Source organism: Actinomadura napierensis, assembly GCF_039529375.1.
Classification (GTDB): Bacteria; Actinomycetota; Actinomycetes; order Streptosporangiales; family Streptosporangiaceae; genus Spirillospora; species Spirillospora napierensis.
Window position 1 is genome coordinate 191,271 of sequence record NZ_BAAAMR010000001.1, and the last position, 57,671, is coordinate 248,941.

A 57,671-nucleotide genomic window follows, 5' to 3' on the forward strand; every position below is an offset into this window, starting at 1 on the left:
GCCGGGGTTCCTGCATCCCGTCCAGGCGGCGCGGATGTCGGCATCGCTGCAGGCGGCGACGGGCGGGCGCGTCGTCTACAACATCATCTCGGGCGGCGGCGGGCCGCAGCAGCTGTGGTGGGGCGACAAGGTCGACCACGACGACCGGTACGCCCGCACGTCGGAGTTCCTCGACGTGCTGAAGGGCGTGTGGGACGGCCCGTTCGACCACGAGGGCCGCTTCTACCGGGTCGAGGGCGCGGCGCTCCCGCCGGAACTGCGTGGGCAGCCGTTCCCGGAAATCTACTTCTCCGGCTCCTCGCCCGCCGCGATCGCCGCCGCGGGCCGCCACGCCGACTACTACCTGTCCTGGCTGGAGCCGTTCGACGCGCTCGCCGCGAAGTTCGCCCTCGTCCGTGAGCACAGCGACACTCCCCCGAAGTTCGCCGTCCGCGTGGACGTCCTCGCCCGCGAGACGGAGGAGGAGGCCTGGGAGGAGGTTCGCCAGGGCTGGGCGCGGATCGGCGAAACGCCGCGCACCCCCGACGCGAGCGAGTCCGTCGGCTGGCAGCGGGGCCGGGCCTTCACCGCAGGCGCCGGCTCCGGCTCCGGCCATCGCGGCCTCGAAGTGCAGCCCAACGTGTGGGGCGGCTTCAACCGGCTCCGGCCCGGGCCGCTGTTCGGGCTCGTCGGCGACTACCACCAGGTCGCCGCGCAGCTCGACGAACTGATCGACCTCGGCGTGGACGCCTTCATCCTCGCGGGCGTCCCGCACCTCGAAGAGGCCCAGCGCGTGGGCCGCCACGTCCTGCCCCTGCTGAAAGGAAAGCCATCATGACCCTGCGCGTCGGCTACTTCCCGCAGAACAACTCGCTGTGGGTGCTGCGGCACCGCGGCATCCTCGAACGGTCCGTCCCGGACGTGGAGTGGGTCGACCTGCGGTCGCTGCCCGCCGGGGACCGTCCCGCGCCCACCGAGGGCCTGCCGTCCGGGCACGGCGACCACCTGTTCGACGGCGGCTACGACTTCATCGGCACCGGCTCCACGCCGCCCGTCACCGCGCAGGCGAAGGGGCACGACGTCGTCTACGTGGCGATCTCCGGGCCGCGCGTGGAGAACGGCCGCATCGTCGTCCCGGAGGACTCCCCGATCGCCGGACCCGCCGACCTCAAGGGCCGGCGCGTCGCGCTCGGCCACGGCTCCTGGCAGACCACGCTGCTGCTGCTCGCCCTTGAGAAGGCGGGCCTGACCTGGAGCGACATCGAACCCGTGGACGCCTACGGCAACGCCGCCGAGCTGTTCCTGGACGGCGAGGTCGACGCCTGGGTCGGTTCCTACCCCCACCTCACCGACGTCGAGAACCGCCGCCCCGTCCGGACGGTCATCGAGACACCGGGCCTGTTCAGCCACCGCTCGCTCTGGTTCACCAACCGGACGTTCGCGACCGAGCGGCGCGACGAGCTGGCCGCGATCGTCGCCGCGCTCCAGGAGTCGGACGCCTGGATCGAGGCGAACCCGCGCGAGGCCGCTGCGCTGTTCGCCGCCGACGACGGCGGCGCCGTCGACGCCTGGGAGCACGCGCTGCGCACCCGCCCCTGGGGCCTGCACCCGGTGGACGAGGGCTTCATCGCCGAGCAGCAGCACGCCGCCGACCTCTTCCACGCCAACCGCCTCATCCCGCGCCCGGTCACCGTCGCCGACGCGGTCCTACCCGAGATCAACGAGCTGGTCTCCGCGCCCACGCCCTGACCACCCCCGGACGCGGGGCACCGGCGTCGCCGGTGCGTCAGGTGCGGGTCCAGAGGGTCAGGTGGGCGCCTCCGGCCGCGACGGTTCTTCCGTCCGGGCTGAGGGCGACGCAGGTGATCTCGTCATCGGTGTCGACTGCGGCGAACTTCTTGCGGGTGGAGAGGTCCCACACCGTGACGGTGCCGTCCTTGGAACCGGCCGCCAGCAGGCCCTTCCCGCCGGATCCGATGCAGGTCACACCGGAGCCCGATCCGGTGAGGGTGGTCATGGGGGCGCGGGACGCCACGTCCCAGAGCGTGAGCGTCCCGTCCGTGCAGAGGTTCGCCAGCGTCCTACCGCCGGGATCGAACGCCAGGGAATGCTCGTCGGAGTTCGTGTGGGCGAGGGTGGCGATTCTGGTGTGCGCGGACGCGTCCCACAGTTGCAGCAGTCCGTCGGTGGTGGTGTTGCCGGGAAGAACGTTGCCGCTGGCGGTCGCCAGGACATCACCGGACGGGCTGAACGCCAGGGCCCCGACCCAGTACTTCTCGCCCGTGGCCAGGTTCGCGCGGTGCTTTCCACTCGCCGCGTCCCACAGCCTGACGGTAGGAAGGTCGAACGTGCTCGCCACCGTCCGCCCCGTCCGGTCGATCGCCACGGCGCTGAGGGACCTGTCCCATCTGACGGGGTCGATGTAGGGCAGTTCGGTGAGGGCTCCGGTCGTGATGTTCCGGAGACTGACCGTCCCGTCGCCGTTCCCGATCACCAGGGTGCGCCCGTCCGGGCCGAAGGCCGCGGACAGAGTGGTCCTGAAGTCCGCGGGAAAGGCGGCCGACGGCGGCTTGTCGAACGGGTTGACGACCCGGTGCGTGAAGACCCGCGCCTGCGTCCTGGAGGCCACGTTCCACAGGCTCACCGTGCCGTCGTTGCCAACACCGGTGAGCAGGGCGCCGTCCGGGCTGAACGCGATGGACCGCACCTTTCTGTGCTTGTGCGGGAGCGTCACCGGCGTCTCGGAGGCGTCCGACGGGCGCAGCAGCAAGGCGGCCGGGACGGCTCCGGCGGCGACGACGCCCAGCCCGGCAAGGACGAACTTCCGGCGGGTCGGACGCGCGGCGCGGGTCGCGTCCCCGGTGGGTTCCGGGAGCCGGGGATCGAACGCGGTGATCATCTCCGTGACGGGGGCCGGGAGCCAGGTCCGCGCGGTTTCCGGCGGGGCGGCCAGCCGGTCCAGGATCTCGGCGAGGCCGGGCCGCGGCTCCGGATCCTTCGCCAGGCAGGCGGTGACCAGGTCGGCGAGGTCGGCGGGCAGGCCGGTGAGGTCCGGCTCGTCATGGACGATCCGGTACACGATCGCGCCCGCCGGGCCCGTGTTGAAGGGGCTCGTCCCGGTCGCGGCGTACGTGAGCACCGAGCCGAGCGCGAACACGTCGCTGGGCGGCCCCACGTGGAGGCCGCGCGCCTGCTCGGGCGACATGAAACCGGGAGTCCCGAGCACGGCCGTCGACGTGTGGGCGGCGTCCAGGGCGCGGGCGATGCCGAAGTCGATGACCCGGGGGCCGTCGGCCGCGAGGATGATGTTGCCCGGCTTGAGGTCGCGGTGCACCAGGCCCGCGCCGTGGATCGCGGCCAGCCCCTCCGCCAGCCCGGCCCCGAGCACCCTCACCGCGTCCACGGGCAGCGGGCCGTGCGCGCCGACGGCCTGGTGCAGCGACGGGCCGGGGACGAAGGCCGTGACCAGCCACGGCGGGTCGCCGTCCGGGTCGGCGTCGACCACCTGGGCGGTGTAGAAGCCGCCGACCCTGCGGGCCGCGGCGACCTCCTGGGCGAAGCGGCGGCGAAAGTCCGGGGCGTCCGCCAGTTCGGGGCGGACGATCTTGACCGCGACCAGCCGGCCGCCCGGCGAGCGGCCCGTGAACACCTGCCCCATCCCGCCGCCGCCGAGCCGTCCGAGCAGCCGATACGACCCGACCCGCTGCGGATCGCCGGGCTGCAGAGGGTCCATTCGGCCAAGCTCCCTGTCTGACAGACATCGCTGTACGCCTGAACGATTCTCTCAGGCGGCCCCGGCCCGGGCAACGCGGCCGGGGATCACGGGACCGGCCGTGTTCCCGTTGAGGTCCGAGGCCCCCTAGTGCGTTCGCACTAGGGGCATGTGAACGGCTGGTCCGGGTGCACCAGAGGAAGACGGCGGCGGGAGACGATGCCCGGCGGGGGTGCCGGAGGGAAGTGTTGAAGGCGCGCGAATCTCGCGCATTTCCCCTTCCCCAGCGGTATCTGGAGTGAGCAACAAGTGGCGACATTTCTTTATCGGATCGGACGGTGGGCCTTCCGCCGGCGCCGGCTCGTGACCGCTCTGTGGCTGGGCGTCCTGCTGCTGGCCGGAGTCGCCGCCGCCATGGCGCCCTCCGGGCAGGACGAGGACCTCTCCATGCCCGGCACCGAGTCGCAGAAGGCGTTCGACCTGCTGGACGAGCGCTTCCCCCAGAGCAATTCCCAGGGTGCCGAGGCGCGCCTGGTTTTCCAGGCCCCGGACGGGCAGCGGGTGACGGCCGCGGAGAACAAGGCGGCCGTCGAGAGAACGCTCGGCTCGCTGAAGGAAGGTGAGCAGGTCGCGTCGATCACCGACCCCTACGAGACCGGCGCCGTCAGCAAGGACGGCACCATCGCCTACTCCACGATCACCTACACCGCGGACGCCGTCGACCTGACCGGGCCGACGAAGAGCTCCCTCGAGGACGCCGCGGGCAAGGCCCGGGACGCGGGGCTGACCGTGGAGATCGGCGGCTCGGCCCTGGATTCGGACGAGGAGCCGGGCGGCACGACGGAGATCATCGGCGTGGTGGTGGCGGGCGTGGTGCTGGTCCTCGCCCTCGGGTCGCTGGTCGCGGCCGGGCTGTCGCTGCTGACCGCCTTCCTGGGCGTGGCCATCGGCTTCGGCCTGATCAGCGCGCTGGCCGTTCCGCTGGGCCTGACGTCCACCGTCGCGATCCTGGCGCTGATGCTGGGGCTGGCGGTCGGCATCGACTACGCGCTCTTCATCACCTCCCGCTTCCGCGACGAGCGCGCACAGGGCAGCGAGCCGGAGGAGGCCGCCGGCCGGGCTGCGGGCACGGCCGGATCCGCCGTCGTCTTCGCCGGCGCGACCGTCTTCATCGCCCTGGTCGGGCTGGGGGTCGTCGGGATCCCCGAACTCACCAAGATGGGCCTGGCCGGCGCGGGCGCCGTGGCCCTCGCCGTCCTCGTCGCACTGACCCTGGTCCCCGCGCTGCTCGGCTTCTTCGGCCGGCGGGTCCTGTCCCGCGCCGTCCGCAAGGCCGGCCGGCCCGGAAACGAGCGAACGGCGGCCGGACGGCCCGGGCTCGGCACCCGCTGGGCGCGGTTCGTGCTGCGCCGCCCGGTGACCGTGCTGCTGATCGCCGGGCTCGGTCTCGGCGCCGTCGCCCTACCGGCGCTGAGCCTCGAACTCGGGCTGCCCGGCGACGAGTCCAAGTCGGTGGAGACCACCCAGCGCCGTGCCTACGACCTGCTGTCGGAGGGCTTCGGCCCCGGCTTCAACGGGCCGTTGACCGTGGTCGTGGACATGTCGAAGTCCCCGGACCCCCAGGCCGCCGCGGACCGGGTCGTCACGACCGTCCGGGGAGTGGACGGGATCGCGTCGGTCGGTGATCCGGTTCTCAACCGGGCCAAGGACACCGCCGTCCTCACCGCCGTCCCGAAGACCGCACCGACCAGCGGCGAGACCAAGGACCTGGTGCACGCCCTCCGGGGGGCGGTCTCCGGAGCCGAGTCCGGCACGGGCGCCGACATCCTGGTGACCGGCACCACCGCGCTGAACATCGACATCTCCGAAGCGATGTCCGACGCCCTCGTCCCCTACCTGACCGTGGTCATCGGCCTGGCGGTGATCCTGCTGATGGTGGTCTTCCGTTCGGTCCTCGTCCCGGTCAAGGCCGCGCTCGGCTTCCTGCTGTCGGTGGGCGCCGCCTTCGGCGTCGTCGTCGCCGTCTTCCAGTGGGGCTGGGCGGCGGACCTGATCGGCATCGAGCAGACCGGACCGGTCATGTCGCTGATGCCGATCCTCATCATCGGGATCGTGTTCGGCCTCGCCATGGACTACGAGGTCTTCCTCGTCAGCCGGATGCGGGAGGCCCACGTCCACGGCGCGTCCCCCGGCGAGGCGATCGTCGGCGGTTTCCGGCACAGCGGACGCGTGGTTGCCGCGGCGGCGATCATCATGACCAGCGTGTTCACCGGGTTCATCGGGATGAGCAACCCGACCATCCAGACGATGGGCGTCGGGCTGGCGTCCGCCGTCGCCTTCGACGCCTTCGTGGTCCGGATGGCGATCGCGCCCGCGGTCCTGGCACTGCTCGGTCGCAGGGCCTGGTGGCTGCCGCGTAGCCTGAACCGTGTGCTGCCGAATGTGGACATCGAGGGCGAGGCGCTGAGCAGGCACGTTCCGGCCGCCGTGACCGTGCCGGACGCGGCGGCGCCGCGGCTCCCCGTCGACTGGCGCTGAGCCCGGCCATGACGAACACGGGTGAGGGCGGGGCGCGAGCGCGCGGCACGTGGTGGCGGGAGGGAGCGATCGCGGCGACCGCGTTCGCGTTCTGCCTGCTCGGCGGCGCGCTGCAGGTCGACGACAAGGCGATATCGGCGCCGCCCGCCGCCGCCTACCTCATCGCCGTGGTGTCCTGTGCCGTGCTGCCGGTGCGGCACAGGGCGCCGCTGGCCGCCATGGCGGCCACGACCGCGGCCGGCATGCTGGTGCCGCCCCTGGACCTCCTGCTGAGCCCGCCCATCGTGGCCCCCGCCGTGATCGTCGCCTACACGCTCGCCGTGCGCACCGAACGGCGCGCGGCGAGCGCGGTGCTGCTCGCCTCCGCGGTGCTGCTCGTCGTCTCCAACCTCGTGTTCTCGTTCGGGTCCCTCTCGTGGCAGGACGCGAGCAGGATCGCGGCGGTGGCGGCGTTCCCGCTGGTGGCGGGCATCCTCGGTCACTCGACGCAGAACCGGCGGGCCTACCTGGCGGCCGTGGAGGAGCGGGCCCTGCGGGCCGAGAAGAGCCGGGACAGTGAGGCGCGCCGGAGGGTGGCCGAGGAACGGCTGCGCATCGCCCGGGAACTGCACGACCTCGTGGCCCATCAGATCACCCTGGCCAACGCGCAGGCCACGGTCGCCGCCCACCTCTTCGACACCCGTCCGGAGCAGACCCGCAAGAGCCTGAGGGAGCTCGTCGAGACCACCGGCGACGCGCTCGACGAACTGCGGGCCACGGTCGGTCTGCTGCGCCACACCGGGGACGCGGCCGCGCCCGCCGAACCGGCCCCCGGGCTGTCCCGGCTGCCCACGCTCCTCGAATCCTTCCGCCGCGCGGGACTGGAGGTGTCGGTGCATCAGGAGGGCACGGCCAGACCGCTGCCGCCGGGAGTGGACCTCACCGCCTACCGCATCGTCCAGGAGGCCCTGACCAACGTGACCAAGCACGCCGGTACCAACAGCGCCCGGGTGCGCCTCGACTGGAGCCGCGACCGCGTGACCATCACCGTCGCCGACGACGGAGGGGACGCCCATACGGCGTCGGCCGCCACGCTGCCCGACCGTCCGCCCGGTTACGGTCTGATCGGGATGCGGGAACGTGCCACCGCGGTCGGGGGACGTCTCTCCGCGGGCAGGCGCCCGGAAGGCGGCTTCCTCGTCTCCACCGAACTGCCTCTCCCGCCCGCCAAGGACAGGACGCATGCCAACGAAGGGCCGTTGACCGGCGGAGAAGCGCTATGACGCTCCGGGTGCTGCTCGCCGACGACCAGGCCCTGCTGCGCGGTGCCTTCCGGATGCTCCTCGAAACCGCCGACGACATCACCGTGGTCGGCGAGGCCGCCGACGGCAGGGAGGCGGTGCGGCTCACCCGCGAGCTGCGGCCGGACGTGGTGATCATGGACATCCGCATGCCCGAGGTGGACGGTCTCACCGCCACGTCGGAGATCTGCGCGGACCCGGACCTGCGCGCCACCCGCATCCTGATCCTCACCACGTACGAGACCGAGGAGTACGTCGCCCAGGCGCTGCGCGCGGGGGCCAGCGGCTTCATCGGCAAGGGCATCGGCGCCGAGGACCTGCTCGACGCCGTCCGGACGATCGCCGACGGCGACACCCTCCTGTCCCCCGCCGCGACCCGCTCCCTGGTCGCCCGTTTCCTGGCCACACCGGACGCCGCCCCACCGCACGACGCCGAACAGCTCGCCGCGCTCACCCCCCGCGAACGCGAGATGGTGGCCCTGGTCGCGACGGGCCTGTCCAACCAGGAGATCGCCGAGCGGGAGTTCCTCAGCCCCTTCACCGTCCGCGCCCACGTGCAGCGCGCCATGGCGAAGCTGGACGCCCGCGACCGGGCGCAACTCGTCGTCATCGCCTTCCGGACGGGCCTGGCCCCCACCGCCCCCGACAGCGGCGCCGACCGCCCGTCGTGAGCCGCCTGTGTTGCATGGACCACGGTTCGTCCGCTCGCAGGAACCGCAGTTGACCGTTGCGAACAGGTAGCGCGCCCCGAGCCGCGGCGCGGGTCGCGAGGGTGCGACGGTTTATGGGGCTGGGGCGGCTGCGGACAGGGCGATGAGGACTTCGTTCAGGGCGCGGACGGTCGGGGCGGGCAGTACGCCCTGCGTGATGAGGTCCTCGGGTGACGTCAAGCGGCACGCCTGCCGTGCTGCCACGATCAGCTTCGCGTGGTACGGGTCGACGCCCGGGAGGGACGCGAGGACGTGTTCCGGAACGGCGTTGAGGTCCACCAGACCCCCGGCCGCGTTCCTGAAGTCGGTCGGGGGCAAGGGAGCCGTCCAGCTGCTGAACGGCAAGTACCTGAGGACGACCTCGAAGGACGAGGGCTTCGCCAAGCCGGCCTCGTTCACCGACCCGGCGAAGTTCTTCCCGGAGCTGCTCACTCCTGACGGCACGGTGTCCAAGGGGAAGCAGGAGGTGATCGCGGGGACGCCCGCGATCGCGCTCGAGGACGGGTCCGGCGGGAGGCTTTACGTGGCGACACGGGGCAAGCCCTACGTCCTGCGCATCGACGGCGGCCCGGGGAACCGCCTGGACTTCGACGGCTACGGCGTCGCGGTCCACATCACGACTCCGCCCGCCGCTCAGGTCGTCGACCTCTCAGAACTGAAGAACTGAGCCCGGCATGCGGAAGGCCGGACGGGCAGCGAGCCCGTCCGGCCTTCCGCGCGGGTTCAGCCGGTGTGGCGGGTCTGCTCCGGGACGTTGAAGCCGTTGACGCGGACGTCGGGCTTGGCGGACGTGGCGGAGTAGCGGGCGGTGACGGTCTGCTGCTCGCCCGGCCAGAGCGTGATGTCGTTGTCGCTCCAGCGGATCGGCAGCACCTGCTTGCCGCCGGCGAACAGGTCGGCGCGGGTAAACAGGGCCGGGGCGCCGCCGTGGCCGACGTTGCGGACGGTCACGCTCGTCACCATCTCACCGCCCTCGCGGCGGGTGGTGGCCTGGACCTTGATGTCGGCGGGCTTGAGGGCGCGCAGGCCGGTCAGGTCGGCGTAGCCGTCCTTCTGGAAGACCGCGAACCCGTTGGACGGGGTGTACTTGCCGGGCGCGTGCGTCTTCGGCCAGTCGACCTGGTCGGCCTTGGTGGACAGCCAGTACACGTTGCGGCTGACGACCTCGGAGCCGCGGGTGAGGGTGAGCTTCTCGAAGTAGGTCTTGGAGATCCCGGCGGGGACCTTCGGGTGCAGGACGGTCCGGACGTCCTGGCTGCCCAGCGTCCCGACAGGCGCGCTCGCGGTGGCGCGGACCTTGCCGTCGAGGTCGATGATCTGTGCGGTGGCGCGCAGGCCGTCCTGGCGGGCGCCGGTGAGGTTGGCGGCCTTGATGGAGCCGTCGGCGTAGGAGTACATGATGTGCACCGGCTCGTTGGCCTTCTTCGCGCCGAAGTAGACGCCGGGCTGGTCGAAGTCGGAGCCGTACATGCTCCACTGCAGCGACGGCCACGCCTTGTTCAGCATCCAGTAGATGATCCCGGTGCTGGGGTTCGCCTTGTCGGTGGAGTTGCCGAGGTACGACTCGAACTGCGCGCGCGTGACCTCGTACTGACCGAGCTGGACGGTCTTCTGGTACGAGCCGGCGTCCTTCCAGGGGCCGTACCGGTGCCACAGCGGCGTGTTGTAGACGCCCATCCGGGACAGGCGCGTGTAGTCGGAGTACAAGAACGTGTGGTACATGTCCTGGCCGGCGGTCTGGCCCTGCGCGGTCGCCGGGTCCCAGATCTTCTTCTGCTCGTCCGGGGACAGGAAGCGGTTCAGCGAGTCCTGCGTCGGGATGGTGTTGCCGGTGCTGACCTCGGTGTCGAAGCCCCAGGCGCTGCCGGTCATGCTGAGCGTCGGGTCGTTGGTGTTGACGGTCTCGCGCTTGTTGTTCCACAGGGCGTTCGGCGGGAAGTAGTTGTAGCCGCCCTCCTTGGTGCCGGCAGGCCCGAGCTTGGGCGACGACTTGTACTCCGCCGCGGCGACCTGCGGGAGCCGGAAGTCGGCCTCCTTGAACGCCTTCAGGAAGAGGGCCTCCTTCTCCGGGTCGGGGGCGTCGTCGCTGCCTTGGAAGAAGGTGAAGACGCTCGGGTGGTCGCGGAGCCGCTCGGCCATGGCGCGGGCCTGGTTGGACGCGTTGGCCTTGACGTCGTCCGACCAGGTCGACGACTTGTTCTCCCACAGCGCGCAGCACTGCCAGCCCGGCATGGCGAGGACGCCCGCCCGGTCGAGCTGCGCGAACATGTCGTCCGGCGGGAAGTTGCCCTCGAACCGGACCGCGTTCAGGCCCATGTTCCGGATGTAGGAGACCTGGTCGGCGACGTTGGACGGGGAGTAGCGCAGGAACAGCTCCGGCGACCAGCCGGCGCCGCGGATGACCAGCGGCTTGCCGTTGACGATGAACTGCCGGTAGCCGTCCTTGCCGTGGGTCTTGCCGGGGACGGGCTTGGTGAGCCGCGATGTCACGGTGCGGATGCCGAAGTCGTCGGCGGCGCTGCCGGAGACCGTCCCGCCCACGGACGCGTTGAGCGCGAGGTGGTACATCGGCTGGTCGCCCATCTGGTACGGCCACCACACGGCCGGGTGCTTCAGGTGCAGGCCGGGGCAGTCCGCCTTGGTGATGGTGACGGTCCGGGTCGCGTGCGCGGGCACCGTGACAGTGGCCTTGCAGGCGATGCGGGTCGAGCCGTGCGACACCGTCCCGGCGACCGTCACCCGCTGCGGCGTCGCGGTGTTGTTGCGCACGTCCGCCTTGACGGTCAGGTCGGCGGTGGACAGGTCGGGCGCGTCGTCCTGCAGGACGTGCGCGTTGCGGACCGAGACCGGGCCCTCCTGGACGATCTGCGGCGCGTACTGCAGCCCGGTGTTCTGGTCGGGCGCCATCGGGTTCCAGTCGACCTGGTTCTGGGTCAGGTACCGCATCGGCGTGTCGAACTTGGTGATGTCGGAGTCGTTGCGGGAGACGTCGAGCGCGATGGCGTTCGCGCCGTCCCGGACGTAGGGGGTGATGTCGTACTCCAGCCGCGCGTACGAGCCCTGGAGTTGCGCGCCGGCGGCGATCTTCTTCCCGTTGATCCAGAGGTCGGCCTTCCCGGAGACGCCGTTCATCACCAGGAAGGTGCGGCCGTCCTTGCGGGGGTGGACGGTGAGCTGCTCGCGGTACCACCAGTTCACGTCGAACTGCTTGGCCGGGACCTTCGCCATGGTGTCGTTCTGGAAGATGTTCGGGTACCGGCCGTTCTCCAGCAGGCCCGCCATCAGCGTCTCCGGCTGCGACAGCGACAGCCACCCCTTCGTGGAGTAGTCCGGCTTGGAGATCTCGGCGCCGGTGTCGCGGGTGTCGGCGGACGACCGGATGGCCCAGCCGGAGGTGAGTTCGGTGGTGCCGGAGGGCGCGATCTTCTGCGCGGCCGGCCGGGGCCCGGCGAGCGCGTGGGCCGGTACCGCGGGGGCGAACGTCCCGGCGAGGGCGAGCACGGCGACGAGCGCCGTGGTGGTTCGAGTCCTGGACCCGCTCATGTGTCCGTCACTCCTTCGTGCGGCCGGAGCCGGGCGCTTCCCGGCGGCGTGTGCCTTCATGCTCGGGCCGAGGGCACCCGCCGGGCCGTAGGGGCAGGACGTCAATGGGGGTAGGGCTAGACCTACTTTCCGGGGTCGAGGACGGCGCCGTCGGAGCCGGTGCGGAGCAGGCGCCGGGCGTTGCCGGCGTACACCTTCGCCAGCACGCCGGCGGGCAGGGCCAGTGCGGAGATGGCCCAGCGGCCCTGCGGCGGCACCTCCTCGTCCGGGGCGTAGGGGAAATGCTCATCGGCCGTTTCCAGGAAACGGAAGTGCGTCCGATAGGCCGACGCCGACAGCGGGAACGCGTCGGTGCCGAAAAGGACGCGGTCCGAGTGCCGCATCAGCAGTTCCCGGGCCGCGCGGGGGCGGCGGCCCAGCTCGGCGAGCCTCCCGGCGATGTCGATGTGGAAGTTCGGATGGTCGTCCAGCATCCGCGAGACCCACCGGAGGTCCTCGGCGAAACAGCCGACGTGCGCGCCGATGAAGGTGGTGTCCGGGCAGGACGCGACGAGGTTCTCCAGCGCGTCCATGAGCCGCGCGAACGTCGGGAGACCATCACGCGCGAACTGCCAATCCGGATTGGCCAGCAATTCCTTCAGCCGCTCGTTGTGCCGGTCGGCGGGGGCGAAGAAAGCGACCGGATCAGCGGTATGGATCAGCACCGGCAGGCCGAGATCCCCCGCGGCGGCGAAGACGGGAACCAGGCGCGGATCGTCCGGCAGGACCAGGCGGCCGTCCGGCCCGGTGTACTTGAGGCCCAGCGTCTTCCAGACCTTCAGGCCGCGGGCGCCGCGCGAGTGCGAGTCCTTCAGGCTGCGCACCAGCCGCTCGACGCCGTCGCGCTCGCGCAGCAGGTCCCAGTCGAGCTGGCAGAACGTGAGGAACCGGCCCGGGTGGGCGCGGTCGTAGCGGTCGAGGTTGGCCGACAGTTCCGCACCCCACATGCCGTCGAGGTTCACGATGGCGTCCACGTCGTGCTCGTCCATGAGGGCGAGCAGCCGGCCCACGTCCGGCGCCATCCATCCGCCGTCTTCGGTGAGCCAGCGGCCGAGGTGGTTGTGCGCGTCGACGCACCGATGGCGCGGGCGCGCGACGTGAGTCCCGGGAATGGCGACGCTCGGGCGCGGCGCGTAATCGGCCAGCCGCAGGTCGTGGAGATCGGGCATGGCCGCGTCAGCGGCCTTCGCGGAGCGGGCGGGTCCATTCGGAGACCTTCGCCTGCCAGGCGTCGTCCTCCTCGGGGCGACCGGCCACGCCGGGCCGGCGCTGCCAGGGCAGCGGCCCGGTCTCGGGACGGTACTCCACACCGAGGGCGGTGAGGCGGTCCAGATGCGCGTCGAGCCGCCGCCGGAAGCCGGCCGGATCCCTGTCCCGGGTGCTCCACACGGTTTCGGCGAAGGCGGCGAGCCGGGGGAAGGCCATGTAGTCCAGCTGCCGGGGCGAGTCGATCAGTTCGGTCCACAGGCAGCACTGGGCGCCGAGGACGTGCCGGGCCGCCCTGTCCCCCGCGAGCGCCGACGGGATCGGTTCGAAGGCGTAGACGTCGTCGACGGTGAGCACGGTGCCGAACGGCACCGGCTCCTGGTCGCCGGGCGCCTGGCGGTAGTCCAGGTAGACGGAGGTGTTGGGGCAGGGGACGACGTCGTGGCCGGTCTTGGCGGCGACCACGGTGCCGTGGTCGTCCCGCCAGGAGGTGATGACCGCGTGCTCGGGCGCGCCCCGTCCCTCCAGGATCTCGTCCCAGCCGACCGTACGTCGGCCATGGGCGGCGAGGTGGCCGGCGATCCGGCCGATGATCCAGCTCTGCAGCTCCGCCTCGTCGCGCAGGCCGAGTTCGCGGATCCGGCGCTGGGCGGCCGGGCTCGCCCGCCACTGGTCCTTGCGGCACTCGTCGCCGCCGATGCTGATGTACGGGCCCGGGAACAGGTCCACGACCTCGTCCAGGACGTTCTGGAAGAACGCGATCGTGTGCTCCTCGGCGTTGAGCACGTTCGGGCCGACGCCCCAGGTCGTGGCGACGTCGAGGGGGGTGTCGAGGTTGCCGAGCTCGGGGTGGGCGGCGATCGCCGCCTGGGTGTGGCCCGGCAGGTCGATCTCCGGGACGACGGTGATGTGCCGCCGGGCCGCGTAGGCGACGATCTCGCGGACGTCGTCCTGGCTGTAGTAGCCGCCGTGCGGCCGGCCGTCGCCGGGACCGTTCCACCCGACCTGGCTCTCCCGGCGCCACGCGCCGACCTCGGTCAGCCGCGGATAGCGCCTGATCTCCAGCCGCCACCCCTGGTCGTCGGTCAGATGCAGGTGGAGGATGTTCAGCTTGTGCACGGCCATCAGGTCGATGAAGCGCAGCAGGTCCGCTTTGGGGAGGAAGTTCCGGGCGACGTCGAGGAGGCAGCCGCGCCAGGCGAAGCGCGGCCGGTCCTCGATGTCGACGTGGGGCAGCGGGAGGCTCCCGTCGGCGGCCGCCTTCCGGTGCGCCCCGGGCGGGAGGAGCTGCCGGAGGGTCTGCGCGCCGTAGAACGCGCCCGCCGCGCCGGCGGCCTCGATGAGCACGCCGCCGGCCTCGACGCTCAGCCGGTACGCCTCCGGCGGCATCTCCCGGACGGCGAGGGCGATCCCGCCCGGCCGCGGCCCGGGCGGCAGCCCGCCGCCGGTGACCGGACTCAGCTCGCCGCGCAGCCAGGCGGCGACCTCGGCGAGCGCGGGGTCGGCGGTCAGGGTGGTGTGCCGGTCGAGGACGAGCCGGCCCGGGCGGGTGTCGAGACGCACCGGTTTCGGGATGACCATCGATGTCCCGTTCAGTCGCAGGTGATCTTCGCGTCGGCGAAGTCGGTGTGATCGAAATAGGCGTTGTCGCCGCCGTTGGTGGCGACCAGGCGGATGTACTGGGCGCCCTTGACGGACGCGGTGACCTTCCGCGGCGGGCTGTCGCCGGTGAGGACGCCGGTGCGGGCGGCCAGCTCCCCGTCGGCCCACACCTGGAAGTCCGCCGAGCCGCGGACGGCTCCGGGCGCGTCGACCTCGTCGTCGATCCCGGCGGAGAACTCGACGGTCGTGCAGCGCCCGGCCGTGTAGTAGCCGATCTCGGCGGGGGCCTGCGCGCCGAGGCCCTTGGCGTACCGGACGCCGCCGATGGTGAGGGGCCGCCCGTCGCCGGGGGCGGCGTTGCCGCCGCTCATGTCCTTCTCGACCGGGCCGAGGTGGTTCACCATCGTCGCCCACGGCACGTCGCTGAGGTAGCTCGTCCCGGAGCCGGGGGCGGTCGCCACGCGGACGACGGCGCTCCCGTCGAGTCCGCCTTTCCACTGGTCGGAGGTGACCTTGTCGGTCAAGGGGTAGTCCCGCGGCGCGGCTCCGGAGGGCGGCGTGATCGACCATCGGGTGGTGAACGTCGCGCCCGGGGCCAGCCTCCCGGCCGTGGCCGGGGTGACCGCCTTCGCCTTCCAGCCGTCGGGCACGGTGAGGGATACCGCGACGTCGCGCACGGGTTCCGTGCCGCCGGTGTTGGTCACCCGCGTCAGCAGGGAGTTGTCCTTACCGGGCTCGACCGTGGTGGGCCGCGCGTCCCCGAGGACGGTGGCGGGGTCGATCTCGTAGGTCGGCAACGGCGCGGCCGAGTCGTGCCGGGTGCTGACGCGGTACATGACGGTGCCGTGCGCGGGCACCGCCGCGGAGATGTCCCCGGTGGTGCTCCAGACGGCCCCGCTCCACAGGTCTTCCAGGCGGTACCGGGAGGCGGCCGGCAGCTTCAGCTCGCTCGCCGTGGTGGAGATCGTCTTTTCCCGGTCGCTCTCGTTGTAGAGGGCGACGGCCGTATCGCCGCCCGCCAGCGGGCGGGACAGGACGTGGTACCAGCCGTCCGTGCGGGTGAAGGCGGCGGGCCGGCCGAGCGCGTCCTGGTCGACCGCCGTCACCCGGGGGTTCGCGACGATCGCGGCGGGCGCCTTGGCCGGGGCGGCCTGCAGGATCAGCGGGGCGGCGGCCATCGCCCACAGGCTGACCTGCGTGCGGTACTCGGTGTCGGTCATGCCGCCGAGGCCCGCCTGCAGCAGGTCCGGGTCGGCGTAGCTGCGCGGGCTGGCGTACTGCAGGCGCAGCATCGCCGTCTCCCAGATGCCGAGCATGCCGGAGTAGGAGTCCGAGATCGGCTTGGTGACGACGTTCGTCCGCCAGGTGGTGGCCAGCTGCCCTCCCCACAGCCACGGAACGCTGTTGCCGTCCTCGTTGTTCATGGCGAACGCGATCCCGTCCCCGAGCGCCTCCCGCATGCGCGGGTAGAGCTTCTGGGCGATGCCCTGGGAGTTCTGCCCCGGGAAGTCGGCGGTCGGGACCGAGCAGTAGTCGTACTTGACGTAGTCGACGCCCCATCCCTTGACGAGCGCGCCGTCGTCGGTCTCGTGCCCGTAGGAGCCGGGGCCGCCGCCGGCGCAGTTCTTCGTGCCCGCGGACAGGTTGAGCCCGAACTTCATGCCCTCGGCATGGACGGCGTCGACCAGCGCCTTCATGCCGGAGGGGAAGCGGTCCGGGTCGGCGGCCAGCCGCCCGGAGGAGTCGCGCTTCCCGGCCTCCCAGCAGTCGTCGATGATCACGTACCGGTAGCCGGCGGCCTTCAGCGCCGCCAGGCCGGTGGCCGCCTGGCGCACCGAGGCGTCGGCGACCGAGCAGCCGAGCGCCCGGCTGCTCCAGCCCATCGGCGGGGTGTCGACGGCGGGCGGGGCCGCCGAACGGGCCATCGCGCCGGACTGCGGCACGGTGGACATGGCGAGGAGCACCGCCGCGAGGGCGGCGGTCACGCGTCTGCGCATGATCGTCCTGTCAGGCCGGGTGGAGGCTCGGGTCGCCCGGCTCGATGGCGAACGAGCCGGAGGTGTAGGCGAGCGCGTAGGGCTGGGTCACGACGGGAAGCGACCGGAAGTCGACCTTCATCTCGCGCCCGGATATGACGCTGCGGACATAGCCCCGCCGCCCGTTGAAGAACTTGACGTGCGGGTTCTCGGCCAGCAGTTGCGCGGTGTTCGGATATTCGTCCAGGCCGTTTCCCGCGGAGGTGACCGACGTGCTCACGAGTTCGACGGCCACCGACTTCGACTCGGGGTCCTGGAAGTCGCGCTTGACCTCGCCGGCCCAGTGCGAATGCACGTCACCGGTGAGGACGACCCCGTTCCGCTTGTTGTCGTCGATCGCCGCGGCCACGCGGTTGCGGCTGGCGGTGTAGCCGTCCCAGCCCTCGTTGGAGTACCCCTTGGCGTCGCCGTTCGTCCAGTCCATCTCCATGAAGAAGACCTGCTGGACCAGCAGGTCCCAGGTGGCGCGGGAGCTTTTCAGCTGACCGGCGAGCCATGCCTCCTGCTCCTGGCCCAGGATGGTGCGGTTCGGGGCGAGGCGTTCGGTGCAGTCCGGGCCGATGGTCCCCGACTTGCCGCCGTTGCAGGCGTACAGGTCGCGGTACTGGCGGGTGTCCAGCATGTGGAGGTTGGCGACCGATCCCCACCGCACCGTGTGATGCAGGCGGAGCGCCGCGCCGACGGGCTTCTGCGCGCGGCGCAGCGGCATGTTCTCGTAGAACGCCTGGAACGCGGCGGCCCGTCTCGGCAGGAACGGCGGGTCGGGCTGCTCGGGCACGTCGCCCGCCCAGGCGTTCTCGACGTCGTGGTCGTCGAAGACGGTGACCCACGGCGCGACCGCGTGCGCGAGCTGCAGCTCCGGGTCGGCCTTGTGCTGGGTGTGCCGCAGCCGGTAGCCGGCGAGGTCGAAGCATTCGCCGCCCGCCTGGTCCCGCACCGGGTACTTGTAGTCGCCGTACTCGTAGATGTAGTCGCCCAGGAAGGCGATCAGGTCCGGATGGTCCTCCGCCATCCTGCGGTAGGCCGTGAACCAGCCGAGCTGGTAGTCGGCGCACGAGGTGAAGGAGAGGTTGAGGTCGCGGCCGGTCGTGCCGGGCGCGGGCGCGGTGAGCGTCCGCCCGACCGGTGACATCTGCCCCGCGGCCTTGAAGCGGTAGAAGTACTCGGCGCCGGGGCGGAGACCGCCGAGTTCGACGTGCACGCTGTGCGCGGACTCGGGGCGCGCGACCTGCGTGCCCCGCTGGACGACCTTGCGGAACCGCTCGTCCTCCGCGACCTGCCATTCGACGGGGACGGGCCGGTTCGGCATGCCGCCGAGACCATCGGGTGCGAGCGGGTCGGCGGCGAGGCGCGTCCACAGGACGACGCCGTCGGGGGCCGGTTCTCCGGAGGCGACGCCGAGCTGGAACACCTCGCCCAGAGGGGCGCGGCGGGCCGCCGCGCGCACGGGCGGGACGCCCAGTGCGGCGGCGATGCCCAGGCTCGCGCCCCCGGCGAGAAGGGAACGCCGGGTGATCATGAGACTCCTCGACTACTTGACCAGCGCGTCGCCGTCGTGGACGGCCTTGTCGGCGGCCTGCTGCGGAGTGAGCTTGCCGAGGTACATGTCGTTGAAGGTCTGGTTGAGCTTGTTCTCGAACGCGGTGAAGCCGGTCGTGACCGGGAGGTTGAACGTGGCGCCCCGCGACTCCTCGAGGAAGGGCGAGACGTCCAGGCCCTTCTGCTTCCAGTAGTCGAGGTAGCCCTGGGAGAGGCCGTTCAGCGCGGGGAAGACGTAGCCGCCGTCCGCCATGATCTTCTGCGCCTCGGAGCCGCCGAGGAAGCGCGCCAGTTTCATCGCCGCCTCCTTGTGCGGGCTCCTGGCGTAGACGGCCTCGGAGAGCCCGTTGATGTTCACCACGCGTCCGGCGGGGCCCGCGGGCATCGACGCGACGCCGATCTTGAAGCCGGCGCCGGGGGCGACGAACGGCAGCAGCGCGTTGTTGGCGGGGAACATCGCCACCCGGCCCTGCTTGAACATCTCGTTGATCTTGTCGCTGGGCGGGTTGGTCTGCGCGGCGGGCGGCGCCACGTGGTACTTGTTCACCAGGTCGACGCCGAACTGCAGGGCCTGCACCGACGCGGCGTCGTTGAAGGCGTACTTGCCGAACGGCTTGTCGACCAGCTTGCCGCCGTTGGAGCTCACCCAGTTCATCCACTGGGTCTGGTAGTGGTTCCAGGACGCGAAGCCGTACTGCTTCACCTTGCCGGCGTCGAATCCCGGCTGGTCGGGATGCTTTCCGTTGTCGTCGGCCGTCAGCTTGCGGGCGGTCTCCAGCAGGGTGCCCGAACCGTCGGGCGCCCAGGTGAGCTTGTCCGGCATCGTGACGCCGGCCTTCTTGAACAGGTCCTCGTTGTAGAGGAGCCCGACGATGCCGAAGTCCTTCGGCACGCCGTACAGCTTGCCCTTATAGGTGTAGGACTGCACGACGTTCGCGTTGTACTTGCTGGTGTCGAGCTTGAGGGCGCCCAGGTCAGCCAGGATCCCCTTGGTGACGAACTCGGGGAACTGCGAGGTCTGCATCCAGAAGACGTCCGGCGCCGTGCCGGCCACCGCGTCGGCGGTCATCTTGGTCCAGTACTGGTCGTACGGCAGCTGTTCGAGCTTCACGCGGACGCCGGGGTTGGCCTTCTCGAAGGCCGCCATCACCTTCGCGTAGCCGGCCTTCTGCTGGTCGTCCCAGAGCCGGTAGGTGAGCGTGACGGAGCCTCCGGAGTCGCCGGAACCGCCGCAGGCGGTCGCTGTGGACACCAGCGCGGCGCCGAGCACGGCCGCGATCGTGCGGATTCGGGGGGATTTCATTGCGGCTGACCTCTTTTACTTGAGGCCGGTGAGGACCACCGAGCGGACGATGTATCTCTGGAAGGCGATGAACACCGCGACCATGGGCACCAGGGCGATCAGCGCGGCGGCGGTCATCTGGTTGGGGTCGACGCCGATGGAGCCCTTCAGCCCGGCGATCCCCACGGTGACGACCTTGGTGTCGTCGCCGCTGGTGATGATCAGCGGCCACATGAAGTTGTTCCAGGACGTGATGACGGTGATGATCGCGAGGGTGCCCAGGGCGGGACGCGACAGCGGAAGGACGATGCGCAGCAGGATGGTGAGCGGCCCGGCGCCGTCGATGCGCGCCGCGTCCTCCAGCCCGGCGGGCAGGGCGCGGAAGAACTGCCGCATCAGGAAGATCCCGTACGGCGTGCCGAGCAGGTACGGCGCGAGCAGCCCCCACCAGGTGTTGACCAGGTGCAGCTCGCGCATGATCAGGAAGAGCGGGATCATGGTGACCGCGCTGGGCACCATCATCGTGGCGACGTACAGCCAGAAGAGCACGTCGCGTCCGCGGAAGCGCAGCCTCGCGAACGCGTAGGCGGCGAAGGTGGTGAACACCAGCTGCCCGGCGGTCAGCGCCGCCGTCATCAGCAGCGTGTTGCCGAGATAGCCCGCGAAGCCCGAATGAAGCACCTTGTCAAGGTTCTCTAGGGTCGGCGGCAGCCCGGGCTCCCACGGCTCGGTGCGGTTGAGCTGCCGCGGCGTCTTCAGCGCGGTCAGCACGACCAGGAGGTAGGGGAAGACGGAGACGAGGGCGCCGGCGGCCAGCGTGAGATAGAGCGCGATGCGCTTGACCATGTTCCCTCCTCAGCTCAGGTCGTAGGTGGTGCGCTTGGCGAAGAACCGGACCTGGGCGAGCGTCACCGCGAGGATGAGCAGGAAGAGCAGCGCGGCCAGGGTCGAGGCGTAGCCGAAGTCGAACTGCCGGAAGGCCGTCTCGAAGATCCTGAAGTTGAGCACCTCCGTGCTGCCGCTCGGCCCGCCGTCGGTCATCGCGTAGACCGTGTCGAAGATCTGGAACGCTCCCAGCAGGTTCGTCACGGTCACGAAGAACGTCGTCGGGTTCAGCAGCGGCAGGGTGATCTGAAAGAAGCGCTGGACCGGGCTGGCGCCGTCGGTGGCCGCCGCGTCGTACAACTCCTGCGGGATTCCCTGCAGCCCGGCCAGGAAGAACAGCATGGTGTAGCCGCTGTACTGCCAGACGTTGACCATCGCGACGGACGGCAGCGCCCACGACGGATCGGTCAGCCAGTCCGGCCCGCTCACCCCGGCGACGCCGAGCAGCTTGTTCAGCGCGCCGTCCCGCGGGTCGAAGATCCAGGTCCACACCAGCCCCATCACGATCGGCGTGGCCATCCACGGCACGACGAACAGCGCGCGGTAGAACGCCACGCCCTTGACGCGCTGGTTGAGCAGCAGGGCCAGCAGCAGGCCGAGGACGGTCTGCGCCGGGATGCTCAGCAGGACGAACAGGACCGTCACCCAGACCGAGTGCCAGGTCTCGCCGTCACCGGCGAGCCGCCGGTAGTTCGCGAGGCCGGCGAAGCTCGGGCTCGACAGCAGCTCCCAGTGGAACAGGCTCAGGCCGAGCACGATCAGCAGGGGCAGCAGCAGGAAGGCGAACACGCCGAACAGGCTCGGGGCGACGAACAGGTAGGCGTACCAGTTCGAGCGCCGCAGGCGCCGGAGACGGGACGGCCGGCCCGCCGCACCGGCCTCGACGGCGCTCGTCGGGCCGGCCTGTCCCGCCAGGTGGTCCGCGCTGCTCGTCACGACGGCTCCGTCCGCGTCGGGACCATCAGCCGCCGGGTCGTCTCCAGGCCCCACGCGTCCAGCGCGGCGATCGGGTCGCCGGATCCGCGCAGCCCGCCTCCCGCCTCGATGTGCCCGGCCCACTGCTCGCGCGCTTCGACCTCCGGCCGGGCCATGATGCAGTCGGGGTCGTTGACCCACCAGCGGGCGTGCAGGAACTCGCGGGCGGCTCCGGTGAGGCGGGCGCCGAGCTGCGACGGCTGGCTGAGGTCGCCCGCCTTCGGCAGCACCCGGGGCGCGGTGTCCGGGCTGACGCGCATGATGTCGGCCAGCCCGATGCTCGGCAGCATCGGCGCGCCGCAGGCGTGCAGCGCGGCGTCCGGGCCGATGGCCGTGCGGATCAGTTCGAGGCCCCGCCGGTAGGCGGCGATCGGGGCGACGTCCTCGTGCCGCCGCCCGGGCAGCGCCCCCGCGTAGAGGTAGTCGAGCTTGAAGTGGCTCACGCCGAGCGCGCGGAGCCGCGTGAAGACCCCGGCCAGGTGGTCCGCGGCGTCGGGGTGCGTGACGTCGAGGACCGCGAGGTCCTGGTCCCACATCACGCCCGCGTGCGCGTCGCCGACGAGCCAGTCGGGATGCTCGGCGAAGACGCGGCTGCGCCGTCCGACGAGGAAGGGCGCCACCCAGATGCCCGCGCGCCGGCCGGTCTCCAGGACGGCGCCGACGGCACGTTCCAGCGACCCGAACCCGGGGCGGAGATCCAGCCAGTCGCCGATCTCGGCCTCGTAGCCGTCGTCGATGAGGAACATGTCGGCGTCGATGCCGTGCCGTTCGGCGAGGGCGAGGTTGGCGAGGACGTCGGCGTCGGTGACCTTGTCCCAGTAGCCGTACCAGGAGCACCACATCGGCGGCACGGCCGGGAAGCGGTCCGGGGCGTGGTCCCCGGCGACGCGCTCCGCCCACCACCGCAGCGCGGTGTCCAGACCGCCGTCGACCTCGTGGCGCGTGACCGGCCCGTCGGCGGACACGACCAGCCGGTCGCCGGCCTCGCGGGCCCGGATGGACGGCACCTCCTCCGGGCCGGGGCCCGAGAAGACCGAGACCGGGCCGCCGTCACCGGGATCGACCGCCAGCAGCCCCTCGCCCTGGAACGCCCCGGCCGGAACGGGCGTCTCCGGCCGGTAGCAGATGGTCTGCACGTTGTCGTCGGCGGGACGCGGCGGCGCCTCGCCGGGCCGGTAGGCGCCGGTCGGGCTCCACGACTGCCAGCCGAACTCGAACACCCGCGTCCGGGGCGAGAGACGGGTGATCTCTCCGACATCGGTGAACGGCATCGGATGCTCTCACTTCCAGGAGAGTTATAGAGGAGACCATCATTAGTACACTGGCCGAAGGTGGATGGCAATGGGTCCTTTGCGCGATGCTTCGGCCCCGCCTAGGCTGAGCGCGTGGGTTGTTGCCGAGCCCACCCCCCTCTTTCGAAGGGAACCTTCTGATGTCGACGATGCCGCCGATGGGCGGCGACCTGTCCCGGTTGCGGCAGCTCAACGCGCTGACCGTGATCAAGACGCTCCGCGGGGCCGAGGCGGCGACCCTGTCCGCGCTGGCCGAGCGCACCGGGCTGTCGCGGCCGTCCACCAAGGAGGTCATCGACGAGCTGAGCGCCATGGGATGGGTGGAGGAGGTCCCCCCGGCGCCCGGCACCATGGGCCGGCCGGCCCGGCGCTACCGGTTCCGCGCGGACGGCGGGCATCTCATGGGCATCGACATCGGCGCTTACCACATCCGCGCCGCCCTCGCCGACCTCGACGGCGACCTCCTCGCCGAGACGCGCCGCCCGGCGCACCCCGACGCGCCGATCGAGGACCGGCTCGCGGCGATAGAGCAGGCCGCCGCCGCCTGCCTCGGCCTGGGCGGGCTGACGATGGCCGACCTGTGGACCGTGGCGGTCGGCACCACCGGGGTCGTCAACTCCGACGGCCGCGTCATCCTGTCGGCGTCGATCCCGGCCTGGCGGGACCTCGATCTCGAGGGCCTGCTCGGCGAGATGTTCCCCTGCCGGGTGCTGGTCGAGAACGACAGCCGGCTGGCCGCCCTGGCCGAGACCAGGCGCGGCGTCGCCCGCGACGCCCGGGACGTGGTGTTCCTGCACATCGGACGCCGCATGGGCACCGGCCTGATCATCGACGGCCGGCTCCACCGCGGTTTCGGGGCGGCCGCGGGCGAGATCGTCATGCTCCCCGAGACCGGCTGGCGGGAGGGACCCGAAGACCTCAACAACGCCGCGGTCGTCCCCGAGGGCCTGCCGCCCGAGGACGCCGCCGGATTCACGCTGGCCGCCGCGCGCAACGGCGACCCGACGGCCCTGGAGGCCGTCGAGCGCTTCGCCGACAAGCTCGCCGTCGGCACCGCCGCGGCGGTCCTCCTGCTCGATCCGGAGATCGTGGTGCTCGGCGGGGGCTTCTCCCGCTCCGCCGACGTGCTCCTGCCGCCCCTGCGCTCCCGCCTCGAACGCGTCTGCCTGCGCATGCCGAAGCTCAGCGGATCCACGCTCGGCGACGAATGCGTCGTGCTCGGCGCCATCGACTACGCCATCGAGCACCTCGACCAGCTCTTCTTCGCCCCCGACGCCCCCGCCCTCCGCCCCCCGGTACGCCCGGCGACCACACCGGCACGCCCCGACCCCGCCTGAGTCCGGCGACGTCGAGGCCGTAGAGCCTCTCGAACTTGCCGACGCCCTCGAACAGCGCGATGCCTCGCTCGTGGTCGAACGGGTCGGGGATCTCCGTCGCCCGCTCACCTCCGGTCTCGTGCAGGGACCGCCGAGAGGACGACTCCGGCCGTTACTCTGCAAAACCTAGTGTTCCTCGGTTTTTGCGGCTATCGTCGCCGGAACGACCTGCGGGAGGCAGGCATGACCACGATCCACGGGTTCGCCGACGAGGGGTTCGGCCCGGTCGCCGACGCGTTCGCCGCGAACGTCGCCGGGGGCGCGGAGCTGGGCGCGGCCTGCGCCGTCCGCCATCGCGACCGGCTCGTCGTCGACCTGCACGCGGGCCTCGCCGACGCCCGCACGGGCCGCGCCTGGACGGACGGCACGCTGGTGGTCGGGTACTCGGTGACCAAGGGGCTCGTCGCGCTCTGCGCCCAGATCGCCCGCGCGCGCGGGCTGCTCGACCTGGACGCACCGGTGGGCGAGATACGGCCGGAGTTCGCGGTGAAGGGCAAGGAGAACGTGCGGATCCGCGACCTGTTCTCCCACCGCTCGGGCCTGATGGCGCTGGACGCCGACCTGTCCTTCGCCGACGTCGCCGCCTGGACGCCGGTCGTCCGGGCGATCGAACGGCAGGAGCCGCTGTGGGAACCCGGCACCGCCTTCGCCTACCACCCGCTCACGTTCGGCTGGCTCACCGGCGAGGTCCTGCGCCGCGCCACCGGCAGGACGCCCGGCGCGCTCGTCGCCGAATGGCTCGCCGGCCCGTTCGGCGCCGACGCCTGGATCGGCCTGCCCGAGGAGCAGGAGCACCGCGTCGCGCGGATCGAGCCGCCGGAGGCCGATCCGCGCGACACGGCCTGGATGGAGGCGGCGCTCGCGAGGCCGGCGGTCGTCCGGTCGATGACGCTCGGCGGCGCGTTCCCGCCGCTGCTGATCGAGGACGGGCATCCGGGCGACCTCAACGCGCGCGCCGCCCGCGCGGTCGAGATCCCCGCGGCGGGCGGCGTGCTGTCGGCGAAGGCGCTGGCCACCATCTACGCGGCGGCCGTCACGGAGGTCGGCGGGCACCGGCTCCTGGACGATGCGGGCGTCGCGGACGCGCTGGCCGTCCGGTCGTCCGGCGAGTCGTGGCCCGGGGCGCTCGCGCATCCGGACATGCGGTTCTCCACCGGCTTCATGCTCGACGGGATCGCGCACCGGCCGCTGCTGTCGGACGCGTCGTTCGGCCACGACGGGGCCACCGGGTCGCTGGGGTTCGCCGACGCGGACGCCGAGGTCGGCTTCGGCTATCTCAACAACCGGTTCGGCGGCATCGCGGACGAGCGGGCCAACCGGCTCACGGCCGCGCTGCGCCGGAGCCTCGGGAGCTAGCGATGGTCTCCAGGGGCATTCCGAGGACGACGGCGAGGCGCTTGAGGTCGCCGATGATGTCGGTGGACGGGTCGCGCAGCCACTGGATCTGCAGCCCTTCGGCGGCGGCGAGCAGGATGCGCGCCTGCCACTCGCGTCCCGGGCCGAGCACCCGCTCGAGCAGGTCGAGGATGACGCGGGTGCGGCGCCGCATGAACGGGTGCGCGGGGTGCGCGGGGTCGGCGGACGCGGCGGTCATGTCGACGAACAGCTTGACCAGGCCGGGCGTCCGCGTCGTGTGGTCGAGCAGGGCCCACACGCCGTCGGGCGTGGACAGGTCGTACGTCTGGAGGTACTCGCGGTCGCGCGCCACGAGGATCTCGACCAGCAGTTCGTCCTTGCTGCCGAAGTAGTGCAGGACGCCGGCCTCGGTGAGGCCGACGGCGTCGGCGATGGACTTCAGCGAGGGGCCCTGCCGCCCGGACGCCTGGTAGGCCTCCAGCGCGACCCGCAGGATCTCGGCGCGCCGGGCGATCCCCTTGGAGTACGGACCGCGCCGCCCTTTCGTCGCCATGCCCGCAATCTATCGCCGCCCGGGCCCGACGAGGGCATTGAAAGCCAAGGAATCTTTAGTTTTGATGGGACGCGGAGCACGAGGAGGCCGGCGATGGGCGGACGTCACGACGTGGCCGAGGCGGGACCGGCGGACGCCGGGTCCCGGCAGCGCGCCGGGCGCCTCGGCCGGCTCGGCCCGCTGCTGCTCGTCGCGAACGCGGCGTGGGCGCTGCCGTCGGCGGCGTCCGGCACCCTGCTGCAGGCGCTCCTCGAAGACCAGCGGCCGGGTTCCAAGGTCGTCGCGTACGCGGTCGCCACGGCGGTCGGCGCCGTCGCGGGCGCCTGCTCCACCGTCGTCGCCGGGTTGCTGTCGGACCGGACCCGCAGCAGGTTCGGCCGCCGCAATCCGTGGATCCTCGGCGGCGCGGCGGTGTCGGCCGCCGGGCTCGCGCTGACCGGGCTCGCCCCCGTCTTCGCCCTCCAGTTGCTGTTCTTCGCCGTCTACCAGGCCGGGCTCAACGCGATGCTGAGCGCCCTGTACGCGCTGCTCCCCGACCGGGTGGCGCGCCCGTCACTCGGCCGGGCGTCGGCCCTCGGCGGGCTCGGCTACCTGGTCGGGACGGGGCTCGGCGGCGGCGCCGCGTCGGGGTTCATCGACGTGCCCGCCGCCGGCCTCGCCGCCCTTCCCTGGACGATGCCCGCCGCGGCGCTGCTGCTGTTCGTCCTGGCCAGGGACGTCTCCACCGCCGGTGAGCCGCGGGACCGGCTGCGCTTCGGCGCGCTGCTGCGCTCGCTCGCCCCGCCGGACGACCGCGACTTCCGGTGGGCGTTCGCAAGCCGGTTCACCGTGATCCTCGCCCTGTTCCAGCTCGTCTTCTACCAGCTTTACGTGTTCACCGACCTGCTCGGCCTGAGCCGGGACCGCGCCGGCGAGCTGATCGCGCTCGGGACGGCGCTGCTCGGCGCCGCCGCGATGGCCGCGTCGGTCGCCGCTGGCGTGCTGTCGGACCGGATCGGGCGCCGCAAGCCGCTGGTCTTCGCGGCGTCCGCGCTGATCGCGCTGGGCGCCGTGCCCGCGCTGGCCGGGCCGTCCACCGGCACGATCCTCGCCTTCTACGTCGTCGGCGGCCTCGGCTACGGCATGTACCTGTCCGTCGACCAGGCCCTCATGGTCGAGGTCCTGCCCGGGGCGGGCAGCGAGGCCAAGGAGCTCGGGTTCCTCGGCATCGCCAACACCGCCCCCATCGTGCTCGGCCCGTTCGTGGCGGCGGGGACCGTGACGGTCCTCGGCTACCGGGCGCTGTTCGCCGTCACCGTCGTGCTCGCCCTGGCCGGCGGGCTCGGCGTCTTCAGAATCCGGCGCGTCCGCTGACGCCGCCGGCCACCGAAAGGAAGCGCATGCACACCGCACCCCCCGTCACCGTGCGGCGGCTCGACGGGTTCTCGCTGGTCGCCTCGGACGCCGCGACCCCCGAGGACCTCGCCCGCGACACCGCCGACCGGACCTGGATCCCGGCCCGCGTGCCCGGCGGCGTCCACGAGAGCCTGATCGACGCCGACGTCATCGGCCATCCCTACTTCGGCGACAACGAGCGCGCTGTGCGCTGGGTCGAGGACGCGACCTGGTGGTACCGCGCCGAGTTCGACGCCGACGCGGAAACCGCGCCCGGTGAGCGGCTCCGGTTGTTCTGTCACGGGCTCGACACGGTCGCGTCCATCTGGCTCAACGGCGACCCCGTTGGCACGCATGAGTCGCAGTTCCGGCCGGGCGTCTTCGATGTCACCGGCCTCGTCCGCCCGGGCGGCAACGTCCTGCTGGTCCGGTTCGCGCCGCCGCTCGCGGGGCTGTCCGCGCCGCCCTCGGTCAGCGACACCGTCACCCGCATGCGGGAACTCTTCGCGATGGCGATGCCCCAGGAGGTCCCCGACGCCGAGCCGCCGCCCGGGGTGCTGTCGGCCGACCTGGCGTTCACGTTGCGCCGCAAGGCGACGTTCTCCTGGGGTTGGGACTTCGCGCCCCGGCTCCCGTCGGTCGGCCTCACCGGCCCGGTCGAGCTGCGCCGCGAGCGCGGCGCGGTCCTCGCCGGGCACCACGTGCGGGCGGTGTCGGTGGACGCGCCGAAGCGCACGGCGCAGGTCGCAATCGACGTGGAGGCCGACGCCTTCGCGCACGACGGCGAGCTGTCGGCCGCCGTCACGCTGACCGCACCGGACGGACGCGTCCATGCGGCGCTGTTCCCCCTCGACGCGGGCACAGGCGGGACCGTCCTCACGGTCGACGACGCCCGCCTCTGGTGGACCCACGACCTCGGCGACCAGCCGCTCTACCAGGTCGATGTCGAACTGACCGCCGCCGGCGGGACGGTCCTGGACCGCGCCGAGGACGCCGTCGGCCTCCGCACCATCGCCCTCGACCGGACGCCCGACGACGAGGGCGGGCGCCTCTTCCGGTTCGTGCTCAACGGCGTCCCGGTCTTCGCGCGCGGCGCGAACTGGGTGCCCGCCGACATGATGACCGGTTCCGTGCCGGCCTCGGCCGTCCGCGCGCTGGTCGAGACGGCCCGGCGCGGCAACATGACCATGCTGCGGGTATGGGGCGGCGGCCTCTACGAGCAGGACGCCTTCTACCGGGCCTGCGACGAGCTGGGCGTCCTGGTCTGGCAGGACTTCATGTTCGCCTGCATCGACTATCCGAGCGAGGACGCCGCGCTGCGCGCCGAGGTCGCCCGCGAGGCCGAGTATCAGGTCGGGCGGCTGCGCAACCGCGCCTGCCTGGCGCTGTGGGCGGGCAACAACGAGGTCCACGCCATCCACGGCCTCGTCCATGGGAACTTCGAGCCGGGCGACTGGGGCTGGGCCTTCTTCCACGACGTGCTGCCCGCGACCGTCGCGCGCCTCAGCCCGGAGGTCCCCTACTGGCCGGGCAGCCCGTGGGCCGACTCCGACCCGCGCGGGACGAACGGCGTCGCGGACGGCGACCGGCACGCCTGGGAGGTCTGGCACGGCGTCGACGTCGGCGCGGGCGGCCCCACCGAGTTCCCGGGACGGGGCGACGCCGTCCACTTCTCCCGCTACCAGCACGACCGCGGCAAGTTCATCAGCGAGTTCGGGATCCACGCGGCACCGGAGCTCGGCACGCTGCGCCGCTGGACCCCGCCGGGTTCGCTCGCCCTCCACAGCGCGGAGTTCGACCACCGCAACAAGGACGTCCCGAAGAACAAGGGCGACGACCTGATGTTCGCCGAGACCGGGCTGCCCGCCGATCTGGCGCAGTACGTGGACTTCTCCATGGCCTGCCAGGCGGAGGGGCTGAAGTTCGGGATCGAGCACTACCGCCGCCGGCAGCCGCACTGCTCCGGGACGCTGCTGTGGCAGTACAACGACCCGTGGCCGGGATTGTCCTGGTCCGTCGTCGATCATGACCTCGTCCCCAAGGCCGGGTTCTATTTCGCCCAGCGCGCCTACGGACGTGTGCTGGCAAGCTTCGTCCGGGCCGGTGACGGACGACTCGAACTGTGGGTCACCAACAGCGGCCGCACCGACACGTCCCTGGACCTGCGCGTCGAAGTGTCCACGTTCACCGGGAAGAGCGTCGTTGACGAGCGGGTGACCGCCGTCGCGCGCGCGGGCGAGTCCCGGCCAGTCTGGTCGGCCGGGCCGGACGTCTACCAGCCCGGCCCCGACCGGTACGCGTGGGTGTCAGAGGCGCACAGCCTGATCGAGCCGAACCGGCTCTTCTTCGCCCCGCTCAAGGACCTGCCCGTCGCCGAGGGCACGGTCGAGCTCACGACCGGACCGAACACCGGCGGCACCGCCGAGCTCACCCTGACCGGGCGCGGCTACTGCTACCTCGCGCGCGTCCTCACACCCGTCCCCGGCGTCACGTTCAGCCGCAACTACCTCGACCTGCGCGACGGCGACGAAGCCCGCATCACCGCCGAGGGGCTCCCGGACGGCTTCGACCCCGCGACGCTGCGCGCCGCCGTGTACGGGAGCCGGTCATGACCGCTAAGATCTACGCCTTCGTCCTGCTCGGCGGGTTCCTGGTCACCGCCGCCGTGCTCACCCGCCAGTACGTCTATCCGCGCGTCGCGGTCATTCCCGGGGACCTGGACACCACCTCGGTCACGCAGTCGCCGGCCGGGCGGACCGCCACCTACTTCAGCATCGCCGACCTGCGGGAGAAGAGGGCGCCGCTCAAGTCCGTCACCGTGGCGCGCGTGGACGCCGCGGCGTCCCGCAAAGCGTCGAAGGAACTCCAGCGGACCGTGCGGGTGCTGCGCGTCTACGGCTGCACCGACGTCGCGGCCGTCGACTGCACCACGAAACGCCTTCCCCTCGAAGGCTCCCTCACCACGGTCGCGCTCGACGCGGCCAGCGGCGAGACGCTCGCCTGGCGCGGCAACACCGTCGCCTCGGGCGGAAAGACCGAGACGAACGTCCCCTTCACAGGGCTGCTGATCAAATTCCCCTTCGACGCGCAGAAGCGCACCTACCGCTTCTGGAACGGCGACCAGAAGAAGAGCCTGCCGGTGCGGTACATCGGGGAGACGAAGCTCCGCGGCCTCACGGTCTACCGGTACCAGCAGACCATCGCGCCCACGGTCGTCGGCCGGCTGGACCTGCCCGGGAGCCTCATCGGACGCAAGGAGCCGACCGTGTCCACCGACCAGGTCGCCTCCTCCACCACGACCTACCTGGTGGAGCCGCGCACCGGCGTGATCATGTCCGCCACGTCGGCCCAGCACAGCTATGCCGCCGTCCGCGGACACCGCGTGCTCACCGTCACCGACGGCACGTTCGTCTCGTCCGACGACACGATCGCCGAAAGCGTCGACCACTACCGGACCCTCGCGCGCGCCCTGACCGCGTTGCGCTTCCAGGGTCCGGCCGCCGGCCTGGCGGCCGGTGCGCTGTCGCTGGTGACGGCGGCCGTCCTGCTCGCCCGACGGCGCGCCGGACGCCCCGCCGCGACGGCCCGCCCCACGGCCGCCCCCTCGGAGCAGCACGCCGCGGGTGGGTGACCGCCTCTGCGGCGGCCCGACGCCTCCGCAGGCTAGGGACGGTCGCTCATCGCAACGGCGATTCTTCCCATGAGCCCGCCTATGTCGGCGTCCGGCCCCGGATGCATCTCCCAGTGCGCGATCTGGACGGACCCTTCGACGATGGTCCGGACCCGGTCGAAGCGGCGTTCCATGAACGTGTCGAACAGCGTCTCGTCGGCCGTGCCGCGCTCGCGGAGCAGTTCGGAGAACACCAGGGCGTCCTCCAGGCACTGGGCCGCGCCCTGGGCCAGGGTCGGGGGGCAGGCGTGCGCGGCGTCCCCCATGATGATCACGTTGCCGCGGTTCCAGGGGCGCTCGACCAGGAGCGACTCGAACCACGTGTAGTTGATGAGGGCGGAGCCGGTGATGTCCTGCTTGATGTCGTCCCAGGGGCCGCCGTAGGGCTCGGCGAGCGCGCGCATGGCGGTGGCGTACTCGGCGGGCGCGAGGGACGTCCTGTCCTGGGCCTCCTCGAGCAGGTACGCGTAGAGGGTGTCTTCGCTGGTGGGGCAGTACCCGGCGAGGTAGCAGGGTCCGCCGAGGACGAACTCGGTGCGCTCGACGCTCTTGGGACGGCGGGCGTGCACGCGCCAGGCGCCGATGCCGACCGGCTGGGGCCGGGTGTCGATGCCCAGCATCGCGCGGACCGAGGAGTTGATGCCGTCCGCGCCGACCACCAGGTCGTAGTCGCCGGTGGTGCCGTCGGAGAAGCGGACCGGGTCGACCGAGGTGACGGTGGTGCCGAGCATGAGCCGGGCGCCGGCGCGTTCGGCGGCGTCGACCAGGATCGCGCACAGGTCCGGCCGGAACATGCCGAGGGTGGCGGGAAGGTCGGGGCCGCCCGTCCTGACGTCGTCCTGCTCGGTGACGAGCCTCCCGTCGACCGTGCGTATGGCGACCGAGTCGAAGGCGTAGCCCTTGGACCGGACCTGGTCCCATACGCCCAGCTCGCGCAGGACGCGCAGCGCGTTGCCCTGCAGCGTGATGCCGGAGCCGAGCACGCTCCACTCCGGACGGCGTTCGGCCACGTCGACCGTCATCCCGGCGCGCGCGAGCAGGATGGCCAGGCTCGTTCCGGTGATGCCGCCGCCGACGATGAGAACTCTCATGGTGCCTCGCTGTTCGATGGGAAAAGGGGGTGGGAGAGGGCGAGGAGCCGATCAGGTGCTCACGCAGCGGTTGCGCTGGGCGCCGATTCCGCCGATGGCCGCTTCGATGACATCGCCTGGACGGAGGAAGCGGTTCCAATGCCCGCCATTGCCTCGCGGACTGCCGGTCAGGATCAGGTCCCCCGGGAAAAGAGGCACCGACGCCGATGCCTCGGCCACCAGACGGGCCACGTCGTGGACCATGTCGTCCGGGGTGTCGTCCTGCATGACCTGACCGTTCAGCGACATCGTGAGCTGCAGGCTCCCGGGGTCGCCGAGCACATGCGCCGGGACGATGAAGGGGCCGGTCGGCAGGAACGTCGGCTGGTTCTTGGCCCGCAGCCAGTCCCCGCCGAGCGCGCGGTGCTCGGGAGAGAACTGCCAGTCCCGCGCGCTGATGTCGTTGCAGACGGTGTAGGCGGCGACATGGTCGAGGGCTTCCTCGACGGGGACGTGCCGTGCGGGACGGCCGATCACGGCGGTGAGCTCGACCTCCCAGTCGGGCTGGGACGCGCCCTGCGGCAGGACGACGTCGTCGTAGGGTCCGCACATCGCCGCTGGAAGTCCGATGAACAGGAACGGACGGCCTTCCGCCATCCGCCGGATCTCGGCCCGGGCGGCCCCGGCCGCCTCGTCCTCGGTCATTCCCTCGGCCGTGAATTTGGCCGATGCCATCTCGAAGAGGTGCGCCCGGTAATTGGCGCCGGCCTGGATGATCTGCCGCGGTTTCAGCGGCGGGAGCACGCGCAGCGCCGAAAGGTCGAGCCATCCGTCGCCGTCGCCGGAGGTGCCCGCGAGATGGCCGAGTCTCGGGAGCACGGCGTCCCATTGCTCGAGGAGCCCGCGCACGGTGACGGGGCGGCCGGGGAGGATCCCGTCGTCCAGGGGCCGCACGCGGTCCCCCGCGACCAGGCCGGCGAACTCGTCCCCGTCCTTGGCCGCGAAGGTGCCCAGCGCGAACCGGCCGTCCCTCTGCGGCACGGTCAGCTCTCCTTGTAGGGGCGGACGGTCTCGTTGGGCTGCATGGTGAAGTGATGGCCCCACATCTCGGGCCTCTTGCCCTTGCGGAAGTCCACGTACTCCACGGATCGGGGGTCGGACTCCTTGATCGGCAGCCCGTCCCAGCCGTATTCGATGAAGAAGCCGGCCGGTGTGTGGAGGTAGTAGGACACGGTCTGGTCCCCGACATGGCGTCCCAGCTTCATCAGCATGTCGGTGTTCTCGTCTCCCCCCAGGACGTCGTAGTAGGAGTAGCCGACGTCGTCCAGCGACCGGCATTCGATGTAGACGTGGTGCAGCCCGAGCATGCCGGGCATTTCCAGGAAGGCCACGTTGTGGTGGCGCGGGTTGGCCCGCAGGAACCACATCTCTCCGAGCGGCTCATTCAGCCGGACGATGTCGCTGGGCTTGAACCCCAGAACGTCGATATGGAAGTCCACCGCCTTGCGCACGTCCGGGACGATGAACACGATGTGCCCGAGGCCCTGCTCGCCGGTGACGAAGCCCTCGTGCGGCCGCGGCGGGTCCCAGACCTTGTAGTCGGCGGACTGGTAGCAGTACGCCTCGTAGGGCTGCCCGAAGGGGTCCTCGAAGGTCACCAGGTCCAGCACGCCGCGCGACTCGGCGAGCTCGCGCGACGCACGCCGCGGGTTCGCGCCGGCCTTTTCGAGCTTGGCGACCAGCGAGTCCAGGTCCCGGTGGGACAGGACCTCCCAGCCGACGTAGGCCAGTTCATGCTGGTCCCCGGGGTGGATCGACAGGCGGTAGTCGAAGTCGTCCAGCTTGACCCGGACGGCGCCGTCGTCGCCGTCGGGACCCAGCATGCAGGCGAAGACCTCGGGCGCCCAGGTACGCCACTCCTCGTAGGAGGGCGACCTGACCCCGACATATCCCAGCTTCGCGATCTCTTGCATTTCTTACCTTTCCCTTTCAGTCGATATGGGCTGGTCGTCTCCGGAGCGTTCCTCGTCCAGCGAGGCGACCAGGCGCGACAGTTCCTCCGGCGTGAAGCACGTCAGGGCGTCGAGGACGACGGGATCGAGCAGGACCCGACGGCGGCGTTTCGGCGACTCCAGCAGCAGCCGCTCGCCGTTGCCGGTCAGCACTCGGGTGAACGTGATGAAGGCGAACTCGTTCGACACGCTCTGGGCCGGTCCGAGCGATCGCTGTTCGTCGTCGCTGGTGCTCACTGTTCAGTTGCCCCTTTCAGAACAGGAACGACAGAACCGCTCCGGGAAGTACGGCGTGATTGAGGTACACGGTGCGCTGGGCGAGCCGGAAGTCATCGCCTTCTCTGCGCAGGACGTCGTGGCGCTCGCCCGCCCAGAGTTCCGGGGTGAAACGGAGGCGCTCCCGGTGGAGGTGGAAGGCGCTGCGGACGTTGACATGCGTCTCATCGGCGCCGGGAGTGACCACGATCCCGGTGACGACGCGCCGTAGCCGCGACGGCGGGTCCTCGGCCCATGCGTGCTCGCCGTCGAGCCGGTCGATGCGCATTTTCAGGGTGAACCAGTTGTCGTACATGTGGTACGAACCGTCGGGGTAGTCGGGGAGATTGCTGGTGAATTCGCGCGGCACGAGCACCGGTACCTGATAGACGACGTCCTGAGCGACGAGGTCGTGCCACTCATGGAGCCGGCGCATGTCGTCCAAGAGCATGGACTCGTAGTCCAGCCAGGAGCGCACGGCCGTTTCGGTCTCCAGCGAGACCTGGGCTCGGTCCGTCCGGCGTACGGGCGTCGTCATCGGTCCTCCCCAGGCCGGCCCGGGTCGGCCGAGCCGACGTTGCCTGCGTTCATCTGGTCGATCCAGTGGCGCTGGAAGGCGCGAATGTTTCCCTCGGTGAAGGCGGAGTCGTAGGATTCGCCCGGTCCTGGATGGTCCTCGATGGGGCCTCCCCTGCTCATGCCGGGTAGACCGGCCTGGTAGTTGAGTCCCATTTCGTGGTCGCGCGCGAATCGGCTTCGGCCGACGCGGGAGGGCGCGTTCCAGAGAGTGAAGTCGTCCTGTTCGAGGATGCCCGGAGCGTTGAGGACGAAAAGGCCGTCCTGGTAGGACTTCGTCCTATATTCTTCAGGCTCGGCGACGTGGAATACCAGCCACGACAGAACCTCGGTCTTGGTGGCACCACGCGGCTGGTACAACCGCAGTTGGGTGTGGACCATGACCCGCTGGGAGACGGGGTCGAAGGAGAACCCGCGGAAGAAGCCGAAATTGGGAAAGACCAGCCCGGCCAGCGGCATGCGTTCCGCGTTGAACCGCTGCTGATCGGCCGTCAGTTCCCCTTGGTCGAACAGATCCCATACCTGCTTCGGGTATCCCCACGGGGCTTCGATCGGCAGGCCGCTGCGTTCGAGATTCCAGGCGAAGGTCGCATGGCCTTTCCCGGGGCTGAACATCGAGTACATCTCCTGCTCGCGCAGAAGCTGCTGGGACATCCCGAGGTCTTCGAGGCTCTTGTGGGTGTGCGCCACATGCAGCGCGTCACCGCAGTAGTTCTCGGCGCCCGTCTTCCAGTTGGCCTCCAGGAGGGCGCGCTCGGGCTCGCCCATGACGATCATGCCGCGGGAGTCCAGACCGAACACGGCCTCCAGATACCAGGCCATGTCGCCCAGGTAGTCGTCGAAAGACGGGGCGGCGGGGTCGGGGCTGGCGAAGACGAGACCCCATTTCACCGCGACGTGCGGTGCCGCGAGCAGTCCCCAGTTGGCGGTGTCGAGATTCTTGTAGACCAGCGTCTTCCGCGGCGCCGACGCCCATGTCCCGTCATTGCGGTAAGTCCAGCCGTGGTAGGGGCAGCGGAAATGGGAGCTGTTGCCCTTGGCGCCGCGGCAGACGGGAGCGCCCCGGTGACGGCAGGCGTTGTAGAGCACGTGGATGCGGCCGTCCTCGTCGCGGGTGACGATGACCTCGTCCTCGCCGAGGTGGCGCAGCACGTAGTCGCCGGGTTCGGCGATCTCGCTCTCATGGGCCACGAACAGCCAGGACTTGGCGAAGACGCGGTCCAGTTCGGCCTGGTAGACCGAGTCGTCGGCGAACGCCTCGACGGGGAAGGTGCCGTGGGCCGCGCCGGAGGCCGCCGCGGCCAGCACGGCCTGGACCCGGTCGGACGAGGTGAGCGTCATGTGCTCTCCAAGGGGTGGTGGGAATTCTCGGTGGCGCGCTGATGCGGCGGGCCGGTGAGCAGGCGGAGCGCGGTGGCGGGGTCGGCGCGTCCCGCGACCTGCCGTGCGAGCCGCGCCGACCAGCCGGCGGCCCCGATCGTGAGCGCGCCGGTCAGGACGCCGTCGCGGGAGTACAGCGCCGCGAGGCGCGCGCCGTCCCGGTGAACGGCGTGGACCGTGTCGCCGGGCTGCAGATGACCGTGGAACTGGATCTTCGTGCCCGCCTGGTCGGACCAGAAGTAGGGGACGAAGGCGGCGGACGCGGCGCCGTCCCCGCGGATCGCCGCCGCTATGACGTCGGCGTGCCGCAGCGCCGCCTGGCGGTGCTCGACGCGCATCGAACGGCCGAACAGGGGGTTGTGCCAGCGGCAGACGTCACCGGCGGCGAACACCCGCGGGTCCGACACCGACCGGCAGGCGTCGTCGCAGACCACGCCGTCGCTGATGTCCAGTCCGCTGCCGCGCAGCCATGAGGTGGCAGGGGCCGCGCCCGCTCCTACGACGAGGAGGTCCGTGTCGATCACCGTCGCGTCGTCGAGGATGATGCGTTCCACCCGGCCGTCGCCTTCGACCGCGACGACCTTGCGCCCGGTGCGCATGTCGATGCCCTGGTGCCGGTGGATCGCCGCCACGGCGCGGCCGACCTGTTCCCCGAACCGGTGCAACGGGGTGGGTGCGCCTTCCACGACGATCGGGGTGCGTCCCAGCGTGGCGGCGGCGGTGGCGACCTCGAGCCCGATGAAGCCGCCGCCGAGCATCACCGGACGTCTCGCCCGCCGCAGAGCCGCGTGCAACGCCACGGCGTCGTCCCATGTGCGCAGTGCCACGATCCCGGCCAGCGGCGGCAGGGACGACGGTCGGCGTGGCGCTGCTCCGGTGGCCAGGACCACCTGGTCGAACGCTTCCGCCGTGCCGTCTTCGAGGAGGACGCGGCCACCGGCGAGGTCGAGGCCGCATGCCCGAACGCCCAAGCGCGTCCGCACGCCGAGGTCGGCCAGCTCGCCGTCTCCCGCCAGCGCGATGGCGGCCGTACTCGGGTCGGAGACGGCATCGCCGAGCAGGATCTGCTTGGACAACGGCGGCCGGTCGTAGGGGTGATGGGCTTCCGCACCGATCAGAACCAGGTCGCCCCTGTGCCCGGCCTGGCGCAAGGCCCGCACCACGCTGAGCCCGGCCAGTGACGCTCCCACCACGACGACACGGGACGCCACGCCGTCCGTTGACACGTGCGGCATTCGACTAGGCGATCGTGATCGCGCGTTCGGGGCAGCCGCGTACCGCGGTGTTCACGGCGGCTTCCCGCCCCTCGGGCCGCTCGGTGCGCAGGACGGCCAGTCCGCTCTCGTCGTCGATGTCGAAGATCTCCGGCGCTTCCAGCGCGCACACGCCGTGGCCGGCGCACTTGCCGAGATCGAGTTCTATCCGCATCTCGTCTCCCAGATTCTCGGTCACGTGGAATTGCTTGCGGACGTCCATTCGTGCCACTCCCCCGGTGACGGCTCGACGCCGACAAAGAAGAGCAGAATGTTTCCAACGTGTATACGAAGTGATGCTAGGAGCAGAGCCGCCCGTTGAGAAATTAATGTGGCTGATGGCAGGTATCCGATAGCGAATACCCGTGAGGGCTGGCCCGCCTCCCGCCTGCGAGCGAGCATGAGAGAACTGCCCGGACATTTCCATCCAGGGATGAGGAGTACAGCCCGCCATGTCCTGTCGCCGTGCCGCGATCCGCCGGCACCGTCGCCCTGATCCGGTGTGTCTTCGGACGCGCCCGTGACCGCCGGGGAGCGGCCGGTCGTCCTGGTCACCGATTACGCCTGGCCGGATCTGGAGGTGGAGAGGCGGATCCTGGACGCCGAGCTGCTGGTGCCCGAGACCGGCGACGAGGACGAGCTGATCGCCTTGGCGCCGCGGGCGGACGCGATCCTCACCTGCTGGAAACCGGTGACCGCGGCCGTGCTGGACGCCGCGACCCGCTGCCGCACCGTCGCCCGGTACGGCGTCGGGCTGGACAACATCGACGTCGGCCGCGCCACCGAGCTGGGCATGGTCGTCACCAACGTCCCCGACTTCTGCGCCGACGAGGTCGCCGACTCCACCCTCCTGCTGCTGCTCGCGCTGGCGCGCCGGCTGGGTCCGCTGGCGGCTGACGTGCGGGCCGGCGGCTGGGACAACCGCGCTGGGGGCGTTCCGGTCCGGCTGCGCGGCAAGGTGATGGGGCTGGTCGGCCTCGGGAACATCGCGCGGGAGGTCGTCCCGCGCGTCCAGGCCCTCGGCATGGACGTGCTCGCCTATCGCCGCAGCGGCCGGGCGTTGGACGTCCCGGCGGGCGTGCGCGTGACCGCGGATCTCGGCGAACTGCTGGCCGAGGCGGACGCGGTGTCGCTGCACTGCCCGCTGACTCCGCAGACCAGGCGGCTCATCGGCAAGGACGAACTGGCGGCGATGAAGGACACCGCCTTCCTGATCAACACTTCGCGCGGCGGGCTCGTCGATACCGACGCGCTCGTCAGCGCCCTGGACGGCGGTGTGATCGCGGGGGCGGGACTGGACGTCACCGACCCTGAACCGCTGCCCACGGGGCATCCGTTGCGTGATCATCCGCTCGCCGTGATCACCCCGCATGCGAGCTTCTATTCCGACGGCTCCACCGCCGAACTGGCGTCGAAGGCCGCCCGCAACGTCGCGGCGGTCCTGCGCGGCGAACGTCCGGCCTCAGTGGTCAACCCCGAGGTCTACCGGGCGGCTGCGCGGAGGCGGGCATGACGGTTCCGCTGTCCGCACAGGCCCGCCGGATCCTTCACCACCTCGTCCAGCGGGACCTGGTGCCGGACGGGGCGGAGGTGTCGGTGACGCCCCTGACCGGCGGCGTCTCCAACGATGTCTTCGCCGTCAGCGGCCCCGGCGTCGACCTCGTCGTCAAGGAGGCGCTACCCGTCCTGCGCGTCGAGAGCGAGTGGCGCGCCGACATCGGACGCATCGCCATCGAGGCGCGGGCGCTCCGGCTGGCGCACACGCTCACGCCGCGAGCAGTGCCGGCCGTGGTCGACTTCGGTGACGGCGTCCTCGCCATCGAACGTGCGCCGCGCAGCTGGACGAACTGGAGGGACGACCTGCTGTCGGGCGTGGTCGACCCTGACATCGCCCGCGAACTGGGATCGGTCCTCGGCGCATGGCAGAGCCGCACGGCAGGAGACCAGGGCCTGATGGCGGACTTCGGCGACCGCACCGTCTTCGGGCAACTGCGGTCCGAGCCCTTCCACGGGCGGGTGGCGCTGCGGCATCCGGACCTGGCGCCCGCCGTCGAGGCCACCGTCGCCGTCATGTTCGCCGCCCGGGACTGCCTGGTCCACGGCGACTTCAGCCCGAAGAACATGCTGGTCTCCGAACGGCGGGTGTGGGTGCTGGACTGGGAGGTCGCCCATGTCGGCGACGCCACCTTCGACCCGGCGTTCCTCCTCACCCATCTGCTGCTCAAGAGCGTCCACGACCCCGCGTCGGCCGGAGCGCACGCGGAACTGGCGTCGCTGTTCCTCAAGGCGCTGACCGCGCGGACGGCGGGGACGGTCGTCCATGATCCGGGGCAGCTCGTCCGGCAGGTCGGCTGCCTGCTGCTCGCCCGCGTGGACGGCAAGAGCCCCGCCGGCTACCTCACCGCGGACGAGCGGCCACGCGTGCGCGAACTCGGCCGCTCGCTGCTCATCCGCCCCGTCCCCGACCACGTCAACGGCGTGCTGAACGCCTGGGAGATCCTCACATGAGCACCGCGACCAGGATCAGCTCACTGCTCGCTTGGGAGGCCCTGGACTCGCGCGGCAAACCCACCGTCGGCTGCGAGGACACGCTCGACGGCACGCAGGACGCTCCATCGACGTCCAGGACTTCCTCGCCGTTCCTCTTGGCGCGGGCTCGTTCGCCGCGGCGATCGAATGGGCCGCACGGGTGCGGGCGGGCACGGCACTGCTCTGCGAGGGCGTGGAGCGGGCAGGGCTACGGCTGGACGACGGCGACGGAACCGGAGTGGGCATCGCCATCGACATCGCCTCTGTAGGGCCGGACGTCCATGACCTCATTCGTCGCCGGGGACATGAACCTGGGCAACGGCGAAGAGCTGTTCGCGCAGCCACACATGCCCGGGGTCGCCGTCCCGGCGGGCGTGCCAGTAGGCAAGCTGGCGGAGGGGACGCAGCGGCGACTCCAGGGGCAGCACGACCAGCTCGGCCGCCTCGGCCACGCGCAGCGCCAGCCGCTCGGGGATGATGGTGATCAGCGGCGTTCCCGTCACCATGAACGGCATCGCGACGAAGCTGCTCGCCCCCGCCTCGACGTTGCGCGTGATCCCCTGATCGTCCAGGTCCTCCTCGACGAGGCTCTTCCGCTCCCCGGGCGCCCAGGCCAGGTAGGGCCAGTCGGCGAGGCCCGCGGCCGTCAGCCGGCCGGCGGCGGCCAGCGGGTGCTCCCGCCAGACCACGCCCACGAACCGGTCCTCGATCACCGTGGTGCTGGAGCAGTCCGGCAGGTCGCCGGGGCCGACCAGCCGGTCCGGGATCACGGCGACGTCGATCTCGTCGCGCTGCAGGTCGGTGAGGTAGCCGAAGGACGGCGGGCGCAGGTCGACGCGCAGCCGCGACGCCTGCGCACCGAGGCGGGCGAGCAGCGGCCGGATCAGCATGATCCCGACGTAGTCGCTGGCCACCAGCGAGAAGGTGCGGGCGTCGGCGGACGGGTCGAACCCCGGAGGCCGCAGCACCGACTGCTCGACGGTCGCCAGCACCTCGCGCACCGGCCCCGCCAGCGCCTCGGCCCGAGGCGTCGGGACCAGGACCCGCCCCTGCTTCACCAGCAGAGGGTCGTCCAGGCTCTTGCGCAGCCGGGCGAGCGCCGTGCTGACGGCCGGCTGGGAGAGGTGCAGCCGTTCGGCGGCCCGGGTGACGTTCTGCTCGCGCAGCAGGGTGTCCAGGACGACCAGAAGATTGAGGTCGAAGCCACCCAATTCCATTGCCGTCCTCCTTGGCGGGCACCGGCATGGGCGTCATCATGCCTGGTCAGCCGTAGCCGACACAGCGTAGCCCGGGAGGCGGCACCTGGCACGGCACGGTCGCCGGCAATGGGGGATCAGAATGGTTGGCATCAACGATCCTGATGGCCCGCGACGTCCGAATGCGGGATATCCGACCCTAGGCTCACCGGTGATGAATGCGTCAGGGGCGTCGATATCCTCCGGTCGGCCGCATCGCTCTCCTTACGGCCGCGGCCACCGCCTCCGGCGGGCGTCGGACGGCGGCGGACGACTCGTGGTCCGCGGCAAGGAACGTCTCAGCGACAACGTCGTGCTCCTGCGCCTGGGCGACCTGGAAGGCCGGCCGCTGCCGGGCTGGTCCCCCGGCTCCCACATCGACGTCGTGCTGCCGAACGGCCTGGTGAGGCCGTACTCGCTGTGCGGCGACACCGCCGACCGGGAAGAATGGCGGCTCCTCGTCGGGCGCGAACGGGAGTCGCGCGGCGGCTCGGCGTTCGTTCACGACGGGATGGAGCGCGGTGACCATCTCGATTACCTGGGCCCCCGCTCCTGGTTCCGGCTTCGCAGCGCCCGCCGATACCTGTTCCTGGCCGGCGGCCTCGGCATCGCCCCGCTGATCCCGATGGCGCGCCTTGTCGCGGCCTGCCACCTCCCATGGTCGATGGCCGTCGTCGGCTCCAAGGCCGACGTCGAGCCCATCACCGCGATGCTCCCCGACCTGGCTCCCGACATCACCCTGATGGCCACGGGCGAGGACGCGCGGCCGGATCTCACGGCACCGCTGACCGGCCTCGATCCCGGAACGGCGGTCTACACGTGCGGCTCCGATCGGTTCGTAGAGGAGGTCGAGCGGATCTGTGGCCGATCCGGGCTCGCCGTGAACCGGCAGCTCTTCACTGCGGGCACGCCACGGGGAGGCGACGGTGAACCGGTCGAGCTGGTGCTCGCCCGGTCGGGGCTGACCTTCACCGTACGAGCCGGAACGTCGCTGGCCACCGGTCTACGGCAGGTGGGCGTGCCGGTACCGGTGTCCTGCGGTGCCGGGATCTGCGGGGCATGCCTGGTGAAGGTCGTGGAAGGCGTCCCCGACCACCGCGACCGGCTGCTGACCCCGGCACAGCGGGAGCGCGGCGACACGATCCTCACCTGCGTTTCGCGGGCGCATTCCCCACGTCTCGTCCTGGACCTTTGACCCACTCGCCGGCGACTCCCCGTGCCGGATCATTCCGGGGCGGCGGGCGCCAGGGCCGCGCGCCGGGACAGGAGCAGAAGCGCGGCGGCGACCACGGCGGTGGCCAGAGCGAGCAGGCCGACCGACGCCGCCAGCGTGCCGACGGCGGCCTCGCCCGCGAGCATGAGCAGCGGGCACGCGAACTCGCCCGCGAAGAAGGCCGCCATCCACAGACCCGTCCCACGGCCCCGGTCGGCGAAGTGCAGCCGCGACATCGCCAGGGTGAGCAGGGACGGCAGCAGGACTCCCGCGCCGAGACCGTTGATCACCGCGCCCACCACCAGCACCACGGCGTTGCCGGCCAGCGCCATCACCGCGAAGCCGACGGCGCACACGGCCAGGACGGCCGGAAGCCGGGCGGCCGTCGAACCCGACAACCGGGTGAAGGTCACCGAGCCGAGCACGGTGGCCACGCTGGCCGCCGCCGTGGCCGCGCCGATCGCGCCGGTGGCCGACACCCCGAGGTCGTCCAGCAGGTAGGACATCTCCACCGGGACGGTGTAGAAGACCAAGGCGCCGAACACGGTCAGCGCGCAGATCCCGGCCATGCGCCGCAACGGGAACGGCCGGGGTGTCCGCTCGACGGGGTCCGCGGCGGCGGGCCCGGTGGACGGCAGCACCGCGGCCATGGCCGGTGCGATCAGCAGCCCCACCCCGTAGAGCCAGAACGGGGCGCGCCAGCCGGCCGATCCCGCCGCCCCGCCGAGCACGAAGAAGACCGTCGCGGAGGCGGCGGAGCACATCGTCTGCAGGGCCAGATAGCGGTCGCGGACCCGGCCGCTGTAGTAGTCGCCGATCAGCGTCGTGCAGCACGTCATGATCGCCGCCTCGGTCACGCCGACCAGGACGCGGCTGGCGACGATGGCGCCCAGCGAGTCCAGCCAGAGCGGGGCCGTGCCGACCAGCGCGTACAGCACCGTCCCGACCACCAGGAGGCGCTTTCGGCCGAGCCGGTCCACGATGACGCCCGCGAAGGGCGACAGCAGGGCCAGCGCGAGCGCCGGGATCGTCAGCACCAGCGGGACCAGCACCTTGGCGGCGCCGGTGTCGCCGAAGGCGTCCTGCATCTTCGGCAGGACGGGCGCGATGAGCACGGCGCCCAGAATCGGCAGGCAGCTGCCCGCCATCAGCAGCGTCACCCTCAGGCGATGCGCCGCCCCGGAAGGCGGCGCATCCTCGGGCGTTCCGTCGTCGGGGTTCGCGGCCGGCGGCGCGGACACGGATTCGGGCATGCGGACACTCCACGTCGCAGCAAGGGAAGGCACGGGGTCCTCAACGCCGCGATCGGCGCGCGTCAGAACCTCGTCGCACCTGGGGTGGTTTCACCGGGGATCGGTGCTTTGAGCTGCCATAACTATGAGCGACGCCACTCACGCTGCATAGTCCCCGCCCGATCGGACTTACGGATCGCCGTCATCCGTTCCGTGAATACCCGTCCCCCACCGTCACTTGGCCGGGCCGGCGGCGGGCGTCGACAGGTGCAGCAGGGCGTTGAGCGCGATCATCGTCGCGAGCCTGGACTGCGGGCCGGGGAGCTCTCCGCCGAACAGGCTCTGGATCACCCGCATGCGGTAGCGGACGGTCTGCGGGTGGATGTGCAGCTCCTTCCCGACGTTGACCGCGTTGCCGCCGTGGGTGAGATGGGACAGCAGCGTTTCGGCGAGAGTCTCCCGTCGCGGGGAGGGCTCCTCCAGGAGCGGTTGCAGGTACTGCGGTGCCGCCGCGTCGACCAGGTCGCGGCCGAGATGGGCGGTCAGGGTCGCTATGTGGTCGACGCAGCGGACGGCGCCCGCCGCGGGTAACGCCCCTTCGGTGACGAGCGCGGCGCCGCGGCGGGCCCAGCGCAGGGAGTTCGCGCCGCGTTCCAGGGGGACGGCGGGTCCGATCGTCCCTGGGCAGCTCTCGGCGAGCCGGTCCATGAGGTGCCGCTGGCCGGGGCCTTCCGGGTCGGGCACGATCAGGTAGGGGGCATGCCCGGACCAGTCGGTCAGGACGGTCGGCGGCAGGAGGCGGGTGACGCTCGCCGGGGAGTGCGGCACGATCGCGCAGACGGTGCCGGGCGCCGTCCAGCCAGCGGCCTCGGCCAGTTCGATGACGGCCTCGCGGCTGGTGGGCGGGTCGGCGACGATGGCGTCGCGCAGGTACGCGCGCCGCTGCTCGCGTTCGGTGGTGAGGCGGTGGTGGGCCGCGGCGTGGCCCCGGGCGGCCGCGTTGACGAGCCGGCCGAGGAACTGGAAGAGCCGTTCGGTGAGGATCGCCAGGGTGTCGTGCGGCGAGTCGAGGATCCGCGTCTGGTGGATGAGCCGCCGGCAGACGATCTGGCTGCTGAGCCGCAGGGCGGCCTCCAGGTTGTCGAGCCCGCGGCCGTGCTGGGCCTCGCGGACGCCGAGCCGCCTGTAGCCCTCGGTGATGGGCGTCAGATCGGGCGCGGGCTCGTCCACCGAATCGACGAAACCGCGGACGGTCATGCCGACCATGGCGAGCAGCTGGCAGCCGGGGTGGCCGTCGGCGGGCAGGGCGAACGCGGGCACGTGCCGGCGGATCTCCTGGGCGATCTCCTCGGTCACCGGTTCGATGTGCGGGCGCAGCAGGTCCCCGAGCCGGCAGGGGGGCCGGTGGCGGTGGTTCAGGGGGTCGGTGAGCAGGATGGGCGGTTCTGACAAGGACAGAGACACCACGAACTCTCCTCCCGGATGGAGTCGGAGCTCAACCGTGAGCGGGGGTGGCAAGGGGCCGTTGCCCCATTGCCGAGAGCAGGCCGATCATTGTGGCGGTCTCCTGGCGCTGCTCGGCGGTGATGAGCGTCGCCAGCGACCGGACCTGCGGGAGCGTGGCCGCCCGCGCCGCGGCCGTGGTCATGATCAGTCCGCCCTCGTGGTGGCGGATCATGAGCTTGAGGAACCAGGCGTCGGCGGCGGTGCCCTTGGTCTCCCCCAGGCGTTGCACCTCCTGGACCGAGGCCATGCCGGGCATCGTGTCGCCGCCGGCTCGGCCGCGACCGGCGGCCGAGCCGGCGGCGTGACCGCCGTGTCCGTGGTCCTGTCCGGAGGCCATCCAGGTCATGGGCGGTCCGGAGGGCACCTGCGGGGCGTTCCACAACGACAGCCAGCCCTGCATCTGCCCGATCTCCTTGAGCTGGTTCAGCTCGATGCCCGTGGCCAGTTGCGCCACCGGCGCGCTGACCCGGCCGCCGACGGCCTGCGCCATCGTGACGGCCTGCTGATGATGGACGATCATGTCCTGGCTGAACCCGATGTCGACCGTCCTGGCCGCCGGGGTCCGCGCAGAGCTCGGGGTGCGTCCGGCGCCGAACAGCAGCATCGCCGCCACGGCCCCGATCACCATGAAGGCGGTGGCCGAGAACACCTGGCCGGTGAGCCGCCGCCGGTTCATCGCAGCGGGTAGGCGTGGTCGGTGAAGCGCAGCAGCAGCGCGCCGTTGTCGTCGCACGACACCCACAGCCGGTCGCCGTCGAAGCGCGGTGGCGACATGCACCAGTCGGCGGTCATGTCGGTCTCGCCGGTGTAGGGCGCGGGCTTGCCGGGGTAGTCGTTGACGATGTCGGAGAAGTAGGCCCCGAACGGCACGAAGGCGTGCGCGGAGTTGGCCAGCCGGCCGCGCCGCCCGACCTGCGCGGGCGGGTTGAAGTAGGCGATCTCGCGGGGCCGGGTCAGGGTGCGGATGTCGAACACGCGGATGCCCGACTGGATCCATCCGCAGGCCAGCGCCGTGGGATCGGAGGGACGGTCGAGGGTGCAGTAGTGGGAGTCGTATCCGAAGATGCCGTTCTTGGCGGTGTCGGCGCCCCGGACGCGGACGTTCTCCGGCCGGTCGATCTCCAGTTTGAGCCTGCGGACGAGCTTGGGACGGCGGTCGTCGGAGATGTCGAAGATGCGGGCGCCGCCGGAGCCGAGTTCGTCGACCGCCAGCATGTACGGCCGGCCGTGGTCGGTGAACGGCTGGGCGAACTGGGTGACGATGCCGTCGCTCCAGGTCGTCTCGGAGACGCGGCGCAGCTGCGGGTGCGGCCTGCGCCGCTGGACGTCGCTGGAGTCGAAGATGGTGACGCCGGCGGGAATGCTGGAGCTGGCGACGTAGACCCGGTCGCCGTCGGCGCTGACGTTGACGCCATGGTTGATCATGCCGGTGAGGCCGTTGTAGACCACCTTGGGCGCGTGCGGGTCGGACATGTCCAGCGCCGCGATGGCGCCGCCGAGCAGGCCCGTCGTCCAGTAGGTGCGCCCGTCGGGAGACCAGCTCGCCTCGTGGCCGGGGAAGGCGCCCGGCATCGTCAGCGTGGTGCCGTGGATTCCGTTGAGCAGCCTCGGGTGGGCGCAGTCGGTCTTGACGTCGTACACCGAGACGAAGAACCCGCCGGTGGCGGCGCCGACCGACACCGCGGCCAGCAGTCCGCGGCCCGGGTGCACCTTGAGGGTCTCCCAGGTGCCGCCGAGCGTGGCGGGGCTGATCAGCGAGTCGCTCAGCCGCGGGTGCCGCGGGTCGGACATGTCGATGACGTTGACGCCCTTGTGCTTCGCGGTCAGCGCGCTCGGCAGGATCGTCCCGAGATACTGGCAGTGGCCGTAGGAGGCCCCGACCGTTCCCTGGCCCTGTCCTTGGTACCGGCTGAGCAGGGCGAGGTTGCACGAGTAGCCGCGTTGGCTGCGGCCGCTGGTGCGGTCGGCGAGCGGCACCTGCCCCTGCAGGCCGGTCTCCGGTGACGAGCCCGGCCCGCACGCCGCCCGCGGCACCGCCGCACTGACCTCGGGGTCGGCCGTCGCCCGTCCGGCGTCGCCGGACGGCGCCGAGACCAGTGCGGCCGTGACCGCCGCCACGACCAGTGATCCGCCCGCCTTCCATCGACGGGACCGGCCGCCGGCCGGCACCGCCGGCGTGAGGGAACGCTCCGCCGCCGGCCGGGCGCCGGCGGTCGGCATCGCATCGCATGACAGGGGTTTCATGGCGGCTCCCAGGGAGGTGGGGGTGGGTGAAGCCGGCCTCCTTAGCGAAACGGCAGCGTTTCTCTAAGGTGGAGCCACTGTAGGAGCGCGCTCACGGCATGTTTATGTCCAGAACTGAGCAACTCCCCGGAGGAAATGTGGGTGCGGATGCCAAACGTCGAGGTACTCGCAGGCTGATCCCGCTGGCCACGGCGGGGTTGCGACCGTGAGAAGACACCACGGAATCCCAGTCGGCTACGGCGTCCGTTGTCCGATCTCGTTGCAGCCGACGATGAACGCCGTGATGTCGTGGCCGACCACCTCGGCGAGGCCGCGCTCGCCGTACTCTCCGGCGGCCCAGTGCCGGGTGCCGGTCTCCAGGAGCGTCTGGGCGACGCGCGCGATGTGCAGCACGTCCGCGCCGGGTGGGAGTTTCCCATCGGCCCGGGCACGTTCCAGAAGTTCGAGGAAGAGGAACCGGGTCGCGTGGTGCTCCCGCGAGGAGCCTTCCGCCAGTGCCCGCTGCTCGGCCCGGTACCCCTCCAGGGTGGTCTCGACGAGCAGCTCCGGGGGGTTGCGGCGCATCATCCGCTCCAGCGTGGCCAGCACCGCGGCGATCACTTCGAACAGGTCGTAGGGCTGGGCGACCAGCTCGCGCCACTTCTGCCGCGCGTCCCTGGTGGACAGGAAGCCGGCCTCCAGCAGGGCGTCCTCCTTGCGCGGGAAGTAGAAGTAGAACAGCGCCTTGGAGACCCCCGCGGCCTGGCAGATGTCGGCCACCGTGGTGCCGGCGAAGCCCTTGGTGCGCCACAGCGCGATCGCCGCCTGCAGGAGCGCGTGCCTGGTCTCGCGGGAGCGGGACTGCGCCAGGTTCGTCCGTCGCTGACCCTGGTCAGCACGCGTCGCACGGCCGTCGGCCGCTTCGTTCTCCCTCATACCAAGACAGACTATCGAGGCCGGTGATCGACAGAATGTTGACCGTGGTCAGAATTCATGCCTAGGGTGAGGCGACGCCAGCGAGTGATGGGACGTCCGCACGGGGCGTGCCGTGGCCAGTGGCCGCCGCTTCGGGCGATCCCTCGCCAGGGAGGCACCGTGGAACGCACGCCCGACCGCCCCATCCGCGTGGTGCAGTGGACGACCGGCAACATCGGACGCCAGTCCCTCGCGGCCGTCGTCGAGCGCCCCGACCTGGAGCTCGTCGGCGTGTACGCCCACAGCAAGGAGAAGGCGGGCCGGGACGCCGGCGACCTCGCCGGGCTCGGCCGCCCGGTCGGGGTCCTCGCGTCCGACGACATCGCGGAGATCATCGGACTCGCGCCGGACTGCGTCCTCTACATGCCGCTGCATCCCGACGTCGAGCACCTGGAGCGGCTGCTGCGGGCGGGGATCAACGTCCTCACGACCGCGTCGTTCCTCACCGGGCGCGCCTACGGCGAGAAGGCGCGGGCCGCGCTCGACGAGGCCGCCCGCGAGGGGAACGCGAGCCTGTTCGGCAGCGGCGTCAACCCCGGCTACGCCGACCAGCTGGCCGCGGTCGCCTCGGGCGTCTGCCGGCAGGTCGACCACGTCACGGTGTTCGAGTCGTTCGACATCGGCCTGTGGGCCGCGGACGCGAACCAGGACGACCTCGGCTGGGGACGCCCGGCGGGCGACGCCGGGCACGCCGACGACGTCAGGAAGGCCACGGCCCCGTTCGGCGACGCCGTCGAGGCCCTCGCCGAGCTCCTCGGCACCGCGCTCGACGACGTCCGCTGCGAGGTCGCGTTCGCCCACGCCACCAAGGACCTGGACATCCCCGGGCGCGAGGTGAGGAGCGGCACCGTCGCCGGGCTGGACGTCCGGTGGATCGGCGCCTCCGGCGGCGCGGACGCCGTCGAGGCGCACGTCCGCTGGACCGTCACGCCCGACCTCGACCCCGCCTGGGACGTCGCGATGGCCTACCTCATCGAGGTGCGGGGCCATCCGCGGGTGAACATGCGGGTGGAGGTGCTCCCGCAGGACATGGCGTCGATGAGCATGGAGGACATGCTCGCCATCGGCTCGGTCATCACCGCGATGCCGGTCGTCAACGCCATCCCGGCCGTGGTGGCGGCGCGTCCGGGCATCGTGACCTACGCCGACCTGCCCACCCAGGCCTCGCGCCACGCGCCCCGTTCCTGACCGGAGGCACCGTGGACGACATCGAGGCGATCAAGCAGCTGAAGGCCCGCTACTGCCGCACGCTGGACACCAAGGACTGGGACGCGATGCGCCATGTCTTCAGCGACGACGTGGTGGTGGACACCACCGGCTCCGGCGGCGGCGTGGTCACCGGCGCCGACACCTTCATGGCCTTCCTCAGGGAGACCTTGAACGGCCAGGTGACCGTGCACCACTGCCACACACCGGAGATCACCCTCACCTCCCCCTCCACCGCCACCGGGATCTGGGCGATGGAGGACCGGATCCAATGGGCCGACGGCGGCGAACTGGTCGGCTTCGGCCACTACCACGAGACCTATGAGAAGGCCGGCGGCGCGTGGCGGATCAGGACCTCGACGCTGACCCGCCTGCGCATGGACGTCACCGGCCCCGTCGCCCGGGAACCGCGGGAGCCCGCGTGAACACCGGCGAGGCGGCAAGGATCACGGGTCGCCGGCCACGCGGTTCCACGCGTCGGCCAGGAGCTCATAGGAGTGGACGCGGTCGGCGTGATCGTGCGTGATCGTGGTGATGAGCAGTTCGTCGGCGCCGGTGACGCGCTGAAGGGTCCGCAGACTTCTGGCAACGGTTTCGGGTGCGCCGGTGAACTGCGTGTCCACGCGGTCGGCGACCAACTCCCGGTCTTCGGGACGCCACCGGTGCGCGGCGGCTTGCGCGGGCGTGGGAAACGGTATCGCCGCGAGACTGGACCGGATGCTGTGCACCCACAGCGCGTACGGCGACGCCAGCTCCGTGGCCTCTTCGTCGGTGGGCGCCGTCACGACGTCCGCTGATACGACGACGTACGGCTCGTCCAGCACGTCCGACGGCTTGAACGCCTCCCTGTACGCCTCGACGGCCTCCAGCACGTTCGACGGGCTGACGTGGTAGTTCGCCGCGAAGGGCAACCCGCGCTCGCCCGCGACGCGCGCGCTCTCACCGCCGCTGCTGCCGAGGATCCACAGCTCCAGTTCGGCGCCCTCACCGGGATTGGCGTGCGCTTCGGTCGCGCCCTTGGCGTAGGTGCCGCCGATCAGTGCGGCTATGTCGTCCACGATGCCGGCGAAGTCGGGCGTCTCGGCGCCCGGCTGCTGGAGCAGAGCGCCGTGCAGGTCGAACACCGGGGACTTCGCGAGCCTGGTGAGGTCGAACGGCTCGGGGATGAGCAGACCGTCCACCACCGTGGCCTTCCGGGCTTCGCGGGCCGGCGGGGGCGGGGCCGCCGCGCGGCGGGCGGCCTCGGCTCGCCGCTGCCCGGAGCGGCCGAGTCCGAGGTCGATCCGGCCGGGATGCAGCGCGTCGATGGTGCCGAACTGCTCCACGATGGACAGCGGCGTCCAATGGCCGGTCTGCACGGCACCGGAGCCGACGCGGATGCGGGACGTGGCCGCGGCGACCGCCTCGATCAGGACCTGCGGCGCCGAACTGGCCACACCGGGGGCCAGGTGGTGCTCGGCGAGCCAGTACCGGTGGTAGCCGGCGGCCTCCACCCGCCGGGCCAGGTCGAGGGTGTTGCGGAGAGCGTCGCGCGCGGAGCCGCCCTCGGGGACCGGCGCGAGGTCGAGGACGGACAGCGGTGTCACGGGCGCCTCCCCGGTTCATGTCGCCGCGTAGCGGTTGGCGGGACGGGACAGGCCGAGATGGCCGCGCAGGGTCGCGGCGTCGTAGCGGTCGCGGAACGCGCCGCGGCTCTGCAGGACGGGCACCAGGCCGCGCGTGATCGCGGCGAGGTCGGACGGGAGGACGCCGGGGCGGAGCCGGAACCCGTCCAGGCCGGCGTCGCGCCAGTCGAGCAGCAGGTCGGCCAGCTCACCGGGGGTGCCGGCGAAGATCTCGGCGTCGGAGGTGAGGACGGCGCCGTCCAGGTCGTCCAGGCGGGACTTGCGGGCGAACGCGGCGCCGGGCGCCTCGTCCAGGAAGACGACCAGGTCGGCGAAGATCTTCAGGGGGTCGCCGGCCCGGCCGACGGTCCGTTCCGCCTCGCGGACCTGCGCGATGATGGTGACGGCGTCGGTGCGCGAGTGCGGGGTGACGTAGACGACGTCGGCTCCGCGGGCGGCGAACTCGTACGGGTGGACGTCGTGGGCGAGCGCGGTGACGAGCGGCTGGCCCTGCGGCGGGCGCGGGGTGATCGACGGCCCGCGGACGCTGAAATGAGCGCCCTCGAAGTCGATGTAGTGCAGCTTGTCGCGATCCAGGAAGCGGCCGGTGGCGGCGTCGCGGATCTCGGCGTCGTCCTCCCAGCTGTCCCACAGCCGCCGCACCACCTCCACGAAGTCGTCGGCCTCCCCGAACAGTTCGGCGCTGAACGCCTTTCCCTCCGGGGTCGCGAACCAGGGCAGGTCGAACTCGGGGAAGGTGCGGCGGCCGAAGTGGGCGGCGTCGGAGAGCCGGGCGCCGGCGACCTGCGGCCGCCAGCCCGCGCGCCCCCGGCTCGCGTAGTCCAGGGAGGCGATGCCGATGGAGACGTGGAACGGCTCGGTGTGCGTGGTGATGGTCGTCGGGACGAGCCCGATCCGCGACGTGGCGGGCGCGAGCCGGGCGGCCAGCAGGACGGCGTCGAGCCGGCCCCTGACCTGGTCGGTTCGGTCGTCGGGCGCGGTCGGGTCGGACGACTGGAGCCCGAGGGAGTCCTCGATGGTGAGGAAGTCGAGCAGCCCGCGCTCGGCCTCGGCGGCCAGGTCCGTCCAGTGGCGGGCGGTGAACAGGGCTTCGGGGTGGGCGGCGGGGTCGCGCCAGGCGGCCGGGTGCCAGCCGGCGTCGTTGAGCGCGGCGGACAGGTGCAGGCCGGTCATGACGCCTCCCTTTCCGATCGGCCCGAATGGGCGTGCGGGACCCGGAGACCGAGGTGGTCGCGCAGCGTGGGCCCGGTGTAGTCGGTGCGGAACACGCCCTTCTCCTGCAGCAGCGGGACGACGTGCTCGACCAGGTCGTCGAGGCCGCCCGGTGTCAGGTGCGGGACGAAGACGAAGCCGTCGGCGGCGTCGGTCTGCACGAACTCGTCGATCCGGTCGGCGACCGAACGCGGGGTGCCGACGAACGTCTGCCGTCCGGTGGCCTCAATGACCAGGTCGCGGATGCTGAAGCCGCGTTCGGCGGCCAGCGCCCGCCATTTGCGGACGGTCTCGCCGCGGTCGCCGCGGAACTGCGCGCGGCCCTTCGAGACGCCCTCGTCGAGGTCGGGTTCGACGTCGGGGAGCGGCCCGTCGGGGTCGTAGGCCGACAGGTCCCGTCCCCAGTAGCCCTCCAGGAACGCGATGGCGTTCTGCGGCGAGACCTGCGCGCGGCGGATCTCGGCGGCGCGCTCGGCCGCGTCCTGCTCGGTGTCGCCCAGCACGTAGGTGACGGCCGGCATGATCTTCAGGTCGTCCGGGCGCCGCCCGTACCGGGCGAGCCGGCTCTTGACGTCCTTGTAGAAGGCCCGGCCGTCCTCCAGCGTGCCGTGGCGGCTGAAGATGACGTCGGCGTCCGCGGCGGCGAACTCGCGTCCCTCGAACGAGTCGCCCGCCTGGATGACCACGGGGTGGCCCTGCGGCGGACGCGGCACGTTGAACCGGCCGGCGATGTCGAACTGCGCGCCGCGGTGCGCGAACGCGCCGGCGCCGGGCCGGGCGAACTCCCCCGCCTCCGGGTCGGCGACCAGGTCGCCGTCCGCCCACGAGTCCCAGAGCTCGCGGGCGGTGCGCAGGAACTCGGCGGCGCGGGCGTAGCGGTCGGCCTCGGCCAGGAAGCCGCCGCGGCGGAAGTTCTCGCCGGTGAACTCGTCCCAGCTGGTGACGACGTTCCAGGCGGCGCGGCCCCCGCTGAGGTGGTCGACGGTGGCGAGCCGGCGGGCCACCTCGTAGGGCTCGTTGAACGTGGAGTTGACGGTCGCGGCGAGGCCGAGGCGGGTGGTGACGGCCGACAGCGCGGACAGCACGGTCAGCGACTCGGGCCGCCCGGCCACGTCGAGGTCGTGGATGCGTCCCTTCATCTCCCGCAGCCGGAGCCCTTCGGCGAGGAAGAAGAAGTCGAACTTGCCGCGTTCGGCGGTCTCGGCGAGGTGGACGAAGGAACCGAAGTCGATCTGGCTGGCCGACCGGGGATCCGACCACACGGTGGTGTTGTTGACGCCGGGGAAATGGGCCGCCAGATGGATCTGTTTCGCGGGCACTATGCGACTCCTGCGGCCTTGCGCTGCGCGAGCGCGGCGGACACCTGCGGGGCGACCAGATCGGCCCACGCGCCGAGCACCCCGGCGGCGTCGGGCACTTGCGATTCCAGGAATGCCAGGCCGGGCGTCGGAACGGTCGCGCCCAGTTCCACCAGGAGCGGACGCAGATGCACCTCGACCGCGAGCGAATGCTTGGGATCGCCCATCACCAGCAGCGGCAGCGCCACCGTCGACGCGAGCGCGCCGCCGGGAAGCCGGTCGAGGAACACCTTCAGGAGCCCGGTGTAAGTCGCCTTGTACGTAGGGCTCGCCACCACCAGGACGTCCGCGGCGACGACCTGCTCCAAGGCGCTCACCACCTCGGGCGCCGGGGCGGGTTCGAGCAGTCCGGGTGCGAGAAGGGAAAGGTCGACGACGTCGGCCGCGCCGCTATCGCCGACCCTTTCGGATACCGCCGCGGCGGCCTGCCGCGCGATCTGGAGCGTCCGTGATTGCGGTCGTGGATTTCCCACCAGGACGAGGAATGCCATGTCTCACCAATCGTTCTGTCAGGCCGGGATCCCCGCCGAGCCCACACCGGACGTCGCGGGACGCCAGCCGAGGCGGGGCGCGATCAGGGTGCGGGCGTCGTAGAGGATCTGCTCGTAGTCGTGCTCGTCGAATTCGTAGGGCAGTTCCAGGCGCAGCTCGGAGACCGCGGACACGGCGGCGTCGGCCTGCAGCCGCTCGACGATCTCGTCGGACGTGCCGACGAGATCGGGGGCGAACAGGATCCGCCGCTCCCCCATCGGCTTGAGGGTGCGCTCGTGCCGGGCCGCCGCGTAGCGCCGGTAGCGCTCGCGGGTCGCGGCGTCCGCGCCGTCCAGCGGGACGATCACCCGGCCGAGCGCGATCCGGCCCGGCCGGTCCGGCGGCAGCAGCAGCCGGCGGTACTCGGCGATCAGCGCGAGCTGCGCCGCGACGAAGTCGTCGGTGCCCTCGCCCTGGACGATGTTGCCGGTCAGCAGGTTCAGCCCCTGCTCGGCGGCCCAGCGGACCGAGCGCAGGCTGCCGCCGCCGTACCAGAGCCGGTCCGTCAGGCCGGGGCTGTGCGGCTGGAGCCGGGGCCGCTGCACGTTGCCCGGCGAGTGGACGACGGTGTCGGGCCCGCCGAGGTACTCGCCGCGCAGGTGGTGGGCCAGCCGGGCGATCCGGCCGTAGGCGAGGTCGTAGCCGCGCCAGTCGCCGTCGTGGACCAGGTCGCCCAGCAGCTCCGCGTGCGGCATGCCGGTGCTGAACCCCGCCTGGAGCCGCCCGCCGGACAGCACGTCGACGGTGGTGAGGTCCTCGGCGAGCCGGAACGGGTTCTCGTAGCCGATCGGGATCACCGCGGTGCCGAGTTCCACGTGGCCGGTGCGCTGGCTCGCGGCGGCCAGGAACACCGCCGCCGACGAGACGCCGTGCTCCAGGTGCCGCTGCCGGATCCAGGCGCCGTCGAACCCCTCGGCCTCGCCGAACTCGAACAGCCGCAGCGTCGCCTCCAGGCCGGCGCGCGGGTCGTCGTCGGGGTAGTTGCCGGGGGTGAGGAAGGACAGGGAACGGATCGCGCTCATCGGTCAGCCGCGCTCGTAGGGGATCTTCTCGCCCGCCTCGACCGCGACCGGCAGCCGGTTCTCGGCGGGCGGAAGCGGGCAGGTGGCGAACCCGGTGTAGGCGCAGGGCAGGTTGTGGGCGCGGTTGAAGTCGAGCGTCACCGTGCCGTCCGCGGCGGGCGCCCGGACGAACAGCGCGCGGTTGGCGGCGTAGGTGGTGACGCCGGACGTCGCGTCGGTGAAGAGAACGAGCAGGTCGCCGGGCTCCTTGCCGTTGAACGCGGTGAGGGCGAGGGGCCGGCCGTCCAGCTCGAACTCGATCCGGCCGGGGGCGTCGTAGACGTGCTGGAGCCCCTCGACGGCGGCGCCGACGGTGGTCGGGCGCGGCTCGCCGAAGGGGACGTAGCGGCCGGTGACCGACCACCGGGGGTCGGGCGCGAAGGCGGGCGTGCCGCGGAAGGAGGTGCGCAGCGGGTGGCCGGGGTGGCGCGGCCGGACGATGTCGTGCCCGCCCCGCTTGGCCACCTCGATCGCCGCGTCGCCCCACAGCGGGGTGACGCCGCCGCGTTCGGGCAGCACGCCGAACCGGTGCTCGCCGCGCACCGGCTCGCCGTCCACGAGGAGTTCCTCGCCGTCGCCGAGGACGACGATGACGCCCTCGGCCCCCGTCCACCAGAGGCCCGGTGCGCCGGGGAACCGGCGCGGTTCCTCGTCGAGCCAGTGCAGCCCGGTGATCGCGAGGAAGCCGTGCGGGTCGGCCAGGTGCGCCTCGTGCGCGGTGTGCCAGGCGCGCCATTCCTCGGCGAATCGGTCGGTCACCGTGCTCGTGGTGGTCTGTGCGGTCATGTCCGCTCCTTCGTGAGCAGCGTGGCTGGGTCGTCGGTGTGCGTGGTCCCGCCGGGGATGGCGGCGAGCAGTTCGCGGGTGTAGTCGTGGGCCGGTCCGCCGAAGATGGCGCCGGTCGCGCCGGTCTCGACCACCCGCCCGGCCTTCATGACCGCGACGCGGTGCGCGATCTGCCGGACGACGGCGAGGTCGTGGGAGATGAACAGGTACGCCACCCCGGTGCCGTCCTGGAGTTCGGCGAGCAGTTCCAGCACCTGCGCCTGGACGGACACGTCCAGCGCCGAGACCGGCTCGTCGCACACCACGAGGTCGGGTTGCAGCGCGAGCGCGCGGGCGATCGCGACCCGCTGCCGCTGCCCGCCCGACAGCTCGGCCGGCCGGCGCTCCAGCGTCGAGGCGGGCAGCGCGACGCGGTCGAGCAGCTCGCGGGCGCGGGCCGTGCGGGACGCCCGGTCGCCGATGCGGAACGCCCGCAGCGGTTCGGTGATCACCTCGCCGATGGAGAAGCGGGGGTCGAGGGAGGCGTAGGGGTTCTGGTAGACGAGCTGCGCGCGGCGCCGCAGCCCCCGCAGCGCCGCCCCGCCCGCGGAGGTGACGTCCTCGCCGTCGAAGACGATCCGTCCGGCGGTCGGCTCGACGAGCCGCAGGATCATCCGGGCCGTGGTCGACTTGCCCGATCCCGACTCGCCGACCAGGGCGAGCGTCCGGCCGCGGTGCAGGGTGAGGCTCACGTCGTCCACGGCGCGGACGGTCCGGCCCCGCGGCAGCGGGAACTCCTTGACGAGATGCTCGGCTGCCACGAGCACCGCTTCCTCGGTCCCGGGCGACCGCTCCGGCGGCGCGGCGACGGGGCGGAGGCGCGGCCGGACGGCGGTGAGGCTGGGCGCGCTGCGCAGCAGGCGGCGCGTGTAGTCGTCCTGCGGGTCGTCGAGGATCTGCCGGGAAGGCCCCGCCTCGACGACGCGGCCGCGCGACATCACGACGATGCGCCGGGCGCGGTCGGCCGCGACGCCGAGGTCGTGGGTGACCAGCAGCACCGCGGCGCCGAGCTCCTCGGTGAGGTGCTGGAGATGGTCGAGGATGCGGCGCTGGACGGTGACGTCGAGGGCGCTGGTCGGCTCGTCCGCGACGATCAGCTCGGGCTCGGCGGCGATCGCGATGGCGATCAGCGCACGCTGCCGCATCCCGCCGGACAGCTCGTGCGGGTACTGCCGCGCCCTGACCCCCGGCTCGGGCATTCCGGCGCGGTCCAGCACCTCGACCGCGGCGGCGGGCGCGGAGCGGCGGGTGGCCAGGCCGTGCAGCCGCAGCACCTCCGCGACCTGCTCGCCGATCCGCTTCACCGGGTTCAGCGAGACGCCGGGGTCCTGCGGGACGAGGCCGATCCGGGCGCCGCGGACGGTGCGCAGCTCCCGCTCGGACAGGGCCGCCAGATCCCGGCCGCCGAACGCGATGCGCCCGGCGTCGAGCGAGGCGTTGTCGGCGA

General features: G+C 71.8%; 48 protein-coding genes (2 of these 48 cut by a window edge). 16 read left to right on the plus strand and 32 right to left on the minus strand.

Translation table 11 applies throughout. The features are described 5' to 3' along the window. Both ABD296_RS00640 and ABD296_RS00645 read left to right on the plus strand, forming a co-directional pair. A protein-coding gene (locus tag ABD296_RS00640) for an LLM class flavin-dependent oxidoreductase (RefSeq protein ID WP_344260126.1) crosses the window boundary here: on the plus strand, positions 1-817 show its 3' portion. The gene continues 302 nt to the left of window position 1, outside the view; 817 of the gene's 1,119 nt are visible here — the last part of the coding sequence; its start codon lies off the left edge, out of view; its stop codon occupies positions 815-817. Next, positions 814-1,728 (plus strand): ABC transporter substrate-binding protein, encoded by a 915-nt coding sequence (locus ABD296_RS00645; protein WP_344260128.1) that lies wholly within the window; start codon positions 814-816, stop codon positions 1,726-1,728. The genes ABD296_RS00640 and ABD296_RS00645 overlap by 4 nt, the downstream gene beginning before the upstream one ends. A 37-nt stretch (positions 1,729-1,765) precedes the next feature. Here the strand turns inward: ABD296_RS00645 and ABD296_RS00650 are convergent, their stop codons facing one another. Beyond that, positions 1,766-3,712, minus strand: coding sequence for a WD40 repeat domain-containing serine/threonine protein kinase (locus ABD296_RS00650; RefSeq protein ID WP_344260130.1), 1,947 nt, complete (start codon positions 3,710-3,712; stop codon positions 1,766-1,768). Between the two features lie 342 nt (positions 3,713-4,054). On the opposite strand from ABD296_RS00650, the gene ABD296_RS00655 reads away from it, so the two are divergent. From ABD296_RS00655 to ABD296_RS00670, 4 genes are all read left to right on the plus strand, one after another. Beyond that, complete coding sequence (locus tag ABD296_RS00655) at positions 4,055-6,229, plus strand: MMPL family transporter (RefSeq protein WP_344260132.1); 2,175 nt, start codon at positions 4,055-4,057, stop codon at positions 6,227-6,229. 8 nt (positions 6,230-6,237) lie between these two features. Then, positions 6,238-7,491 carry a sensor histidine kinase gene (locus ABD296_RS00660; RefSeq protein WP_344260134.1) on the plus strand — a complete coding sequence of 418 codons (1,254 nt, stop codon included), beginning with the start codon at positions 6,238-6,240 and terminating at the stop codon, positions 7,489-7,491. Next, complete coding sequence (locus tag ABD296_RS00665) at positions 7,488-8,180, plus strand: response regulator transcription factor (protein ID WP_344260136.1); 693 nt, start codon at positions 7,488-7,490, stop codon at positions 8,178-8,180. Before ABD296_RS00660 ends, ABD296_RS00665 begins: the two co-directional genes overlap by 4 nt. Positions 8,181-8,487: 307 nt before the next feature. Beyond that, complete coding sequence (locus ABD296_RS00670) at positions 8,488-8,886, plus strand: hypothetical protein (protein WP_344260138.1); 399 nt, start codon at positions 8,488-8,490, stop codon at positions 8,884-8,886. Positions 8,887-8,942: 56 nt separating this feature from the next. Here ABD296_RS00670 and ABD296_RS00675 read toward each other — a convergent pair whose 3' ends face one another. The 9 genes from ABD296_RS00675 to ABD296_RS00715 all read right to left on the minus strand — a co-directional run bounded on the left by ABD296_RS00675 (position 8,943) and on the right by ABD296_RS00715 (position 22,597). Then, complete coding sequence (locus ABD296_RS00675; protein ID WP_344260140.1) at positions 8,943-11,762, minus strand: glycoside hydrolase family 2 protein; 2,820 nt, start codon at positions 11,760-11,762, stop codon at positions 8,943-8,945. A 122-nt stretch (positions 11,763-11,884) separates the two neighbouring features. Beyond that, positions 11,885-12,970, minus strand: a complete 1,086-nt coding sequence (locus ABD296_RS00680; RefSeq protein ID WP_344260142.1) for an amidohydrolase family protein — start codon at positions 12,968-12,970, stop codon at positions 11,885-11,887. Between the two features lie 7 nt (positions 12,971-12,977). Next, positions 12,978-14,588 (minus strand): beta-N-acetylhexosaminidase, encoded by a 1,611-nt coding sequence (locus ABD296_RS00685; RefSeq protein WP_344260144.1) that lies wholly within the window; start codon positions 14,586-14,588, stop codon positions 12,978-12,980. An 11-nt stretch (positions 14,589-14,599) separates the two neighbouring features. Continuing rightward, positions 14,600-16,606, minus strand: coding sequence for an NPCBM/NEW2 domain-containing protein (locus ABD296_RS00690; RefSeq protein ID WP_344260146.1), 2,007 nt, complete (start codon positions 16,604-16,606; stop codon positions 14,600-14,602). 10 nt (positions 16,607-16,616) lie between these two features. Then, complete coding sequence (locus ABD296_RS00695) at positions 16,617-18,164, minus strand: alkaline phosphatase D family protein (protein WP_344260148.1); 1,548 nt, start codon at positions 18,162-18,164, stop codon at positions 16,617-16,619. Between the two features lie 12 nt (positions 18,165-18,176). After that, positions 18,177-19,487 carry an ABC transporter substrate-binding protein gene (locus ABD296_RS00700; RefSeq protein WP_344260150.1) on the minus strand — a complete coding sequence of 437 codons (1,311 nt, stop codon included), beginning with the start codon at positions 19,485-19,487 and terminating at the stop codon, positions 18,177-18,179. Between the two features lie 15 nt (positions 19,488-19,502). After that, positions 19,503-20,312 carry a carbohydrate ABC transporter permease gene (locus tag ABD296_RS00705; protein ID WP_344260152.1) on the minus strand — a complete coding sequence of 270 codons (810 nt, stop codon included), beginning with the start codon at positions 20,310-20,312 and terminating at the stop codon, positions 19,503-19,505. Between the two features lie 9 nt (positions 20,313-20,321). Beyond that, entirely contained in the window at positions 20,322-21,287 is a 966-nt protein-coding gene (locus tag ABD296_RS00710; RefSeq protein WP_344260154.1) for a carbohydrate ABC transporter permease, read from the minus strand. Beyond that, the gene (locus tag ABD296_RS00715; protein ID WP_344260156.1) at positions 21,284-22,597 is read right to left on the minus strand and encodes a glycoside hydrolase family 36 protein; all 1,314 of its coding nucleotides are present in this window, start codon (positions 22,595-22,597) and stop codon (positions 21,284-21,286) included. Before ABD296_RS00715 ends, ABD296_RS00710 begins: the two co-directional genes overlap by 4 nt. Positions 22,598-22,758: 161 nt before the next feature. Here ABD296_RS00715 and ABD296_RS00720 point away from each other — a divergent pair, with 161 nt between their 5' ends. Then, positions 22,759-23,955, plus strand: coding sequence for an ROK family transcriptional regulator (locus ABD296_RS00720; RefSeq protein WP_344260158.1), 1,197 nt, complete (start codon positions 22,759-22,761; stop codon positions 23,953-23,955). A 222-nt stretch (positions 23,956-24,177) separates the two neighbouring features. Further along, complete coding sequence (locus ABD296_RS00725) at positions 24,178-25,350, plus strand: serine hydrolase domain-containing protein (RefSeq protein WP_344260160.1); 1,173 nt, start codon at positions 24,178-24,180, stop codon at positions 25,348-25,350. On the opposite strand, the gene ABD296_RS00730 is transcribed toward ABD296_RS00725, so the two are convergent. Next, entirely contained in the window at positions 25,316-25,903 is a 588-nt protein-coding gene (locus ABD296_RS00730; protein WP_344260162.1) for a TetR/AcrR family transcriptional regulator, read from the minus strand. The two genes, ABD296_RS00725 and ABD296_RS00730, sit on opposite strands and share 35 nt — an antisense overlap. 93 nt (positions 25,904-25,996) lie before the next feature. Here ABD296_RS00730 and ABD296_RS00735 point away from each other — a divergent pair, with 93 nt between their 5' ends. From ABD296_RS00735 to ABD296_RS00745, 3 genes are read left to right on the plus strand one after another with little or no spacing between them, the layout of a single operon-like run. After that, the gene (locus ABD296_RS00735) at positions 25,997-27,256 is read left to right on the plus strand and encodes an MFS transporter (RefSeq protein ID WP_344260164.1); all 1,260 of its coding nucleotides are present in this window, start codon (positions 25,997-25,999) and stop codon (positions 27,254-27,256) included. Between the two features lie 26 nt (positions 27,257-27,282). Then, positions 27,283-29,889, plus strand: a complete 2,607-nt coding sequence (locus tag ABD296_RS00740) for a beta-mannosidase (RefSeq protein ID WP_344260166.1) — start codon at positions 27,283-27,285, stop codon at positions 29,887-29,889. Then, positions 29,886-30,908 (plus strand): DUF3068 domain-containing protein, encoded by a 1,023-nt coding sequence (locus ABD296_RS00745; protein ID WP_344260168.1) that lies wholly within the window; start codon positions 29,886-29,888, stop codon positions 30,906-30,908. The genes ABD296_RS00740 and ABD296_RS00745 overlap by 4 nt, the downstream gene beginning before the upstream one ends. Positions 30,909-30,940: 32 nt before the next feature. Here the strand turns inward: ABD296_RS00745 and ABD296_RS00750 are convergent, their stop codons facing one another. From ABD296_RS00750 to ABD296_RS00785, 8 genes are read right to left on the minus strand one after another with little or no spacing between them, the layout of a single operon-like run. Beyond that, positions 30,941-32,038, minus strand: coding sequence for an FAD-dependent monooxygenase (locus ABD296_RS00750; RefSeq protein ID WP_344260170.1), 1,098 nt, complete (start codon positions 32,036-32,038; stop codon positions 30,941-30,943). Between the two features lie 51 nt (positions 32,039-32,089). Next, positions 32,090-33,058 (minus strand): fumarylacetoacetate hydrolase family protein, encoded by a 969-nt coding sequence (locus tag ABD296_RS00755; RefSeq protein ID WP_344260172.1) that lies wholly within the window; start codon positions 33,056-33,058, stop codon positions 32,090-32,092. A gap of 2 nt (positions 33,059-33,060) precedes the next feature. After that, positions 33,061-33,990, minus strand: a complete 930-nt coding sequence (locus ABD296_RS00760; RefSeq protein WP_344260174.1) for a VOC family protein — start codon at positions 33,988-33,990, stop codon at positions 33,061-33,063. A 3-nt stretch (positions 33,991-33,993) separates the two neighbouring features. Beyond that, on the minus strand, positions 33,994-34,266 hold the full coding sequence (locus tag ABD296_RS00765) for a hypothetical protein (RefSeq protein WP_344260177.1): 273 nt from the start codon (positions 34,264-34,266) through the stop codon (positions 33,994-33,996). A gap of 16 nt (positions 34,267-34,282) precedes the next feature. Next, the gene (locus ABD296_RS00770; protein ID WP_344260179.1) at positions 34,283-34,822 is read right to left on the minus strand and encodes an aromatic-ring-hydroxylating dioxygenase subunit beta; all 540 of its coding nucleotides are present in this window, start codon (positions 34,820-34,822) and stop codon (positions 34,283-34,285) included. Continuing rightward, complete coding sequence (locus tag ABD296_RS00775; protein ID WP_344260181.1) at positions 34,819-36,201, minus strand: aromatic ring-hydroxylating oxygenase subunit alpha; 1,383 nt, start codon at positions 36,199-36,201, stop codon at positions 34,819-34,821. The genes ABD296_RS00770 and ABD296_RS00775 overlap by 4 nt, the downstream gene beginning before the upstream one ends. Next, the gene (locus ABD296_RS00780; RefSeq protein WP_344260183.1) at positions 36,198-37,466 is read right to left on the minus strand and encodes an NAD(P)/FAD-dependent oxidoreductase; all 1,269 of its coding nucleotides are present in this window, start codon (positions 37,464-37,466) and stop codon (positions 36,198-36,200) included. The genes ABD296_RS00775 and ABD296_RS00780 overlap by 4 nt, the downstream gene beginning before the upstream one ends. A 13-nt stretch (positions 37,467-37,479) precedes the next feature. After that, complete coding sequence (locus ABD296_RS00785; RefSeq protein WP_344260185.1) at positions 37,480-37,716, minus strand: ferredoxin; 237 nt, start codon at positions 37,714-37,716, stop codon at positions 37,480-37,482. 297 nt (positions 37,717-38,013) lie between these two features. Between ABD296_RS00785 and ABD296_RS00790 the strand changes: the two genes are divergently transcribed. After that, positions 38,014-39,006: a C-terminal binding protein gene (locus tag ABD296_RS00790; RefSeq protein WP_344260187.1), complete on the plus strand. Its 993-nt coding sequence runs from the start codon at positions 38,014-38,016 to the stop codon at positions 39,004-39,006. After that, on the plus strand, positions 39,003-40,001 hold the full coding sequence (locus ABD296_RS00795) for an aminoglycoside phosphotransferase family protein (protein WP_344260189.1): 999 nt from the start codon (positions 39,003-39,005) through the stop codon (positions 39,999-40,001). Before ABD296_RS00790 ends, ABD296_RS00795 begins: the two co-directional genes overlap by 4 nt. A 308-nt stretch (positions 40,002-40,309) precedes the next feature. On the opposite strand, the gene ABD296_RS00800 is transcribed toward ABD296_RS00795, so the two are convergent. Then, entirely contained in the window at positions 40,310-41,239 is a 930-nt protein-coding gene (locus tag ABD296_RS00800) for a LysR family transcriptional regulator (RefSeq protein ID WP_344260191.1), read from the minus strand. 295 nt (positions 41,240-41,534) lie between these two features. Between ABD296_RS00800 and ABD296_RS00805 the strand changes: the two genes are divergently transcribed. Continuing rightward, a complete protein-coding gene (locus tag ABD296_RS00805; RefSeq protein WP_344260193.1) occupies positions 41,535-42,452 on the plus strand; it encodes a PDR/VanB family oxidoreductase in 918 nt (305 codons plus the stop codon). Positions 42,453-42,481: 29 nt separating this feature from the next. Here the strand turns inward: ABD296_RS00805 and ABD296_RS00810 are convergent, their stop codons facing one another. From ABD296_RS00810 to ABD296_RS00830, 5 genes are all read right to left on the minus strand, one after another. Continuing rightward, positions 42,482-43,723: an MFS transporter gene (locus ABD296_RS00810; protein WP_344260195.1), complete on the minus strand. Its 1,242-nt coding sequence runs from the start codon at positions 43,721-43,723 to the stop codon at positions 42,482-42,484. A gap of 213 nt (positions 43,724-43,936) precedes the next feature. After that, on the minus strand, positions 43,937-45,169 hold the full coding sequence (locus ABD296_RS00815) for a helix-turn-helix domain-containing protein (protein WP_344260197.1): 1,233 nt from the start codon (positions 45,167-45,169) through the stop codon (positions 43,937-43,939). A 28-nt stretch (positions 45,170-45,197) separates the two neighbouring features. Then, positions 45,198-45,884 carry a DUF305 domain-containing protein gene (locus ABD296_RS00820; RefSeq protein ID WP_344260199.1) on the minus strand — a complete coding sequence of 229 codons (687 nt, stop codon included), beginning with the start codon at positions 45,882-45,884 and terminating at the stop codon, positions 45,198-45,200. Further along, the gene (locus tag ABD296_RS00825; protein WP_344260201.1) at positions 45,881-47,452 is read right to left on the minus strand and encodes an LVIVD repeat-containing protein; all 1,572 of its coding nucleotides are present in this window, start codon (positions 47,450-47,452) and stop codon (positions 45,881-45,883) included. The genes ABD296_RS00820 and ABD296_RS00825 overlap by 4 nt, the downstream gene beginning before the upstream one ends. A gap of 234 nt (positions 47,453-47,686) precedes the next feature. Next, a complete protein-coding gene (locus tag ABD296_RS00830) occupies positions 47,687-48,367 on the minus strand; it encodes a TetR/AcrR family transcriptional regulator (protein ID WP_344260204.1) in 681 nt (226 codons plus the stop codon). Between the two features lie 159 nt (positions 48,368-48,526). Between ABD296_RS00830 and ABD296_RS00835 the strand changes: the two genes are divergently transcribed. Then, positions 48,527-49,594, plus strand: coding sequence for an NAD(P)H-dependent amine dehydrogenase family protein (locus ABD296_RS00835; RefSeq protein ID WP_344260206.1), 1,068 nt, complete (start codon positions 48,527-48,529; stop codon positions 49,592-49,594). Between the two features lie 11 nt (positions 49,595-49,605). After that, positions 49,606-50,037 (plus strand): nuclear transport factor 2 family protein, encoded by a 432-nt coding sequence (locus tag ABD296_RS00840; RefSeq protein WP_344260208.1) that lies wholly within the window; start codon positions 49,606-49,608, stop codon positions 50,035-50,037. 21 nt (positions 50,038-50,058) lie between these two features. Here ABD296_RS00840 and ABD296_RS00845 read toward each other — a convergent pair whose 3' ends face one another. The 7 genes in view from ABD296_RS00845 to ABD296_RS00875 are tightly spaced (at most 18 nt apart) and all read right to left on the minus strand, a layout consistent with a single transcriptional unit that may run on beyond the window. Next, complete coding sequence (locus ABD296_RS00845; protein WP_344260210.1) at positions 50,059-51,198, minus strand: LLM class flavin-dependent oxidoreductase; 1,140 nt, start codon at positions 51,196-51,198, stop codon at positions 50,059-50,061. A gap of 15 nt (positions 51,199-51,213) precedes the next feature. Continuing rightward, complete coding sequence (locus ABD296_RS00850; protein ID WP_344260212.1) at positions 51,214-52,410, minus strand: LLM class flavin-dependent oxidoreductase; 1,197 nt, start codon at positions 52,408-52,410, stop codon at positions 51,214-51,216. Continuing rightward, positions 52,407-53,768, minus strand: a complete 1,362-nt coding sequence (locus tag ABD296_RS00855) for an NtaA/DmoA family FMN-dependent monooxygenase (protein ID WP_344260214.1) — start codon at positions 53,766-53,768, stop codon at positions 52,407-52,409. Before ABD296_RS00855 ends, ABD296_RS00850 begins: the two co-directional genes overlap by 4 nt. Continuing rightward, positions 53,768-54,298 carry an NADPH-dependent FMN reductase gene (locus ABD296_RS00860; protein ID WP_344260216.1) on the minus strand — a complete coding sequence of 177 codons (531 nt, stop codon included), beginning with the start codon at positions 54,296-54,298 and terminating at the stop codon, positions 53,768-53,770. The genes ABD296_RS00855 and ABD296_RS00860 overlap by 1 nt, the downstream gene beginning before the upstream one ends. 18 nt (positions 54,299-54,316) lie before the next feature. Further along, complete coding sequence (locus tag ABD296_RS00865) at positions 54,317-55,360, minus strand: LLM class flavin-dependent oxidoreductase (RefSeq protein WP_344260218.1); 1,044 nt, start codon at positions 55,358-55,360, stop codon at positions 54,317-54,319. 3 nt (positions 55,361-55,363) lie between these two features. After that, positions 55,364-56,185, minus strand: coding sequence for a DUF1684 domain-containing protein (locus ABD296_RS00870; RefSeq protein WP_344260220.1), 822 nt, complete (start codon positions 56,183-56,185; stop codon positions 55,364-55,366). Beyond that, on the minus strand, positions 56,182-57,671 hold the 3' portion of the coding sequence (locus ABD296_RS00875; RefSeq protein WP_344260222.1) for an ABC transporter ATP-binding protein. Its footprint extends 184 nt past the window's final position; the window shows 1,490 of its 1,674 coding nt (coding positions 185-1,674); its start codon lies off the right edge, out of view; it ends in the stop codon at positions 56,182-56,184. The genes ABD296_RS00870 and ABD296_RS00875 overlap by 4 nt, the downstream gene beginning before the upstream one ends.

Bases quoted from the DNA above. Each gene is read 5' to 3' on its own strand.
- ABD296_RS00750 (WP_344260170.1), bottom strand. From the start codon at position 32,038: ATGAGAGTTCTCATCGTCGGCGGCGGCATCACCGGAACGAGCCTGGCC.
- ABD296_RS00735 (WP_344260164.1), top strand. From the start codon at position 25,997: ATGGGCGGACGTCACGACGTGGCCGAGGCGGGACCGGCGGACGCCGGG.
- ABD296_RS00660 (WP_344260134.1), top strand. From the start codon at position 6,238: ATGACGAACACGGGTGAGGGCGGGGCGCGAGCGCGCGGCACGTGGTGG.
- ABD296_RS00685 (WP_344260144.1), bottom strand. From the start codon at position 14,588: ATGGTCATCCCGAAACCGGTGCGTCTCGACACCCGCCCGGGCCGGCTC.
- ABD296_RS00650 (WP_344260130.1), bottom strand. From the start codon at position 3,712: ATGGACCCTCTGCAGCCCGGCGATCCGCAGCGGGTCGGGTCGTATCGG.
- ABD296_RS00850 (WP_344260212.1), bottom strand. From the start codon at position 52,410: ATGACCGGCCTGCACCTGTCCGCCGCGCTCAACGACGCCGGCTGGCAC.
- ABD296_RS00770 (WP_344260179.1), bottom strand. From the start codon at position 34,822: ATGACGACGCCCGTACGCCGGACGGACCGAGCCCAGGTCTCGCTGGAG.
- ABD296_RS00795 (WP_344260189.1), top strand. From the start codon at position 39,003: ATGACGGTTCCGCTGTCCGCACAGGCCCGCCGGATCCTTCACCACCTC.
- ABD296_RS00680 (WP_344260142.1), bottom strand. From the start codon at position 12,970: ATGCCCGATCTCCACGACCTGCGGCTGGCCGATTACGCGCCGCGCCCG.
- ABD296_RS00690 (WP_344260146.1), bottom strand. From the start codon at position 16,606: ATGCGCAGACGCGTGACCGCCGCCCTCGCGGCGGTGCTCCTCGCCATG.
- ABD296_RS00740 (WP_344260166.1), top strand. From the start codon at position 27,283: ATGCACACCGCACCCCCCGTCACCGTGCGGCGGCTCGACGGGTTCTCG.
- ABD296_RS00675 (WP_344260140.1), bottom strand. From the start codon at position 11,762: ATGAGCGGGTCCAGGACTCGAACCACCACGGCGCTCGTCGCCGTGCTC.
- ABD296_RS00720 (WP_344260158.1), top strand. From the start codon at position 22,759: ATGTCGACGATGCCGCCGATGGGCGGCGACCTGTCCCGGTTGCGGCAG.
- ABD296_RS00825 (WP_344260201.1), bottom strand. From the start codon at position 47,452: ATGAAACCCCTGTCATGCGATGCGATGCCGACCGCCGGCGCCCGGCCG.
- ABD296_RS00870 (WP_344260220.1), bottom strand. From the start codon at position 56,185: ATGACCGCACAGACCACCACGAGCACGGTGACCGACCGATTCGCCGAG.
- ABD296_RS00700 (WP_344260150.1), bottom strand. From the start codon at position 19,487: ATGAAATCCCCCCGAATCCGCACGATCGCGGCCGTGCTCGGCGCCGCG.
- ABD296_RS00695 (WP_344260148.1), bottom strand. From the start codon at position 18,164: ATGATCACCCGGCGTTCCCTTCTCGCCGGGGGCGCGAGCCTGGGCATC.
- ABD296_RS00715 (WP_344260156.1), bottom strand. From the start codon at position 22,597: ATGCCGTTCACCGATGTCGGAGAGATCACCCGTCTCTCGCCCCGGACG.
- ABD296_RS00785 (WP_344260185.1), bottom strand. From the start codon at position 37,716: ATGGACGTCCGCAAGCAATTCCACGTGACCGAGAATCTGGGAGACGAG.
- ABD296_RS00830 (WP_344260204.1), bottom strand. From the start codon at position 48,367: ATGAGGGAGAACGAAGCGGCCGACGGCCGTGCGACGCGTGCTGACCAG.
- ABD296_RS00800 (WP_344260191.1), bottom strand. From the start codon at position 41,239: ATGGAATTGGGTGGCTTCGACCTCAATCTTCTGGTCGTCCTGGACACC.
- ABD296_RS00810 (WP_344260195.1), bottom strand. From the start codon at position 43,723: ATGCCCGAATCCGTGTCCGCGCCGCCGGCCGCGAACCCCGACGACGGA.
- ABD296_RS00865 (WP_344260218.1), bottom strand. From the start codon at position 55,360: ATGAGCGCGATCCGTTCCCTGTCCTTCCTCACCCCCGGCAACTACCCC.
- ABD296_RS00860 (WP_344260216.1), bottom strand. From the start codon at position 54,298: ATGGCATTCCTCGTCCTGGTGGGAAATCCACGACCGCAATCACGGACG.
- ABD296_RS00705 (WP_344260152.1), bottom strand. From the start codon at position 20,312: ATGGTCAAGCGCATCGCGCTCTATCTCACGCTGGCCGCCGGCGCCCTC.
- ABD296_RS00820 (WP_344260199.1), bottom strand. From the start codon at position 45,884: ATGAACCGGCGGCGGCTCACCGGCCAGGTGTTCTCGGCCACCGCCTTC.
- ABD296_RS00665 (WP_344260136.1), top strand. From the start codon at position 7,488: ATGACGCTCCGGGTGCTGCTCGCCGACGACCAGGCCCTGCTGCGCGGT.
- ABD296_RS00760 (WP_344260174.1), bottom strand. From the start codon at position 33,990: ATGCAAGAGATCGCGAAGCTGGGATATGTCGGGGTCAGGTCGCCCTCC.
- ABD296_RS00645 (WP_344260128.1), top strand. From the start codon at position 814: ATGACCCTGCGCGTCGGCTACTTCCCGCAGAACAACTCGCTGTGGGTG.
- ABD296_RS00730 (WP_344260162.1), bottom strand. From the start codon at position 25,903: ATGGCGACGAAAGGGCGGCGCGGTCCGTACTCCAAGGGGATCGCCCGG.
- ABD296_RS00725 (WP_344260160.1), top strand. From the start codon at position 24,178: ATGACCACGATCCACGGGTTCGCCGACGAGGGGTTCGGCCCGGTCGCC.
- ABD296_RS00745 (WP_344260168.1), top strand. From the start codon at position 29,886: ATGACCGCTAAGATCTACGCCTTCGTCCTGCTCGGCGGGTTCCTGGTC.
- ABD296_RS00775 (WP_344260181.1), bottom strand. From the start codon at position 36,201: ATGACGCTCACCTCGTCCGACCGGGTCCAGGCCGTGCTGGCCGCGGCG.